The organism is Coprococcus sp. OM06-34AC (assembly GCF_003462545.1).
GTDB lineage: Bacteria > Bacillota > Clostridia > Lachnospirales > Lachnospiraceae > Coprococcus > Coprococcus aceti.
The window spans coordinates 57,672-115,342 of sequence record NZ_QTZF01000005.1 but is presented as its reverse complement, the minus strand read 5'-3'; the positions used below and the strand labels follow the sequence as shown (position 1 = coordinate 115,342).

The 57,671-nt window shown below is 38.4% G+C and carries 57 protein-coding genes and 2 pseudogenes (1 of these 59 only partly in view); 52 read left to right on the top strand and 7 right to left on the bottom strand.

What is annotated here, in order from left to right:
- Nucleotides 1-144: 144 nt before the first annotated feature.
- The 5 genes from ftsE to guaA all read left to right on the top strand — a co-directional run bounded on the left by ftsE (nt 145) and on the right by guaA (nt 6,247).
- Nucleotides 145-831, top strand: coding sequence for a cell division ATP-binding protein FtsE (ftsE, locus tag DXB91_RS09680; RefSeq protein ID WP_022216898.1), 687 nt, complete (start codon nt 145-147; stop codon nt 829-831).
- Nucleotides 821-1,729, top strand: a complete 909-nt coding sequence (gene ftsX / locus DXB91_RS09675) for a permease-like cell division protein FtsX (protein WP_015533994.1) — start codon at nt 821-823, stop codon at nt 1,727-1,729. Before ftsE ends, ftsX begins: the two co-directional genes overlap by 11 nt.
- A gap of 183 nt (nt 1,730-1,912) precedes the next feature.
- Nucleotides 1,913-3,148, top strand: a complete 1,236-nt coding sequence (locus DXB91_RS09670) for a murein hydrolase activator EnvC family protein (RefSeq protein WP_022216897.1) — start codon at nt 1,913-1,915, stop codon at nt 3,146-3,148.
- A gap of 64 nt (nt 3,149-3,212) precedes the next feature.
- Nucleotides 3,213-4,445 carry a S41 family peptidase gene (locus DXB91_RS09665; protein WP_055147201.1) on the top strand — a complete coding sequence of 411 codons (1,233 nt, stop codon included), beginning with the start codon at nt 3,213-3,215 and terminating at the stop codon, nt 4,443-4,445.
- Between the two features lie 260 nt (nt 4,446-4,705).
- Entirely contained in the window at nt 4,706-6,247 is a 1,542-nt protein-coding gene (gene guaA / locus DXB91_RS09660) for a glutamine-hydrolyzing GMP synthase (RefSeq protein ID WP_118017759.1), read from the top strand.
- Between the two features lie 292 nt (nt 6,248-6,539).
- Here guaA and DXB91_RS09655 read toward each other — a convergent pair whose 3' ends face one another.
- Nucleotides 6,540-7,070: a helix-turn-helix domain-containing protein gene (locus DXB91_RS09655; protein WP_009247529.1), complete on the bottom strand. Its 531-nt coding sequence runs from the start codon at nt 7,068-7,070 to the stop codon at nt 6,540-6,542.
- Between the two features lie 448 nt (nt 7,071-7,518).
- On the opposite strand from DXB91_RS09655, the gene DXB91_RS09650 reads away from it, so the two are divergent.
- The 14 genes from DXB91_RS09650 to DXB91_RS09585 all read left to right on the top strand — a co-directional run bounded on the left by DXB91_RS09650 (nt 7,519) and on the right by DXB91_RS09585 (nt 24,231).
- Nucleotides 7,519-7,707, top strand: coding sequence for a transcriptional regulator (locus DXB91_RS09650; RefSeq protein ID WP_009247528.1), 189 nt, complete (start codon nt 7,519-7,521; stop codon nt 7,705-7,707).
- Complete coding sequence (locus tag DXB91_RS09645; RefSeq protein ID WP_009247527.1) at nt 7,708-8,799, top strand: site-specific integrase; 1,092 nt, start codon at nt 7,708-7,710, stop codon at nt 8,797-8,799.
- Nucleotides 8,789-9,124 carry a plasmid mobilization protein gene (locus tag DXB91_RS09640; RefSeq protein WP_009247526.1) on the top strand — a complete coding sequence of 112 codons (336 nt, stop codon included), beginning with the start codon at nt 8,789-8,791 and terminating at the stop codon, nt 9,122-9,124. The genes DXB91_RS09645 and DXB91_RS09640 overlap by 11 nt, the downstream gene beginning before the upstream one ends.
- Nucleotides 9,114-10,268 (top strand): AAA family ATPase, encoded by a 1,155-nt coding sequence (locus tag DXB91_RS09635; RefSeq protein WP_009247525.1) that lies wholly within the window; start codon nt 9,114-9,116, stop codon nt 10,266-10,268. The genes DXB91_RS09640 and DXB91_RS09635 overlap by 11 nt, the downstream gene beginning before the upstream one ends.
- A gap of 355 nt (nt 10,269-10,623) precedes the next feature.
- Nucleotides 10,624-11,763 (top strand): plasmid recombination protein, encoded by a 1,140-nt coding sequence (locus DXB91_RS09630; RefSeq protein ID WP_019190307.1) that lies wholly within the window; start codon nt 10,624-10,626, stop codon nt 11,761-11,763.
- 26 nt (nt 11,764-11,789) lie between these two features.
- Complete coding sequence (locus DXB91_RS09625) at nt 11,790-12,167, top strand: TnpV protein (protein ID WP_009247523.1); 378 nt, start codon at nt 11,790-11,792, stop codon at nt 12,165-12,167.
- A 453-nt stretch (nt 12,168-12,620) separates the two neighbouring features.
- Nucleotides 12,621-14,165: an ATP-binding cassette domain-containing protein gene (locus DXB91_RS09620; RefSeq protein ID WP_009247522.1), complete on the top strand. Its 1,545-nt coding sequence runs from the start codon at nt 12,621-12,623 to the stop codon at nt 14,163-14,165.
- Between the two features lie 84 nt (nt 14,166-14,249).
- Nucleotides 14,250-14,747, top strand: coding sequence for a nucleotidyltransferase domain-containing protein (locus DXB91_RS09615; RefSeq protein WP_009247521.1), 498 nt, complete (start codon nt 14,250-14,252; stop codon nt 14,745-14,747).
- Between the two features lie 616 nt (nt 14,748-15,363).
- On the top strand, nt 15,364-15,963 hold the full coding sequence (locus DXB91_RS09610; RefSeq protein WP_118017757.1) for a restriction endonuclease subunit S: 600 nt from the start codon (nt 15,364-15,366) through the stop codon (nt 15,961-15,963).
- Nucleotides 15,953-17,305, top strand: coding sequence for an HsdM family class I SAM-dependent methyltransferase (locus DXB91_RS09605; RefSeq protein WP_118017754.1), 1,353 nt, complete (start codon nt 15,953-15,955; stop codon nt 17,303-17,305). The genes DXB91_RS09610 and DXB91_RS09605 overlap by 11 nt, the downstream gene beginning before the upstream one ends.
- A 2-nt stretch (nt 17,306-17,307) precedes the next feature.
- On the top strand, nt 17,308-20,547 hold the full coding sequence (gene hsdR, locus DXB91_RS09600; RefSeq protein ID WP_201859054.1) for a type I restriction-modification system endonuclease: 3,240 nt from the start codon (nt 17,308-17,310) through the stop codon (nt 20,545-20,547).
- Nucleotides 20,548-20,568: 21 nt separating this feature from the next.
- The gene (locus DXB91_RS09595) at nt 20,569-21,993 is read left to right on the top strand and encodes a type I restriction-modification system subunit M (RefSeq protein WP_118017752.1); all 1,425 of its coding nucleotides are present in this window, start codon (nt 20,569-20,571) and stop codon (nt 21,991-21,993) included.
- Nucleotide 21,994: 1 nt separating this feature from the next.
- Nucleotides 21,995-23,368, top strand: a complete 1,374-nt coding sequence (locus DXB91_RS09590) for a restriction endonuclease subunit S (RefSeq protein ID WP_118017750.1) — start codon at nt 21,995-21,997, stop codon at nt 23,366-23,368.
- Nucleotides 23,365-24,231 (top strand): DUF6414 family protein, encoded by an 867-nt coding sequence (locus tag DXB91_RS09585; RefSeq protein ID WP_110103721.1) that lies wholly within the window; start codon nt 23,365-23,367, stop codon nt 24,229-24,231. Before DXB91_RS09590 ends, DXB91_RS09585 begins: the two co-directional genes overlap by 4 nt.
- A 191-nt stretch (nt 24,232-24,422) precedes the next feature.
- On the opposite strand, the gene DXB91_RS09580 is transcribed toward DXB91_RS09585, so the two are convergent.
- Nucleotides 24,423-25,010 carry a hypothetical protein gene (locus tag DXB91_RS09580; RefSeq protein ID WP_118017748.1) on the bottom strand — a complete coding sequence of 196 codons (588 nt, stop codon included), beginning with the start codon at nt 25,008-25,010 and terminating at the stop codon, nt 24,423-24,425.
- Nucleotides 25,011-25,024: 14 nt separating this feature from the next.
- The gene (locus tag DXB91_RS09575) at nt 25,025-25,975 is read right to left on the bottom strand and encodes a helix-turn-helix domain-containing protein (RefSeq protein ID WP_118017746.1); all 951 of its coding nucleotides are present in this window, start codon (nt 25,973-25,975) and stop codon (nt 25,025-25,027) included.
- A gap of 231 nt (nt 25,976-26,206) precedes the next feature.
- On the opposite strand from DXB91_RS09575, the gene DXB91_RS09570 reads away from it, so the two are divergent.
- The 24 genes from DXB91_RS09570 (at nt 26,207) to DXB91_RS09450 (ending at nt 46,417) form a co-directional block, all read left to right on the top strand.
- Nucleotides 26,207-26,401: a hypothetical protein gene (locus tag DXB91_RS09570; RefSeq protein WP_118017744.1), complete on the top strand. Its 195-nt coding sequence runs from the start codon at nt 26,207-26,209 to the stop codon at nt 26,399-26,401.
- A gap of 122 nt (nt 26,402-26,523) precedes the next feature.
- On the top strand, nt 26,524-27,381 hold the full coding sequence (locus tag DXB91_RS09565) for a DUF6017 domain-containing protein (RefSeq protein WP_118017742.1): 858 nt from the start codon (nt 26,524-26,526) through the stop codon (nt 27,379-27,381).
- 13 nt (nt 27,382-27,394) lie between these two features.
- On the top strand, nt 27,395-28,495 hold the full coding sequence (locus DXB91_RS09560; protein WP_118017739.1) for a site-specific integrase: 1,101 nt from the start codon (nt 27,395-27,397) through the stop codon (nt 28,493-28,495).
- Nucleotides 28,496-28,503: 8 nt separating this feature from the next.
- A complete protein-coding gene (locus DXB91_RS09555) occupies nt 28,504-28,878 on the top strand; it encodes a plasmid mobilization protein (RefSeq protein WP_118017737.1) in 375 nt (124 codons plus the stop codon).
- Nucleotides 28,871-29,185 carry a relaxasome subunit MobC gene (locus tag DXB91_RS09550; RefSeq protein ID WP_118017735.1) on the top strand — a complete coding sequence of 105 codons (315 nt, stop codon included), beginning with the start codon at nt 28,871-28,873 and terminating at the stop codon, nt 29,183-29,185. The genes DXB91_RS09555 and DXB91_RS09550 overlap by 8 nt, the downstream gene beginning before the upstream one ends.
- Before the next feature lie 412 nt (nt 29,186-29,597).
- Nucleotides 29,598-31,226 (top strand): MobA/MobL family protein, encoded by a 1,629-nt coding sequence (locus DXB91_RS09540; protein ID WP_278321127.1) that lies wholly within the window; start codon nt 29,598-29,600, stop codon nt 31,224-31,226.
- On the top strand, nt 31,126-32,049 hold the full coding sequence (locus DXB91_RS09535; protein ID WP_278321126.1) for a DUF6040 family protein: 924 nt from the start codon (nt 31,126-31,128) through the stop codon (nt 32,047-32,049). The genes DXB91_RS09540 and DXB91_RS09535 overlap by 101 nt, the downstream gene beginning before the upstream one ends.
- A 42-nt stretch (nt 32,050-32,091) precedes the next feature.
- Nucleotides 32,092-32,475: a TnpV protein gene (locus DXB91_RS09530; protein ID WP_330416370.1), complete on the top strand. Its 384-nt coding sequence runs from the start codon at nt 32,092-32,094 to the stop codon at nt 32,473-32,475.
- A 605-nt stretch (nt 32,476-33,080) separates the two neighbouring features.
- Nucleotides 33,081-33,374 (top strand): helix-turn-helix domain-containing protein, encoded by a 294-nt coding sequence (locus DXB91_RS09525; protein WP_118017733.1) that lies wholly within the window; start codon nt 33,081-33,083, stop codon nt 33,372-33,374.
- Nucleotides 33,374-34,309, top strand: coding sequence for a reverse transcriptase family protein (locus DXB91_RS09520; RefSeq protein ID WP_118017731.1), 936 nt, complete (start codon nt 33,374-33,376; stop codon nt 34,307-34,309). The genes DXB91_RS09525 and DXB91_RS09520 overlap by 1 nt, the downstream gene beginning before the upstream one ends.
- A gap of 99 nt (nt 34,310-34,408) precedes the next feature.
- A complete protein-coding gene (locus DXB91_RS09515) occupies nt 34,409-34,603 on the top strand; it encodes a hypothetical protein (RefSeq protein ID WP_117824684.1) in 195 nt (64 codons plus the stop codon).
- Nucleotides 34,596-35,210 (top strand): GNAT family acetyltransferase, encoded by a 615-nt coding sequence (locus DXB91_RS09510; protein ID WP_118017729.1) that lies wholly within the window; start codon nt 34,596-34,598, stop codon nt 35,208-35,210. The genes DXB91_RS09515 and DXB91_RS09510 overlap by 8 nt, the downstream gene beginning before the upstream one ends.
- A 41-nt stretch (nt 35,211-35,251) precedes the next feature.
- The gene (locus tag DXB91_RS09505) at nt 35,252-36,058 is read left to right on the top strand and encodes a DUF2971 domain-containing protein (RefSeq protein ID WP_118017727.1); all 807 of its coding nucleotides are present in this window, start codon (nt 35,252-35,254) and stop codon (nt 36,056-36,058) included.
- A 465-nt stretch (nt 36,059-36,523) separates the two neighbouring features.
- The gene (locus tag DXB91_RS09500; RefSeq protein ID WP_172674890.1) at nt 36,524-37,207 is read left to right on the top strand and encodes a response regulator transcription factor; all 684 of its coding nucleotides are present in this window, start codon (nt 36,524-36,526) and stop codon (nt 37,205-37,207) included.
- 51 nt (nt 37,208-37,258) lie between these two features.
- Nucleotides 37,259-38,212: an ABC transporter ATP-binding protein gene (locus DXB91_RS09495; protein ID WP_055147239.1), complete on the top strand. Its 954-nt coding sequence runs from the start codon at nt 37,259-37,261 to the stop codon at nt 38,210-38,212.
- Nucleotides 38,205-39,050: an ABC transporter permease gene (locus DXB91_RS09490; protein ID WP_118017725.1), complete on the top strand. Its 846-nt coding sequence runs from the start codon at nt 38,205-38,207 to the stop codon at nt 39,048-39,050. Before DXB91_RS09495 ends, DXB91_RS09490 begins: the two co-directional genes overlap by 8 nt.
- Nucleotides 39,051-39,053: 3 nt before the next feature.
- Nucleotides 39,054-39,962 carry a sensor histidine kinase gene (locus DXB91_RS09485; RefSeq protein WP_118017723.1) on the top strand — a complete coding sequence of 303 codons (909 nt, stop codon included), beginning with the start codon at nt 39,054-39,056 and terminating at the stop codon, nt 39,960-39,962.
- Nucleotides 39,963-40,310: 348 nt separating this feature from the next.
- The gene (locus DXB91_RS09480) at nt 40,311-40,643 is read left to right on the top strand and encodes a hypothetical protein (protein WP_118017721.1); all 333 of its coding nucleotides are present in this window, start codon (nt 40,311-40,313) and stop codon (nt 40,641-40,643) included.
- 21 nt (nt 40,644-40,664) lie between these two features.
- Entirely contained in the window at nt 40,665-41,618 is a 954-nt protein-coding gene (locus DXB91_RS09475; protein WP_158564596.1) for a DUF2971 domain-containing protein, read from the top strand.
- Between the two features lie 91 nt (nt 41,619-41,709).
- Nucleotides 41,710-42,501 (top strand): endonuclease/exonuclease/phosphatase, encoded by a 792-nt coding sequence (locus tag DXB91_RS09470; protein WP_118017717.1) that lies wholly within the window; start codon nt 41,710-41,712, stop codon nt 42,499-42,501.
- A 16-nt stretch (nt 42,502-42,517) separates the two neighbouring features.
- Complete coding sequence (locus DXB91_RS09465) at nt 42,518-43,051, top strand: hypothetical protein (protein WP_118017715.1); 534 nt, start codon at nt 42,518-42,520, stop codon at nt 43,049-43,051.
- 120 nt (nt 43,052-43,171) lie between these two features.
- Entirely contained in the window at nt 43,172-44,689 is a 1,518-nt protein-coding gene (locus DXB91_RS09460) for an RNA-binding domain-containing protein (protein WP_158564595.1), read from the top strand.
- 610 nt (nt 44,690-45,299) lie between these two features.
- The gene (locus DXB91_RS14025) at nt 45,300-45,587 is read left to right on the top strand and encodes a hypothetical protein (protein ID WP_147343981.1); all 288 of its coding nucleotides are present in this window, start codon (nt 45,300-45,302) and stop codon (nt 45,585-45,587) included.
- Nucleotides 45,588-45,589: 2 nt separating this feature from the next.
- Nucleotides 45,590-46,417: a hypothetical protein gene (locus DXB91_RS09450; protein WP_118017709.1), complete on the top strand. Its 828-nt coding sequence runs from the start codon at nt 45,590-45,592 to the stop codon at nt 46,415-46,417.
- A 349-nt stretch (nt 46,418-46,766) separates the two neighbouring features.
- Here the strand turns inward: DXB91_RS09450 and DXB91_RS09445 are convergent.
- From DXB91_RS09445 to DXB91_RS09430, 4 genes and pseudogenes are all read right to left on the bottom strand, one after another.
- A pseudogene (locus DXB91_RS09445) lies at nt 46,767-47,983 on the bottom strand (IS256 family transposase).
- Between the two features lie 189 nt (nt 47,984-48,172).
- Nucleotides 48,173-48,853: a hypothetical protein gene (locus DXB91_RS09440; RefSeq protein ID WP_118017707.1), complete on the bottom strand. Its 681-nt coding sequence runs from the start codon at nt 48,851-48,853 to the stop codon at nt 48,173-48,175.
- 40 nt (nt 48,854-48,893) lie between these two features.
- A complete protein-coding gene (locus DXB91_RS09435; RefSeq protein ID WP_118017705.1) occupies nt 48,894-49,625 on the bottom strand; it encodes a hypothetical protein in 732 nt (243 codons plus the stop codon).
- A 56-nt stretch (nt 49,626-49,681) separates the two neighbouring features.
- On the bottom strand, nt 49,682-50,323 hold the full coding sequence (locus DXB91_RS09430) for a helix-turn-helix domain-containing protein (protein ID WP_118017703.1): 642 nt from the start codon (nt 50,321-50,323) through the stop codon (nt 49,682-49,684).
- Between the two features lie 420 nt (nt 50,324-50,743).
- On the opposite strand from DXB91_RS09430, the pseudogene DXB91_RS09420 reads away from it, so the two are divergent.
- The 9 genes and pseudogenes from DXB91_RS09420 to DXB91_RS09385 form a co-directional block, all read left to right on the top strand.
- Nucleotides 50,744-51,892: pseudogene (locus DXB91_RS09420) on the top strand (site-specific integrase).
- Nucleotides 51,893-52,090: 198 nt separating this feature from the next.
- Nucleotides 52,091-52,924, top strand: a complete 834-nt coding sequence (locus DXB91_RS09415; protein WP_118017701.1) for a phospholipase D-like domain-containing protein — start codon at nt 52,091-52,093, stop codon at nt 52,922-52,924.
- A gap of 274 nt (nt 52,925-53,198) precedes the next feature.
- The gene (locus DXB91_RS14140) at nt 53,199-53,366 is read left to right on the top strand and encodes a hypothetical protein (protein ID WP_158564594.1); all 168 of its coding nucleotides are present in this window, start codon (nt 53,199-53,201) and stop codon (nt 53,364-53,366) included.
- A 112-nt stretch (nt 53,367-53,478) separates the two neighbouring features.
- Nucleotides 53,479-53,901 (top strand): TnpV protein, encoded by a 423-nt coding sequence (locus DXB91_RS09405; protein ID WP_118017697.1) that lies wholly within the window; start codon nt 53,479-53,481, stop codon nt 53,899-53,901.
- A 30-nt stretch (nt 53,902-53,931) separates the two neighbouring features.
- A complete protein-coding gene (locus DXB91_RS14560; RefSeq protein WP_278321124.1) occupies nt 53,932-54,060 on the top strand; it encodes a hypothetical protein in 129 nt (42 codons plus the stop codon).
- 4 nt (nt 54,061-54,064) lie between these two features.
- Nucleotides 54,065-54,970: a ParM/StbA family protein gene (locus tag DXB91_RS09400; RefSeq protein WP_158564593.1), complete on the top strand. Its 906-nt coding sequence runs from the start codon at nt 54,065-54,067 to the stop codon at nt 54,968-54,970.
- Nucleotides 54,971-54,985: 15 nt separating this feature from the next.
- Nucleotides 54,986-55,426: a hypothetical protein gene (locus tag DXB91_RS09395; protein WP_118017693.1), complete on the top strand. Its 441-nt coding sequence runs from the start codon at nt 54,986-54,988 to the stop codon at nt 55,424-55,426.
- A 356-nt stretch (nt 55,427-55,782) separates the two neighbouring features.
- Complete coding sequence (locus DXB91_RS09390) at nt 55,783-56,145, top strand: plasmid mobilization protein (RefSeq protein WP_118017691.1); 363 nt, start codon at nt 55,783-55,785, stop codon at nt 56,143-56,145.
- Nucleotides 56,124-57,671, top strand: partial view of a relaxase/mobilization nuclease domain-containing protein gene (locus DXB91_RS09385; RefSeq protein WP_118017689.1) — the 5' portion only. 285 nt of this gene lie beyond the right edge of the window; 1,548 of the gene's 1,833 nt are visible here — the first part of the coding sequence; it begins with the start codon at nt 56,124-56,126; the stop codon falls past the right edge of the window. The genes DXB91_RS09390 and DXB91_RS09385 overlap by 22 nt, the downstream gene beginning before the upstream one ends.

Below are 57,671 nucleotides of genomic sequence, written 5' to 3'. Positions count from 1 at the left end.
TTTAATTCACAAACTATACACAACAAAACAATCAATATGTAGTATAATGAAGCGAGGATGAAATGAATCAGAATCATCCGACTATGGACAAATGTAAGATAATGTACAGTTTATGCCGTAAAGAGGCAATATAGGAGACATGAGATGATAGAGTTAGAGAACGTGAGTATGACATACCCTGGGGGCAATCAGGCGCTCAAGAATGTGAACATCAATATAGAAAAAGGCGAGTTCGTATTTATAGTTGGAAGCAGTGGATCAGGCAAGACCACTCTGTTTAGGCTTCTGCTCAAGGAGCTCGATCCTACGGAGGGAAATATCACTGTTGCCGGATACGACTATGGCAAGATAAAGAGAAAAGATATACCGAAGGTCAGAAGAAGGATTGGAGTCGTATTCCAGAACTTCAGGCTTCTGAAGGACAGGACTATATACGAGAATGTTGCATTTGCACAGAGAGTTATCCAGACTCCGGCGAGATACATCAGAAGACGTGTTCCGGCCATGCTGACGCTGGTTGGACTTGCAGACAAGTACAAATCATATCCAAAAGAGCTCTCAGGTGGTGAGCAGCAGAGAGTTGCCATGGCGAGAGCACTGGTCAACAATCCTGACATCATACTGGCGGATGAGCCTACAGGAAATCTCGATCCTAAGAACTCATTGGATATCATGAACCTCCTTGAGGATATCAACAAGAGAGGAACCACAGTTGTCGTGGTAACCCACAACAAGGATATCGTTAATGAGATGAAGAAGAGAGTTATCACCCTGAAGAAGGGTGTAATTATCAGCGACGAGAAGGAAGGAGGATATATAGATGAAGATTAGTACATTTTTCTATATCCTCAGACAGGGCTTTGCGAATATAAGAAGAAACATACTGTTCTCACTTGCATCACTTGGAACCATCATATCATGTCTGTTCCTCTTTGGAATCATATATGCGGTGGTTGTAAACTTCCAGTCCGGTATGCAGGAGCTTGAGAATACAGTTACAATATCAGTGTTCTTTGACGAGGATGTGTCGGACGACACGATACAGCTTATCGGATCACAGATAAGAACTCTGGATTATGTAAACACGATGGATTACGTGTCGGCGGATGACGCATGGAATAAATTTGTTGAGCAGAACTACGATGATCCACAGGCGGCAAAGAATGCATTTGGCGAGGACAATCCACTTAAGAATTCGGCCTCATATGAGGTTACGCTCAAGGATGTGGCCAGACAGCCGGAGTTCGTGGCATTTGCCCAGGGGCTTTCAGGAGTCAGAAAGGTCAAGAGCTCTGACGTGACTGCGGACAGCATCACGACACTGTCATCCCTTGTCGGATATGCATCCATAGGAATAGTTGTGATACTGATGCTGGTATCTATCTTCCTTATAAGCAATACTATAACCATAGGTATCACGGTGCGAAAGGAAGAGATAGGGATCATGAAGCTGATCGGTGCGACAAATGTATTTGTACGGGCGCCGTTCATCATAGAGGGTGTGATCATAGGTGCGGTCGGTTCGGCTATACCTCTGGTCCTTCTGTACTACATGTATGATAAGATACTGACATATGTTGCCGGAAGATTTAAGGTTGTCACAACGCTGTTTGCATTTGTGAGCCAGCATGACCTGTTCAAGACCATGATACCGGTTGGACTTGTGCTTGGTATCGGTGTTGGACTGGTAGGAAGTATCCTTACCACGAGGAAGCATTTGAGAGTATGATATAATGAGCATTGTGACGGATGCGCTTGCGCAAGACGTCATAATGCGAATGCCCTCATTGAGCCGGCAGGCGATATAATATAATGAAGCACGCTGATGCGTGCGCAGGTCATCGCGCTCACGCACGACGACATAAGATATACTAGTTAATTGTTAGATGGGGATAACAAGGAGTAGTAGATTATGAAAAAGAAAGTCAATGTAAAAGGGAATATCAGAAGGATGGCATTGCTTGTTGCGGGATGTGTAGTCATGGGGGGCATGGCTGCGTCTCAGACCGGGGGAAATATGGCATATGCCATGACGAAGGAAGAGGCAGAGCGTCAGAAGGATGATGCCAGTGAAAACGAGAAGAATGCCAAGGACGTTCTGGATTCTCTGGAGGAACAGCAGAACAAGATCGTTCAGGATGTTGCGGATCTGGATGCCAAGATGACATCCGTCCAGACTCAGATAACGAGCCTGCAGGAGCAGACAGACGAGCTCCAGACGGAGATAGACACAACTCAGAAAAGTCTGGATGAAGCTCAGAAGGCAGAGGATGAGCAGTATGAGGCGATGAAGCAGAGAATACAGTATCTGTATGAGGAGGGGGAGACGGAATATGTCGATGCCCTGCTCAAATCCATATCATTCAGCGATCTCCTGAACAAATCAGAGTATATAGACCAGATATCGGAATACGATCAGAGGCAGCTTGCAAAGCTGATCAAGACCAAGACAGATATAGCCAATTATGAGGCGCAGCTTGAATCTGACCTCAGACAGGTGGAGTCGGTCAAGACGGATCTGGAGGGTAACGAGGCTGAACTGCAGACCCTTATAGATCAGAAGCAGGAAGAGATCACTAGATATGATGGTGATATAGAAGCCCAGAAGTCGTTGATGAACAAGTTCACTGTGGCCCGTGAGGAAGCCGAGAGACGTATCGCGGAGATATCCAGACAGGAGATGGGCAAGGCAAATGCAAATGGTACGGGTGCGTATACGAAAGATGGAAAGGTATACGACACCTCCAAATATAAGGGCAAATTCATGTGGCCGGTATCGACCGGAGGTGTTATCACGGATGAATTTGGTTACCGAGATGCTCCTACAGCGGGAGCAAGTACATATCATCAGGGACTTGATATAGGCTGTGATTATGGAACAGATATTGTTGCGGCGGAGGCCGGCACAGTCGTGATGTCCTGCTACAATGGCGGCGGTGGCAACATGGTCATGATCAGCCACGGCGGCGGAATATGTACGGTATATATGCACAACTCACAGCTATGTGTAAATGTTGGCGACAAGGTTGTGAAAGGTCAGGTCATAGCAAAGGCAGGAAGTACGGGTGTGTCGACAGGTCCGCATTGCCATTTTGGCGTGTCGATAGACGGAACGTATGTCAATCCGCATGACTTCCTTGGACAGTAGACCGGGCAGGGGATATGGAGAGATTCAGGTATTTGATGGCAATACAAGGTTAGGAGATAATGATATGAGGAAAATGTTGAAGAAGACAGTAGTGACAGCGGTGCTGGCAAGTACGGTGATCGGTCTGACGGGCTGCGGTACATCAGGTGTGTTCAGTGGCACACTCAGCGGCAAAACCGGCAGTTCCACCAAGATAACCTATGATGGCAATTTGTTGGATGCGGACGTACTTGACAAGACAGCGAAGATCGAGAGTATCATAGACAATTATTATTACAATGATATTGACGATGATACGATCAGGGAGGGCATATACAAGGGTATAATGGAATCCCTTGACGATCCGTATGCACAGTATTACACCAAGGAAGAGTATGCCAAGCTGCAGGAGGATGATTCGGGTGAGTATGCCGGAATCGGAGTTACGGTCAGCAAGGATGAGGATACGGGATATGTCCGTGCGGTAAATATCCTTGAGGGTGCACCGGCTGAGAAGGTGGATATACAGCCTGATGACATTATTGTACAGATAGATGATCACGAGATCACTACAGACGATGATCTTGACTACCTCGTATCACTCATAAGAGGCGATGCTGGAACTGATGTTACGCTGAAGATATACAGGGAGCGTGATAAGGCTTACCACGATGTCACCATCACCAGGGAGATCGTTGAGTACAGCACGGTATCATCATTTATGATAGACGACAAGATTGGATATGTGAGGATCACGCAGTTCATAGACAACACAGACGAGCTTTTCCAGAAGGCAGTTGAGGAGCTCAAGAATGAGGGCATGCAGGCACTGATGATCGATGTCAGAAGTGATCCGGGTGGAATGCTCACCACGGTCGTAAACATTTGCGACTATCTGCTCCCAGAGGGAACCATAGTGTCCATCAAGGACAAGACCGGCAAGGTTGTGGACGAGTATAAATCGACAGATGATGAATACCTCGATATGCCTATGGTAGTCCTGACAAATGAGTACAGTGCCAGTGCGTCAGAGATACTTACATCGGCACTCAAGGAATTCGGGGCTGCAACTGTTGTAGGAAAGAATACCTACGGTAAGGGAATCGTGCAGAGCGTTATACCACTTGGTGATGGCACAGCGATCAAGCTCACGACACAGAAGTATTTCACACACGACGACAACGATATCCACAAGAAGGGTGTTGCGCCTGATATTGAAGTGGATCTTCCAGATGATTATACCTATGAGGATTTCCAGGGCAAGAATGACAGCCAGTACCAGAAGGGTATTGAGGTTCTGAAGGAGAAGCTGAAGTAGGGATTAAGATAGAGATTGGTATAAATATAGTTATATAATAGATTTCAATACTGAGTGGGCAGGGCAGATGACGTTACTGCGTTATATAAATTTGTCAGTGAAGTATCTGTTCGAATGCTATCGTATATGTAAAATGCATAAATAATTAAAACAACATAATTTTTAGATAATATGCAGCACAAAAGTGCTGCATATTGTGTTATACTAGGAAATGTTCAGAAATCTGTTATAAGTAATAAAAGGCAACAAAGGAGATATACATGGATAAGGAACTGATTATCGTATTGGACTTTGGCGGACAGTACAACCAACTGATCGCCAGACGTGTAAGAGAGTGTAATGTATATGCCGAAGTACATCCGTACACATTGCCGCTGGAGAAGATCAAGGAGATGAATCCAAAGGGAATCATCTTTACAGGCGGACCAAACAGCGTATACAAAGACGATTCACCTAGCTGCAGCAAGGAGATATTCGAACTGGGTATTCCTATTCTCGGAATATGTTACGGTTCACAGCTCATGGCTCATCTGCTGGGCGGCAAGGTCAGCACGGCCCCTGTCAGCGAGTATGGAAGAACAGAGGTTGAGGTTGACAAGACATCCAAGCTGTTTGCAGATGTGAATGACAAGACCATCTGCTGGATGAGTCACACAGATTATATTGCAGAGGTACCAGAGGGCTTCAAGAAGACAGCTTACACTCCTGTATGCCCAGTGGCAGCCATGGAGAATGCTGAGAAGAAGCTGTATGCGACTCAGTTCCACCCAGAGGTTATGCACACCGAGGAAGGTATGAAGATGCTCAGAGCATTTGTCATGGATGTATGCCAGTGTGCAGGCGACTGGAAGATGGATTCATTTGTAAAAGATACAATAGAGAGTCTCCGTGCCAAGATAGGCGATGGCAAGGTGCTGTGCGCCCTGTCAGGTGGTGTGGACTCATCAGTAGCTGCAGTTCTCCTGTCCAAGGCGATAGGCAAGCAGCTCACATGTGTGTTCGTAGACCACGGCCTTCTCCGTAAGAGCGAGGGCGACGAGGTTGAGGCGGTATTTGGACCGGACGGCCCATATGACCTAAACTTCATCAGAGTAAATGCTCAGGACAGATTCTACAGCAAGCTTGCCGGAGTAACCGAACCTGAGGTAAAGAGAAAGATAATAGGCGAGGAATTCATCCGTGTATTCGAGGAGGAGGCCAAGAAGATCGGTGCCGTGGACTTCCTCGTACAGGGAACCATATATCCTGACGTCATCGAGTCAGGTCTTGACAAGTCAGCGGTAATCAAGTCCCACCACAACGTAGGCGGACTTCCTGACTATGTAGATTTCAAGGAGATCGTGGAGCCACTCCGTCTCCTCTTCAAGGACGAGGTCCGCAAGGCCGGCCTTGAGCTTGGAATCCCAGAGTACCTGGTATTCCGCCAGCCATTCCCAGGCCCAGGCCTTGGAATAAGAATCATCGGAGAGGTCACAGCCGAGAAGGTCAAGATCGTTCAGGACGCCGACGCCATCTACCGCGAGGAGATCGCAAAGGCAGGCCTCGACAGAAGCCTCGGTCAGTACTTCGCAGCCCTGACCAACATGCGTTCAGTTGGCTGTATGGGAGATTTCAGAACCTACGATTACGCTGTAGCACTCCGTGCTGTAAACACAACAGACTTCATGACAGCTGATTGTTCAGAGATACCATTTGAGGTCCTTCAGAAGGTTATGAACAGGATTATTAATGAGGTCAAGGGTGTTAATAGAGTAATGTATGATCTGACTAGTAAGCCGCCTGGAACGATTGAGTTTGAATAAATCGAGTTGCTTAAAAAAGCCAGTGTTTATGCGGGTTTCAGCGATTTCGATTAGTCTTTTGATAACAAATTGATAACAGTCATAGCAAGTGCCATTATTCTTGTTATCCAGTGGTTTATGGGTAACGGAACAATTAACAGGTGGCTTGCAGACTAAAGTTCGGAGCTTGGCTCTGAACAAATTCCATATTATAAACTAAGCCCTTAGCTGTGGTTAATAACCATAGTTAAGGGCTTTTTTGTCGTTGCCAAAGCATCTGTAGGGAGCTGCCAGTGGCAGGTCCTGTAGGTGCTTATTTATCTTTCAAGTGGTCTTTGAATGCTTCCACGAGAGCGTCACTTAATTCCTGTGATGGAACTTTTGCCCAACGCTGTGTGGTGTCGAACTCTGGATAATGGTAACGCCAGTTATCGTATTCTTCTCTGTTGATTTCTTCGGAAGATAGCTTGTCTGCCTGTTCTTTCCAAGCATACAGCATTTTGAGGAGTTCATATGCTTCTCTGCCTTTGTCCTTGTTGACCTTTAAGCATACCTCTCCGTCTGCTTCACTGACAGTAAGACCGTAAATATCTTCAAGGGTAAACAGAGTGTGCATAAGACCGATATAGCTGTCTATGTCAGGAACATCAAGAGCCTGTGGAGAAACATCAAGCACCTGTGCCAATGCATTTGTAAGGTCTGCTTTCGGTTTGCGTGTACCAGTTTCGTACTGTGCCAAACGCACATCAGCACTCTTTTCTGGAAAACCGATTGCTGTACCGAGATACTTTTGTGTCATACCACGCATTAGTCTGAAAAAATGTATTCTTTCGCTGATAGCCATAATGATACGCTCCTTTTATATTTAGTGAAATAAGTATAGCAGAAATGTTTAGTGGAAGTCAAGAAAAACCGAAACAAAAATGTTTAATATTTTCTTTGCAACCACTTGACAATAGCAAATATGTTTAGTAAAATAAATTACGAATTAAACAAATATGCTTAATGCGACAACTGAATGACCGTCCGAAAAGCCAAACCGCCAAGACCTCGTCGGAGCAAGTTCCGTATCGTTCGCTTGTGTGCAAGCACAAAAGCTCATTCGCTGCACTGCTCCTCCTCTTCCCCAAAAGTCTCCGACTTTTCGGGAACCCCTATACGAGCGAGCGCCTGATGTACTGCGGTGCATTGGGACAGCACAGCGCCTGCCGACAAGCAGGAGTGCCTGTTGGAACTTTAACACGGAGAAAGCGGCAAGCAAAAAATTATTTTAAGAAAGGAAGAAAAAGGATATGGAAAACAGATTTATCCGAGCCGAAGATGTGGCTCAGGAACTAAACGTATCAAAACCTTATGCATATAAACTCATCAGACAATTAAATGAGGAATTGAAAGCAAAGGGCTTTATTACGATTGCAGGGCGTGTAAATCGCCAGTATTTTTACGAAAGGCTCTACGGAGCAGGAAAGGGGGAAATGTAAATGCCGGTATTTAAGAATGAAGATAACGGTACTTGGTATGTGATGGCAAGGTATGTGAACTGGAAAGGGGAACGCAAGCAGAAATGCAAGCGTGGCTTTGCTACCAAACGAGAAGCACAGGAATGGGAAAGAATGTTCAAATTGCAGACTTCTTCAGACCTTGATATGAGTTTTGAAGCCTTTACGGAGCTTTATATCAATGATGTGAAGAACCGTTTGAAGGAAAACACGTGGCTTACCAAAGAGCATATCATACGCACAAAGATACTTCCGTATTTCGGGAAACTGAAAATCAGCGAGATTTCCACAAAGGAGATTATTACTTGGCAGAATGAAATGCTTGCCTATCGTGATGAGAAGAAAAAGCCTTATTCACAGACGTATCTGAAAACGCTGCACAATCAGTTGTCCGCCATTTTCAATCACGCTGTCCGCTACTATGAACTGCGTTCCAATCCTGCGGCAAAGGTGGGAAATATGGGACGTGAGGAACACAAGGAAATGCTGTTCTGGACAAAGGAAGAATACAAGAAATTCTCTTTTGAGATGATGGACAAGCCTGTTTCCTTTTATGCGTTTGAAATGCTTTACTGGTGCGGTATCCGAGAGGGCGAGCTGTTAGCTTTGACTCCGGCAGATTTCAACTTTGATAAGGAAACAGTCACAATCAATAAATCCTATCAGCGTTTGAAAGGGCAGGATGTGATTACTTCTCCGAAAACGAAAAAGAGCAACCGCACGATTAAAATGCCGAAGTTTCTGTGTGAGGAAATGAAAGAATATCTCGGTATGCTTTACGGATTGAAGAAGAAAGACCGTATCTTTACGGTGACGAAAAGCTATCTTCATCACGAGATGGACAGAGGGGCAAAGGCGGCAGGCGTGAAGCGTATCCGCATTCACGATCTCCGTCACAGCCACATTTCACTCTTGATTGATATGGGCTTTTCTGCGGTGGCGATTGCTGACCGAGTTGGTCACGAAAGTATTGATATTACTTATCAGTACGCACACCTCTTTCCGTCAAAGCAGATTGAGATGGCAGAAAAATTAGATGATTTAGGGAAAGGAGATTTTGAAAATGTCAGCTAAGAACAGAGATAACAAAAATCGTTGGAGGAATATCACAGTAGGGTTTCGAGTATCGCCCGAAGAAAACGAACTCATTAACAGAGCTGTAGCTCTATCAGGATTGCCAAAACAGGAGTATTGTTACCGCCGTTGCTTAAATCAGGATGTGGTGGTACAGGGCAATCCGAGAGTGTATAAGGCGTTGAAAACGGAATTTGCCACAGTCCTTGCGGAACTGAAAAGGATTGAAGCAGGAAAAGGTGTGGATGATGAACTGCTGAGTGTAATAGAACTGATTTCCATTATTCTCGGCGGTTTGAAAGGAGAGGATGCGAATGGAGAATAAAAAAGAAATGACTATTCCAAATGTATCTGCGGCAACAGATGCGGAACAGTCACTTTCCAAATGTACTGACAATAGTATAGTCAATCAGGATACGGATTTCAAGGGGTACGAGCAATCTTTTGAAGAAATGCAAAGGGAAATACTCAGACAGTTAGACCCTTCCTATCTGAAAACAGTATCAATGACAACGCTGTATGATACGGTGTTTGAGGTTCAGACACCACTTATCGACGGTCTGCTCCAAAGGGGAACTTACCTTTTCGTAGGTTCCCCGAAAGTGGGAAAGAGCTTTATGATGGCACAGCTTGCCTATCATATCAGCACAGGCACACCGCTTTGGGAGTATAAGGTGCGTAAGGCAACGGTGCTTTATTTTGCCCTTGAAGATGATTACCCACGTTTGCAGAAGCGATTGTTTCAGATGTTCGGTGCAAAGGAGACAGGCAATCTGTATTTCGCAACGGAATGTAAAACGGTCAATGGCGGACTGGAAGAACAGATAAGAGGGTTTATGAGGGAACACCCAGACACAGGCTTGATTATCATAGACACCTTAAAGCGTGTGCGTGAAGCAGGCGGAGCAGATTACAGCTACGCAAGTGATTATGATGTTGTGGCAAGGCTGAAAGCGTTGGCAGACAGTTACAAGGTTTCAATGCTTATTGTTCATCATACACGCAAACAAAAATCGGAAGATATATTCGATATGATTTCAGGCACGAATGGTCTGATGGGTGCGGCAGACGGTGCATTTGTTCTCAGTAAGGACAAGCGTACTTCCAACAATGCCACACTTGATGTTGCTGGCAGAGACCAGCAGGATATGAAAATCCATCTTGTAAGGGACAGCGAGCGATTGGTGTGGAACTTTGCAAAATCGGAAACGGAGATGTGGAAAGAACCGCCCGAACCTCTGCTTGAGAAGATAGCGGATACGCTCTTTTCGGAAAGTGACAGATGGGAAGGAACTGCTTCGGAACTTTGCGAAAGGCTTGCGGTGGATATAAAGCCGAATGTACTTTCTTTAAGGCTCAGTATCAACGCAAGCAGGCTGTTTCGTGATTACGGTATCCGTTATCAGAACAGCCGCACACACGACGGAAGAAAGGTTTCACTTTGGAAAGAAACCGAGCAGACGGCGTGACAAACGGTGTCAAAGGTGTCAATGTTTTTGAGAGCAGCACGCTGTGAAAAACATTGTCACCATCGTCACACTTTGACACCGGATAAAGTTTAGGGGAGTGTGCAGAGAGTGCCTTTTCAAAGGCGGCTCTTTGGTCTCGCCTGCTGGCTCGGTCGGTTCGCAGGCGTGTGTGCCACCGGCACACGCTCACCCCTCGGAGAGCCTTCGGAGAACGCAAAACCTGTTTACAGGTCGCATTTTTGATGGGTGTACCCGTCAAAAGTGCTTTTGCGTTACTTTTGACAAAAGTAACAAAACCTGAGAATGTTGAAATTTACAGATGGGAGATGAAAAAATGCAGAGAACGATAAGTGCAATGGTCGGTAAAGGCTCGGTCAATCACAATAGCCGAAAGTTCCGAGCAGAAAATGTAGACGGAACTCGTACTCATCTCAATATCGACTACTGCAATGAAAATATAAAGACAGTTTATCACGAATTGTTTGATGAAGCATTGGAAAGATACAATGCCAAGCAGATAAGGTCAGACCGAAAGATAAAAGATTATTATGAAAAAATCCGAAGTTCCAAGCAGGAAAAACCGTTCCACGAAATCATTTTACAGGTGGGCGGTAAGGGAAATATGAACGCCGATACGGAAAACGGAGAACTGGCAAAGCAGATTTTAGATGAATACTATCAGGGTTTTCAGGAGCGAAATCCACAGCTTCGGGTGTTCTCGGCTCATCTGCATATGGATGAAGCTACACCACATCTGCACATAGATTTTGTACCTTTTACCACAGGCAGCAAGCGTGGACTTGATACAAGAGTGTCACTAAAGCAGGCTCTTGCAACGCAAGGTTTTAAGGGCGGCAGTCGTGGCGATACGGAGTGGTCGCAATGGATACAGTCCGAAAAAGAACAGCTTGCGGCGGTGATGGAACGTTATGGGATTGAGTGGGAACATTTAGGCACACACGAAAAACATCTTTCTGTTTTGGATTATAAAAAGCAGGAAAGAGAAAAAGAAGTGGCGGCATTAGGTGCGAAAATCGAGCAGAAACAGATTGAATTTGATGTGTTGTCGGAACGAGTATTGAACTATGATAAGGCAAAAGACGAGCTGTCAAATCTTGAAATAGAGCTTGATACTGCACCGAAATATCAGTTGCCAGAACCAGAGAAATTTATGACTGCAAAGGCATATAAAACCAAAATGGCAGAGCCGGTTGTAAGGAAATTGAAGCAACTTGTCAAAACGGTGCTTGCCCGCTGCTTTGAGGGGTGGGACAACTATCATAGGCTGAATACAGCGAATGCACAGTTATACCGCACCAATCAGCGTTTGGAGAAAGTCAATGAAAGATTGACCGAAGAAAACAAAATCCTAAAAGCAGAAAATAAAGATTACAGCCTGCTCCGTAAGGTTTTTGGTCGCAAACAGATAGATGATTTGTTGGAGCAGGCAAGAACAGTTAAAGGTCGCAAGCGTGATAATACACGATCACGATAGACAAAAATCACAGGAGGAAAAGGAAAATGACAAAGACAATTTTTGAAGAAATGGGCGGAACTTATAGACAGGTGGGTGATTATTTATTGCCGAACATCACAGTACCAGCCGAAGAAGAAATAGAGCCGATTGGTTTATGGGGGAAACGACATGCAAGGCATTTAAAGGAACACTATAAAGTGTTATATATGAACCTGCTGACAAGCGGAAAGCTGCATAGTTATCTTGCAGAAGTCGATAAGCAAGCAGAGGATATGTTTCTTCGACTGGTAAAGGAATATGCCGACAGACAAGATGTGACGGAACAATTAAAGAAAGATAATCCCTACGAATGGATTGGAAGAATGAATAATATTCAGGCTTGTGTGAGGGAAGTTGTAGGAACGGAGTTGATTTACACATAAGCGTTTTACGGTATGGTGCTCCTGCGTTTGCTGGAGTGCTGTGGTTGTGGTTGTAAAGAGGTTGTGAAAGATTGAATTTCGTAATGGTTGGATGTATAATTAGGAAGTGAAAATTTTAATTTGCACTTCCATAAGGTGAAATGTATTGACACAAAAAATACAGTATGATAGTATTGCCATTAGAAGAAAGAAAGGCACATTTTGTGTAAGGTGAGGAAATGATTAATAGATAATTTGATTTAAGTAAGACACATATAGTTATTGAGCCTGTAGAGAATAGGTTTGTTTTGTGTACGCTTAAGTTGGATTATCGCAAGAGGCATTTCCTTTGTTTTCCTTTTGGAAAAGAAATAAGGGGCTATTTAGCGAGTCTATTTTTGCGTATGCAAAAAAGACTCGTTTTTGTGTGTTCAAAATAATAATTGGCTCAGACTTCGAAAAGGAGAAACTTTAATGTTGCAGATAAAAAAATTAAATTTAACACATAAAAAAGACCTGAGAATAATTCTTAATGATTTCAACCTTGTGCTAAATGATGGAGATAAGGCAGTTATTATTGGAGAAGAGGGAAATGGGAAATCGACATTAATGAAGTGGATATACAATCCGTCGCTTGTAGAAAACTATATAGAAGCAGATGGGGAAAGGATAATGGGACACGAACGTCTTGGTTATCTTCCGCAGGAGATGCTCGATGAAGATAAGGAAAAAACAATATACGAATATTTTTCTGAAGAGGAAATATTCTGGGAGAAAACGCCTAAAGAATTGTCTGTTATTGCGGGAAAATTTGGAATGAAAAATGATTTTTTCTACAGTAACCAGACAATGGGTAGTCTTTCAGGAGGCGAAAAAGTCAAGACACAACTTATGAGGCTTTTCATTCGCGATGTTTCTGTGCTGTTGTTGGACGAACCTTCCAATGACATCGACATTGCGACGCTTACATTACTGGAAAAAATCATAAATGACTGGAAGCACATTGTGCTTTTTATTTCACACGATGAAACGCTGATAGAGCGTACTGCCAACATGGTGATACATATCGAGCAGATTATACGAAAAACAAAGGCGAGATATACCGTGGCAAAGCTTCCCTATAGACGCTATGTGGAAGAACGGCTTCATAAATTTGAAATCCAAAAACAGCGGGCACTGAGTGACCGTAGGGAGAAAAAGATTCGCGATGAAAAATATCAAAGAGTTATGCAGAGTGTACAAGGTGCATTAAGAAGTTGTACCAGACAAGCACCGTCTGTTGCCAAAAACTTAAAGGACAAAATGCATACGGTTAAGGCAATGGAACGAAGATTTGAAAAAGAAGATGAAAATATGACTCAGATGCCGGAACAGGAAGAAGCAATCTTTGTCAAATTAGGGGATGAAAACTCACACATTCCCGCAGGAAAAACGGTCATAGAATATGAACTTTCAAAGCTTGTGACTCCGGATGGCAAAAGAATTTTAGCAGAAGGAATTCATTTAAAAATAAAAGGTTCAGAAAAAATCTGTATGATAGGAGCCAACGGGGCAGGAAAAACGACTCTTCTAAAAAAGATAGCGGAAGAACTCCTAAATCGGAATGACATTAAAGCAGAATATATGCCTCAAACTTATGAAGACCTGCTGGATTTGGATGTTACACCGGTTGATTACCTTGATAAAACAGGAGATAAAGAAGAGCGTACAAGAATTAGAACATACCTTGGTTCACTTAAATACACACCAGATGAAATGGAGCATCCGATTCGGGAGTTATCAGGCGGACAAAAGGCGAAAGTGCTTCTCTTGAGGATGAGCTTAAGTGGTGCAAATGTTCTTATTCTGGATGAACCGACAAGAAATTTTTCACCATTGTCCGGTCCGGTAATAAGAAAAATGCTCCGAGAATTTCCGGGGGCTGTCATTAGCATTTCTCACGATAGAAAGTATATTGAAGAGGTGTGCGATAAAATATATCAGCTAAATCCTAATGGATTACAGCTAATTGGTGATTGATAACAAAAAGGATGAAAGACTGACAAATTTCAGGCTTTTAGTGAGTTGGAAAGCATACAAAGATTTGAATTTGGAGGATAGATTATGGTACGTACAGAAGATGCATGTGAAATTATAAAATATGCTTTGCAAAACGAAATTAAAGTATATTTAGATGGCGGATGGGGTGTTGATGCACTTCTTAAAAGAGAATCAAGAATACACAATGATATTGATTTGTTTGTTGAACTGAAACATTATCATGATTATATTTATGTGATTAAGCAGCATGGATTTGAGGAAGTAAATACTGATTATACAACGGATGGTCATACTGTCTGGAAAGATGATAAACAAAGAATCATTGATTTACATTGTTTTGAATTTACAGATGACGGAATTGTTTATGAGGGAGATATATTTCCATCAAAAACTTTTTCCGGTATTGGAAAAGTTGGAGATATAACTGTTTCTTGTATTGAACCATTGAGTCAGGTAATGCTTCATTTGGGATATGAACACGATAAAAATGATGTGCATGATGTGATGCTGTTGTGTGAAACATTTCAAATAGCAATACCAGATGAATATAAGGAAAAGTAAAATTTCAGTTTTGTGTTGAATCTCTAAGCAAAATAGCTTATAATTTGACATGCTACATATAGTTATTATCCACAGTTATCGAGTAGGTGTTATCAATGCCGATAACAAAATGATAACATTAGCTCGTATAGGCAGGATAATATGGATATATCAAATAATCAAAAGAACGAGAAACATTACAGAGAATAATTCCTAAACAAAAAGCGTTAGTCTTTGTAGAGTTTGAGTGATGTGAAAACAGCGGGAAGCCAGTATTTATGCGGCTTCCCGTTTTCTGTGCTTGCAAAATGCTTGCAGTTTCTTGATATAATTAAATAGTAGAATAAGGAATATATCTATAGAAATAAGGTCTTGAAGGTGAATGAAAAATCATTTTCGAGACTTTTTTATTATTAGAAATAAATGAACGTAAAAAATATTTCAAATTAATACTTGACATAATAGGTATGACGTGATATTTTATAACCACAAAGACAGAACGTCATATATATTTCAATACTAATGATGAAATGAACTGTACAAGATGATGTAAAGGAGGTATAATGATAAAAGATTAATTTGTGTGATTTGAAACTATTAAAGGATAGATATTTAGTATGACTTGGAGGAAACAGGTATGATATTAGAAAATATAGCAAGTGTAACAGTAGGACAGATTATGACAAGGGTGACAGCTGATAAAGATGCTGGCAATCAGGTTGTAGAAAATGTGAAAGTATTAGTTCCTAAAGCGATTGTATCGGGTGTAATTGTAAAAGCGGATTTAGGCAATGCAGAACTTGGTAAGCAGATTGATGAAGAAAAATATACGCATGAAGGGGATGTGGTAATAAAGCTTTCAACACCATACGATGCAGCATATGTTAATAAAGAAAATGCAGGGATTGTCATTCCATCATTTTGTGCAGCAATTAGGATTACGGATACAGATAAGATGGATGCTAGGTATTTAACAGCTTTTCTTAACTCATCTTATGTAAGAGATGAGCTTACAGCAAAGGTTGTAGGCTCAGCAAGACCAATGATTAAGATTACTGATATTAGGGCATTGGAAGTACCTGAACCTAATATGAAGGATATGCAGGATATAGGAAAAGCATTTGTACTTAGTGGATTAAAGAAAGCTACTCTTCAGGAAATGATAGATAATGAAACAAAATTGATGGAAAATGTTGTATTAGCAAGCATAAAGGAGGGTATTGGCAATGAAGATTAAAAAGATAGAAAATCTATGGGTTGCTGCAAATAAATTACGTGGAGCATTTGAGATAACAGAATTACATAAAGTGATGCTTTATGGATTATTATTTAAATATCTTGAGTTGAAGAAGGAAAAATTCAGTTCTTATGATGAAAAGTTTTCTCTTGGATATTTATCACTGACTTATGGAAAACTTATAGACTCTAAAGGCTTATTAGAATATGTAAGTGCGGTTGAAAAAGAGTTTAGAATAGAAGAAGGTGTGTTGAGAGAATCTTTTGATTCAGCTATTGAGAAGGCGGATGCTGAAAATGTGAGAATTATTTTTGAAGAAGTTAATAATTTGAATTTTGAAGATGAGACAGAAATCTATAATATTGCAAAAATAATATTGGATAGAATGATTGCAAGTGGTGGAGGACGAGGAAGCGGAGAGTATTGTAGAGCTGAATCATTACCCAAGATTGCAGAAACACTTATTGAAGTAGAAGATGATATGTCAGTATATGATGCATGCTGCGGAACGGGTATTTTAGTAAATTCTGTAGCAAATGGTAAAGGAAGGGTTTTTGCTCAAGATATTAATGTTTCAATTATAGGAATTGCTGCTATTATGACAATTCTAAGTGGTAATAAAATTGGAGCCGTTAAATGTGCGGATTCCTTATATAATCCGATAGAGCATAATGAAAAGTATGATAGAATTATACTTGAGCCCCCTTTTGGTGGAAGATATAGTAAAGAGTATATAATGAATATACCATCTGATAATTGCATGTATGAACATACTAGCGATTCACGATACCTTTTTATCAGACATGCATTAGCTTCATTAAAGGATGATGGAATTGCTGCTATACTTGTTCCAATGGGAGCATTATTTAGTTCAGGCAGCACAGGTAGTATCAGACAAAAACTGGTAGATGATAATTATATTGAAGCTATTATTGAATTTCCTAAAAATATGCTGTTCCCATACGCATCTGTTGCAACAGCTTTGGTTATATTGAAGAAAAATAAAGTGAATGACGATATTATAATGATAAATTCCAAAGATTTTTTTATGAAGATAATAAAGGGTTTTACCATAACAGACGAAAATGTTCAACGCATTACTGAAATATATCGAAATCGTGAAGTTATTGAGGGAGTATCAAATACTATCACGAAAGAAATCGCAGCAGAAAATGGATATAACTTATGTACAACGCAGTATGTTACACTTAAAGCAAGTGAAGGAATTGTTGTAGAAGATAACAGAAAGTTTATTGAAAACTATGAGGAACTACTACAGAAACTGAGAAATATTGATAAGGAGCTTGATGAAGTACGTAGTCGATTTGTAAAGGAGGCTTGATTATGAGTAATTTTCAATTCTTGGAATCACATTGGACAGACCTTGCCAAACTTGGCGATTTATCAGAAAAGTATGTACATTCTGATCCTAATACATCCATTATCAAGCAGGGAATGTTATCAGAAGTAATGGTAAAGTATATGCTTGCATATGACGGCATAGCAGAGCCGGCATATGATAATACACATGCCAACAGAATCAGAATACTTAAGAATAATGATTTGTTACCAAGAGAGATTGATAACACTTTGTATATTCTTAGAAAAGCCAGAAATGATGCCGCTCATAATGCTGCGGCTGAAGGTGAAAAAGCTCTTAATAATTTGCAGTTAATGTATGAATTATGCGTATGGTATATGCAGACATATGGTGATTATAATTATGAGCCGACAGGGTATGTACAGCCAGTTGATATGACTGTATGTTTAGCTGACCTTGAAAAAGAAAATGCAGAACTGGAAGAACGCAACCAACAATTATTGATTGAAATTGAGCAAATACAGAAAAATGGTGGGGCGGACAGTAAACGTAGAACTGTAGCGTACCAGAAGGCACTTAATGTGCATTTGTCAGAAGCACAGACAAGAGAACTTATTGATGAGCAGCTCCGAAAGGTCGGATGGGAAGCTAATACAACGGAACTTCGATATTCTAAGGGTACAAGACCAACTAAGGGAAAGAATCTTGCTATTGCAGAATGGCCTACCGATTCCAATACAGGAAATAATGGCTATGCAGACTATGCTTTATTTATAGGGGAAAAGCTTGTAGGTATAGTGGAAGCAAAGAAGAAGCATACAAATATTTCATCAGTGTTAGATGGTCAGTGCAAGGATTATGCAAAGATGATTAAGTCAGAACATCAGAAGTATGTAATCAATAGATTTGGTGCATATATGGTTCCGTTTCTTTATGCCACCAATGGCAGACCATATATTAAGCAGTATGAACAGATGTCAGGAATATGGTGCTTGGATGTCAGAGAACCATTTAACGCACCAAAAGCGTTATCTGGATGGTCAACACCAGAAGGTATTGAGCAGGCACTCGAAAAAGATATTGTAGAGGCTGATAAGAAGTTAGCTGCTACAGGATATGAGGTATTGCAGGACCCTGATGGTCTGAATCTTCGTTATTACCAGATTGAGGCGATTCAGGCTGCCGAAAAAGCAATAGCAGAACATAAGCAGACAGCACTTCTTGCAATGGCTACGGGAACAGGTAAGACAAGGACTGTGCTTGGAATGATTTATAGATTCCTTGATGCTGGGAGATTTAAGAGAATCCTGTATCTTGTCGATAGAACATCACTCGGTGATCAGACTATGGATACATTCAAAGAGGTTAAGCTTAAAGAATTACTTACTTTGAATCAGATGTATGATGTGAAGTCTTTAGAAGATAAAGAATTTGAGAAGGACACCAGAGTGCATATTGCTACTGTTCAGAGCCTTGTGAAACGTATTATGTACAATGAGTCAGATAAGAGTCTTGGAGTATCAGATTATGACCTGGTCATCGTAGATGAAGCGCACAGGGGCTATATTCTGGACAAAGAAATGGGAGATGATGAGGTACTGTATCGTGACCAGAATGACTTCCGAAGTAAGTACAGGGCGGTAATTGATTATTTTGATGCAGTAAAAATTGCACTTACAGCAACGCCAGCTCTTCATACAACAGAGATATTTGGAAAGCCTGTATATTCATATGATTATCGTACAGCAGTCATCGATGGATTTCTGGTTGACCATGATGCACCGCATATTATCAAAACAAAGTTATCAGAAGAGGGAATCAGCTTTGAGAAAGGTTCAACAGTACCGATATATGATCCTGTTACAAATGAAATTACAAACAGTTCAGAATTGGAAGATGACCTGAAATTTGAAGTTGAAGATTTCAATAGGCGAGTGGTTGACAAAAGCTTTAATGAGACAGTCTTACAGGAAATTGCAAAGGATATTGATCCTAACGAAAAAGGGAAAACTCTTATCTTTGCAGTAGATGATGCTCATGCAGATATGATTACTCAGATATTAAAAGATTACTACACGAATCTTGGAATCTCTGAGGAAGCGGTAATGAAGATTACCGGATCAATTGAAAATGGTAATCCTGTAAAGATAAAGGAAGCCATTCGGAGATTTAAGAATGAAACATATCCTAATATCGTTGTTACAGTAGATTTATTGACAACAGGTATTGATGTAGAGGAGATAGAGAATCTTGTATTCATGAGAAGTATCCGTTCAAGAATCTTGTTTGAACAGATGCTTGGTAGAGCTACCAGATTATGTCCTGAAATAGGAAAGACACATTTTGAGATATATGATGCAGTAGGTGTCTATAATGCGTTAGAACCTGTTTCCACAATGAAACCAGTAGTAGCCAATCCAGCAACTACATTTGATGATTTAATTGATGGTATTGATTCATTAGATACCGACAGGGCAAGGAAAAACCAGATTGACCTTATCGTTGCCAAAATGCGTAGGAATAAATCACAGATGAGTGATAAGTACAGAGCACGATTTGAGCAGATAACTGGAGGTTTGACGCCAGAGAAATTTATAGAGAAAATTCATAGTATGCCGGTCGATAAGGCAATTGAAACTGTAAAGAATAACAGGCAGGCGTTTGAATATGTCAAGAGGATGCCAAAGGAAAGAGAAAAGTTCATAAGTGATGAGCCGGACGAGCTTCGTAGTCATACCAGAGGATATGGTGATGCTACAAGGCCAGAGGACTATCTAAAAGAATTTAGAGATTTTATAGATAATAATATCAATGAGATAGCAGCTTTGAATATAGTTGCTACACGTCCAAAGGAATTAACAAGACAGTCACTAAAGGATTTGAAGATTATCCTTGATGGCAAGCATTTCAACGAGACTATGCTGCAGACAGCATGGAAAGAAATGACAAATGAAGATATTGCAGCGGATATCATAAGCTTTATTCGTCAGCGAAGCATTGGAGATGCTTTGATTAGTAAAGATGACCGTATACATAACGCCATTGTAAAGACAAAGGCTAATCATCCGGAGCTTAGCAAAATTCAGTTAGGATGGTTGGATAGGATTGAAGCCCAGCTTCTTAAGGAGGTAGTGCTCAACAGAGAGACTTTTGATTCGGATGCATTTAAGAACAAAGGTGGTTATAATGCGGTAAACAAGGCATTTGGGCAGAAATTAGATGAGTTTATTGATGAAATCAATGGATATATGTATTCAGCATAAATTACAAGGAGAGAATGATAGATGACAAATCAGGAAATAGTAGCAAAGTTGTGGAATCTCTGTAATGTTCTTAGAGATGATGGTATTACATATCACCAGTATGTTACAGAACTTACTTACATCTTGTTTTTGAAGATGGCAAAGGAAACAGGAACCGAGGATAAGATTCCAGAGAAATACCGCTGGGATAGATTAGCAGAAAAAGATGGACTTGCGTTGAAAAATTTCTACGAGGACTTGCTTCGTGAGCTGGGCGAAAAAGGTACAGGTCGTATTCAGGAAATTTATTCAGGGGCAAGAAGTAATATTGAAGAGCCAGCAAACTTAAAGAAAATCATTACAAACATCAATGACCTTGACTGGTATTCTGCAAAAGAAGAAGGACTTGGAAATCTTTACGAGGGATTATTAGAGAAAAATGCAAATGAGAAAAAGTCAGGAGCAGGTCAGTATTTTACTCCGAGAGTACTGATTGATATAATGACAGAATTAATAGCACCTCAGCCGGGAGAAAGATGTAACGATCCTGCATGTGGTACATTTGGGTTTATGATAGCGGCGGATGCATATGTAAAGGCACATACAGATGACCTATTTTCTTTAACTTCAGAACAGCAGGCATTTCAGAAGAATGAGGCATTTACAGGGGCAGAACTTGTACATGAGACTCATAGGCTGGCTCTGATGAATGCAATGCTTCACGATATTGATGGTAAGATATATCTGTGTGATACCTTATCAAATCAGGGGAAACAGATGAACGGATTTGATGTTGTTCTTACAAATCCCCCTTTTGGAACAAAAAAGGGCGGAGAGCGTGCAAACAGAGACGATTTTACATTTCAGACAAGCAATAAGCAGCTTAATTTCTTGCAGCATATCTATCGTTCACTTAAAGCAGATGGTAAGGCAAGAGCTGCTGTGGTACTGCCTGATAATGTATTGTTTGCTGATGGTGAAGGTGAAAGAATTCGTGAAGACCTTATGAATAAGTGTAGTCTCCATACAGTACTTAGACTTCCAACTGGCATATTTTATGCACAGGGTGTAAAGACAAATGTTCTTTTCTTTACTAGGGGAACAACCGATAAAGGTAATACGAAGAAAGTTTGGTTTTATGACTTAAGAACAAATATGCCTTCATTTGGCAGAACCAATCCATTAAAGGCAGAGCATTTCGATGGATTTAAGGATGCATATACAGCAGAGGACAGGAAAAGTATATCGGATGAGAGATGGAGTTGCTACACATATGATCAGATATCAGAGGAAGGGAAGAATCATAGCCTTGATCTCGGATTGATTAAGGATGATTCTGTACTGGATTATGATGATTTGCCAGACCCTATTGAATCGGGGGAAGAATGTATTGCTCAGCTTGAGGAAGCAGTTGATTTGCTTATGAGTGTAGTAAAAGAGCTTAAGGCTCTGGAAGGAGCTGAGTGATATGGCGAAGGCAAAGAAAGCTAAGATAGCAATAGAAGATGTACTGTTGCCAATAGATGAACATCCATATGAAATACCACAAAACTGGTGTTGGGTTAAGCATAATGGTGTATTAGACATTTCTGGAGGTTCACAACCAGCAAAATCTTATTTTATCTCTGAACCAACAGAAGGATATATTAAGCTGTATCAGACAAGAGATTATGGAGATAATCCTGTTCCTGTATATATACCAGAAAAATATGCGACAAAGACCACGCTTGAAGGCGATATCCTTTTGGCTCGCTATGGTGGGTCGTTAGGTAAAGTGTTTAGAGCTCATGAAGGTGCATATAATGTTGCGTTAGCAAAAGTCATAAAATTATATCCTGATTTAATTGATGACGAGTATTTATATAAGTATTATTTTACTCAGTTTTATCAAGATTTTTGCGTTAAAGCAAGTAAAGGAAGAAGTGCACAAGCTGGATTTAATCGTGATGATATGAACAATATACCATTTCCATTGCCTCCATTAGCCGAGCAGAGACGTATTGTTGAGCAAATTGAGGGCTTGTTTTCTAAGCTTGATGAAGTAAAAGAAAAGATTGAATGTTTATTGGATAGCAAAAAAGTAAGATGTAATTCAGTGCTAAACAAAGCCTTTACAGGAAAATTAACAGCAAAATGGAGAGAAAATAATAATATAAAATTTGAGACATGGGAATACATAAATTTTGAAAAAATAATTGTGGAAGGGCCTCAAAATGGAATGTATAAACCCAAAACTTCTTATGGAAGCGGAACGAAGATACTAAGAATAGACTGTTTTTATGATGGCAAATTGGAGCCTTGGGAGAAACTAAAACGATTAGAAATAACTGACGAAGAGAAACATACCTATTTGCTTTCTGTTAATGATATTGTTGTGAATAGAGTTAATAGTATGCCGTACTTAGGAAAGTCAGCACTTATTCGTAAATTACCAGAGCAATGTGTATTTGAAAGTAACATGATGCGTATTAAAATTAATATTCGAAAAGCAAATCCAGAGTACGTTATAAGATATTTGAATAGTTCTATTGGACTACAGGAACTTCGTAAAAATGCCAAGCAGGCAGTCAACCAAGCGAGTATTAATCAGCAGGATGTAAAGATGGTAAAAATTGCATTACCATCATTGGAAGAGCAAAACGAAATTGTTAAAATAATTACATCTATATCTAATAAAGATGAGGCTATTTTAAATAAAGCTGAAGCGGTTATTGAAGAAATTGATTTGATGAAAAAATCAATTCTTGCTAAAGCGTTTCGTGGTGAACTTGGTACTAATATTTCGAAAGAGAAAAATTCGATTGAAGTACTTAAAAAATTAATTGAGGAGGAATCAAAATGAATGAAAAGATTGACAAAAGCAAACTAACGATCCCTATATATCTTAATACTAAAATTGTTTTTGATATGCTGGCTACAATAGAGGATGGTTTTTCTGAAGTAAAAAACATACAGACCTCAAAGAGTAAAAATAGAGAAGAAGATACTGAAGCTAATATAGGAATGAGTAATTTGTTTGCATTATTTAGTGTTGGATTAAAAGGAAATTTGAAATCTGGGAATAGCAGCGACCAAACGATAATGGAAGAGAAAACACATACAACAGTATCATTATTTCAGAAATTGAAGGCAGATTTGGACACAGCCAAGTTAATAAATAGGAACATTGATACGTATGAAATAGGAGATTTTGTTGAAATACAAGGAAATTTAAAAACAAATCCGTTAATTGAAATGCTGTCTGCATTAAAGGAATTGATGGCCTTAGCGAATTTGTTTTCCGATAAGCCCAAAAATAATCAGAGCAAAAAGGATAAATTAATGTCGGATGCTAAGTTCAATGCTCAGATAGAGGGACTTATCAATGGATTACAAGCTGGAGGAAAGAAAGATATTATTTGTGAGGCGTCTGGATTAAAGGTGGTTCTTCCTACTGATGAAAATTATTTTTTGAATAATAATATGAGTGAGATAACTGATGGAAATTATAAGATTCTTGGAAAAGTAGTGCAGATATGCAAGGATTCAGGAGAGATAAGTTTACTAAGGAATACGGTTTTTTCTAAGCTACAGTTAGATAAGATGAAAGAATTTCGAGATGTATTTAATGATCCAGCTTTAGCTGATTTTGTTGGAAATGGTGGAATTACAACAACAATAGAAGCCCCTGTAATTATGATTATTCCAATAGCAATTTATGTTTAATATTTGAAATGTTTAAGCTTTAAATAGATTTCCCTTTTGATAACGCTATATATGCGTTTCTAAGAAGTCAGGACATTTGGTGTCTTAGAAACGCAACTGGCGTGAGTGTAAGTGATAAAAATTTTTAAAAAGATGTATTGATAGCAGGAATGCCTTGAATGAAACAAACATGTGAAAAGGGAAGGTATCTCCTATGCTGCGATTATTAACACTATTATCAATGCAACAAACAGCAGAAGAAAGATTTGAACTGCCTTGTTTGTTTCAACACGTAGAAGAATCTCCTTTTTATAATTTCGTTCACAATCTTCAAATAGGACAATACATGCTTCTAGCCTTTGGGATATTTCTGCGAAGTCTTTAGGAGAATTTCTGATCATGTATTTGCCGTCAGTAACAATATCGTTTATTTCTATTAGTATTTTGTTAAGTCTGAATTTATATTGCCAAGGTTCGTAGGTGATGAAAAAGGAAGAAAGCTCACTCCAATAATTGTTGAGAATATCGACCAAGTTGCTTTCACCAGCGATGTTACCGGCATTATCAATCGCTTTAACTTTGTTAGCACGTTTTTTGCCTTTTGTTTTTTGGAAGTGTTCATAGGCGGAGTATGTAGCAGTAATTCCATATATGGAAGTGAACATTGCTTTTACATGGTTAAACTGATTTCTGAATTCTGCTTCAATCAGGAATACATAAGAAACAAAAATACCAGAAACAATTCCGCCAATGATACCAATTAGTAGATTAAAATCAATAGAATATATTGTTTTCCACATAGTTGCCTCCGGTTTTAAACATATTCTTCTATTGGAACATTAAATATCCGCAGCGTATCCTCAATTTCAGCCTTGTACATTTCCTCGTCATACATAGGTGAATTCTTTTCTTCTAAGTGGCGCATATGTGCATGGAACAATGTTATAAGCTGCATGTTATCGGAATATAGTGCTATATTCATATTGCCATTTACAGGAACTGGTGATTCGTGTATTTCAATTCCAATTTCTTTCATATCATACCAGCATTGTCTAAATTCCATATATAGTTTCTTAATTTCATTTGAACTGTTCATAATGTAATCTAATTCAATATAAAAAGTGGCACTTCGTTTGCTCATGATTTCATCTACGGATATAGTGAATTTGACTTCGGCATCTTCCAACGCAAGCAAGCTGCGATAAAATTCTGAAAAACGAGTAATCGGGTGCCTGTCAGAAGATAGCAGAGAAGAGGCATCTTCATTAAACTTTTGCACCAGTGCAAAATTGTTGGTAATCTCTTCGGCAAAATTATATGGATATCTTGCCTTCCAACGGATATAATCGTTTTTCTTATCCGCAATGGTACTATTTGAGTCATTGATATCCGGTTGTAATTCGTCTCTTTTTTTAACCCATGCTGAAAGTCCCTCAATAATCCAGTTAGCACTCGAATATTCTCCCTTTGAAAAGGCTAATTGATAATTCTCACCAACTTTTTCAAAATGCAATCCATAGATATCTTCTAATTCAAAAAGTACATGCATTACACTTGTGGGATCATCGAAATCCGGTTCAGCAAGCGTAGAAGGATTTATGTCCAGTGCATCTGCAATCTCAAACAGTTTTCCATCCTTTGGTTTTCTTACATCATTTTCATATTGACGTATGCGGTCTCCGGTCAATTTGACCATGGAGCCAAGTTGTGCCTGTGTTAGACCTTTTAGTGTTCGATATTTTCTTATTTTATCTCCAAGAGTCATATAAAAATCTCCTTTACGATAAGTGATTTATTGCTTAATAGCATTATTGTACCACGAACAAATAAAAAAGTGAACAGAAAAGTTAATATTAAATAGAATAAAAGTACAAAAAAGTACTTGACGAAACAAAAAAGATATTGTACCATAATCACACAAGTACAAAAATGTACGCATTGAATAATCGCAAATGTTTTCATAAGACATTGAAGTGAAGAAAGGGGGAATCAGCCTATGAATAAAAAGATGTATGTAGACGTTACAGAAGTCTGTGATGATTGGGGCGTCAGCCGAGCACAAGGCTATAAGATTATTAAGCAGCTCAATGATCGCATGCTTGCTATCAATCCGAATCTTATTGTTTTGTCCGGCAAGGCAAATAGAAAGTTTTACGAGGAGAATTGTTATGGCATGGCAAAAGAAGCATAAAAAAGACCTTTCTCCGGCAAGAGAAAGGTCAACAACACATCAGAAGCTGTGATGTATCGCTTACACATTTACTATAGCACAGCTTCCTAACGTACACAACAAAAGAGAGGAGGCGATTGATTATGCCAGTATTTAAAAACAAGACGCAGGGTCAGTATGTGAATGTTTACAAGGATATATTGAAAAATCATTCATTGAGCCTGCGTGACAGGGGAATGGTTGTTACACTGCTTTCCCTGCCGGATAATTGGGAATTTACCATATCGGGATTGAGTAAGATTATTCCTGATGGAAAAAGTTCAATACGAGCCAGTCTGACACATTTAGAGGAACTTGGATATATTTCAAGAACTCAGGAGAGAGCAGAGTGTGGCAAATTTGGAAAGATAGCGATAGAGATTCACGAAACGCCAATTGCGCCGTTGTCTGATTTTCGGAAAACGGAGAAGCCGAAAGCCGATAACCCGGTGGCGGGAAAGCCGGCATCCGAAAAGCGCACACAATATATTAATAATCAATTAAATAATAACCAAGTGAAGAATCATCCATCTATCAATCATTCAGATGAGAGCGAAGGAGAGAAGGACACAGAACAACTTAGAAAGTTTGTAGCTGAGAATATCAAGTTGAAACAGTTTTATGAGGTGGCAGAAGGAAATGCCAGCGAACAGGAGATGATCCGGGAGATATACGATACCATCTGCGATGTTGTGTGCTTTCCAAGAAAGCAGATAACGATTAAGGGGACAAGTTATCCATGGCAGGTTGTAAAAAGCCAGTTACTGAAGTTGAAACCGGTTCATATTGCGAATCTGTTGGAGCGATTGGTGGATAACAGTTTGGAAATCAAAAATATGGAATCTTACCTGATATCGACGCTATATGCGGAGAGTCTGTCAGGCACATTAAAGGAGCAGGCAGATTTGTATGATGATTATCTGCGACACCTGCGTGGGAATCCATATCAGAATATACAATAAGGAGGTGCTGGTTATGTCAGCAAGTAAAGATACGAAAAGAGGTACTTGGAAAGTTTATATCAGATATAAAGACTGGCAGGGCGTCGGTCAGGTTCATACGAAACGAGGCTTTGCCACTAAGAGAGAGGCACTTGAGTATGAACGTGAATTCCTGCTAAAGAAATCAAAAGATGTCAACATGGGATTTCCACAGTTCGTGGAGGTCTATATGGAGGATATGAAGCCGAGGTTGAAATTGAACACATTTTTAACCAAGAAGCACATTATGGAAACGAAGATTATTCCCTATTTTGAGAAGAAGAGTCTTGCGGGGATTACGGCAACGGATGTTATTCAGTGGCAGAATCAGTTGCTTAGCATGAGAGATGAAAATGGAATGCCATATGCACAGACTTATCTTCGCACCATTCAGAACCAGCTTAGTGCGATTTTCAACCACGCCTGCCGTTTTTATGGATTGACCGCTAATCCATCGAAGCAGGCGGGAAAGATGGGAAAGGCAAAAGGAAAGGAAATGCTTTTCTGGACGAAAGAGGAATATTTGCAATTTTCAGAGGTGATGAAAGATAAGCCAGTTTCCTATTATGCGTTTGAAGTTCTTTACTGGACAGGAATTCGTGAAGGTGAACTTCTTGCATTGGAAAGGGGCGATTTCAACATCCCGGACAGGAAATTGACCATTAATAAATCTTACCAGCATTTGCAGGGTAAGGATTATATTACCAGTCCCAAAACGGAAAAGAGCAATCGTGTAATCGAGTTGCCGGAGTTTCTCTGCCGGGAGATGGAAGATTATTTCGGAATGCTCTATAAATGTGATGAGCATACAAGGTTATTCACATTTTCCAAAAGCTATCTGCACCACGAGATGGACAGAGGAGCAAAGGCGGCAGGTGTGAAGAGAATCAGAATTCATGATCTAAGACATTCGCATGTAGCACATTGTATTGAGCTTGGATTTTCTCCGGTAGCTATTGCAGAGAGGATGGGACATGAGGGAATCAATATCACATTTAATTATGCTCATCTTTATCCGTCCAAACAGAAAGCACTTGCAGATAAGCTGAATGAGGACAGGGGAGATGTAGATGCAACGGAGAAAAAGGAGGCGTAGTAAATATTATGGCGAAGATATACAGACGGGATAACCTTGTATCGGGTGTGACACCAAAGAAAAAGAATGAAAAGAACCGGAAAAGGAGCGTGATTGTGAATTTCCGGGTGACACCAGAGGAAAAGCAACTTATTGATGAAAGAATTGCCTTATCTGGACTTCCGAGGGCAGAATTTTTCATCCAGAGTTGTATGTGTCAGAAAGTAATAACATTTGGAAATGTGAAAACTTTTGACGGGATAAAAAAGAAACTGTTAGTGATTGATGAACATTTGCAGGCAGTAGAAAAATCGGAGGAGTTGGATTTGAAAATATTAGAATCCCTTCGGATGATATTGGAAATGTTTGCAGGATTAGAAAGAAAGGGTGAAGTTAATGAGTAGATCAACAAAAAGTTATGAAGAGCGTTTGCTTGAAATGGAACGACGAGAGCAGAAAAGTCTTGAAAAAGCAAAGAAGTATGCAGCACAAAAACGGGAATTACAGAAACGACAGAAAGCCGAAGAGAGTAGAAAGCGTACACACAGACTTTGCGTGATTGGTGGTGCGGTGGAATCGGTGCTGGGCTATCCGATTGAGGAAGAAGATATTCCGAAGCTGATAGGTTTTCTAAAACGACAGGAAGCAAATGGAAGATATTTTTCTAAGGCAATGCAGAAGGAGCAGATACCGGAAACGGAGGAAGTGTAATGGCAGAGGGGTTAGATTTTCTAATCCCTTCATTGCTCTTTATGAAAGGCGCACTTATAGACAACCAGAGGTCGTCTAATAAGTTTGCCGCAAGCGGCAACCGGTCTGCGCTTCGCTTGCCGGGCTCGTTCCGTCGGCGGGGCTTTCAGCCGGACCACTTCATGGAAACCAGCCTGTGCGGCTGGGCGCACTCTCCGAGGGGCACTTCGTGCAGACCTGCTCATGCCGCAGGAGGCACTCTTACGCAGAGGGCGTTCCTGCAAATGCTGTATTAGCACATCAATTGCAGTTCCGTGTGTTTATTGCATTATAGAGGTTCATGCAAGCAATCGCTGCAATGCATGTTTTATCATATTGATATTTGCATTTGCAGGAAATCAATGCCGGATATGGCAGAAAGGGGAAAGGTGATTTGGCGATATTTCATTTTACAGTAAAGATTGTTGGACGGAGCAAAGGAAAATCCATCATAGCTGCATCTGCATATTTGAATGGCGATGTGATGAAGAATGAGGAAACCGGCAAGGTAAGTTATTACACTTCGAAAAAGGAAGTTGTGTATACCTCACTTATGATGTGTGAAAATGCACCACCGGAATGGATGAATGTGCCAGATGAAAATATCAAGCGGTTTCAAAAATCCATCCGCTATCAGAGAGCCGAGGATAAAGAAACGGCTCTGGAAAAGTTCAAAATTACGTTCCGAAAACAGCGTTTATGGAATGAAGTTTTGAAAGTGGAAAAAGATGCAAATGCACAGCTTGGCAGGTTGTTTGAATTTTCACTCCCGAAGGAATGGAGTAGAACGGAACAGATTGAATATGCAACAGATTTTATACAGAGAAATTTTGTGGCAAAGGGAATGTGTGCTGATTGGTGTATCCACGATAAAGGAGATGGCAATCCCCACGTTCATTTATTGGTTACCATGCGTCCATTTAAGAAAGATCATACCTGGGGAAATAAAGAGGTTAAAGACTGGGCATTTGTTAGGGATAAGGATGGAAATATTGTGATTGATGAAACGCATCCGGATTGGTGGCAGGATAAAAAGAATCCGGAGAGACATGGTATCCGTATTCCGGTATTGGATGCAGATGGAAACCAGAAATTAGATTCTCGTAAACGAAAACAATGGAAACGTGAGGTTACCGATGCAACAGGTTGGAACAATCCGAAAAACTGCGAGTTGTGGCGAAGTGAGTGGGCGAAGGAATGTAATCTGCATTTGAAACAGGAACAGCAGATTGATCATCGCTCTTATGAGCGGCAGGGAAAGATTGAAATACCAACCATTCATGAGGGAGCAGAAGCAAGAAAGATTGAAGAAAAATATCAGTCCGGACAGACTGTATCTGCTTCTTGGAAAGTAGAGGAAAATCGGATTATAAAGAAGCAGAATGCAATATTGAAAAAGTTGCAGGAAGTGTTTGGACAGGTTGGAATTTTATTAAAGCAATGGAAGGAGCGATTGAATGACATTAGAAGAAAGCAGAGAAGTTATTCCCCTGATGGAGAATATGATAAACCAGATCGAGGATCAACAGGAACTTATGGCAGAGATGTACCAGGAGATGGAGCAGAGGGATGGACAACTCATTTTGTTTCAGGAGCAGAATCAAAGATTGCAGGAATTAAACAACGAGTTGCAAGAGCAGCTTCAAATCTTGCCAAGTATAGAGGAACTGTTGGAACTATTGGAGAAGAAGGATGGAGAAAATCAGATATTGAAAGAGGAAAATCGGATGCTGAAAGACGAAAATCAGCAATGGAAAGAATTAACGGAGAAGTTGAACGACGAGAACCGGTTATTGCAGAGACAGAACGAGGAATTGCTGAACTGCAGAACCAACTAGAGAAAGCGAGGGATGTAGATGAACGATTTAAGAAGCTCAAAGCGAGACGAGCGGATGGAGGAAATGCTGGAAATGTTGGAGAGCATGGAGAAGGAACTGGCACAGAAAGATTCCATCATCCAGCAGAGGGACAGCGAAATACGAACACTGCAGGGGCAACTGAACGAATCGCTGAACTTATGTGAGAAGCTGAACAGTGAGAACAAAGCCGAGAACGTACAAGTCTTAAAGAACGAATTGAAGCAAACAAAAGAATTGTTGCAGAACGAGAAAGGGAAAAAGAAAAGAGCCGACAGCATAATAGAGGAATGTCAAGATAAACTACGACAAGCTGAGCAGGAAAAGGAATATGCATTAACACATCAAAAGAAAGTGGAGATACCGGTTGAAAAGCCGGTACTCTACGAAAGGTGCCGAAACTGTGACCGCAAGGCATATCAGCAGGCGAAAGAGCGGTATGAGCATCAAAGAAATGGACTGGAAAAGAAGTATAGGTCAAAGACTGTTGGATTTGATGCAATGCTTATAGTTTTATTGTGGTATGCAATCGTGACGACAGTATTTGCTGCAATAAGATCTGGGATATTTTTAGGCGATTTTACAGCATTTTTCGAGGTACTATGGAATGGTATTCGTCAGTCTTGCAAATGGATTGTCGGTGTTGCAAAGGCGTTGGCACAGGTGGGAGATAGGATACCGAATGAGATGATAGCGATTATAGTGCATTGGTTATTGGTTATTATAGTAATTGCTGGAGTTGCTGGAGTTATAGGTGTACTTATAGTAAATGTAGAAAAGAAAGTTACGAAGGCATATAGAGAGAATTGCTGGGATGTGATTAGTGTTGGAATGGCAGTGATAAGTTTAGCTGTGGCTGTGTATTTTGGAGATTGGATAAAGGCTTTAGTAAAGTTGAATCTTGTTGCTTTATTGTTATTAGTTCAGGCAGTATATGTCGGAATCAGAGTGTATGTGAAAGGTTGTAAAAGAGCCAGAGGCTATTATTGATGTTGAGGTTTGAGAAAAATCGTAGAAAGGTGGATAAAAGTTATGGGAAAATTGGAAAAAGTTATTGTAGAGAATGGTATTACTTATGTATTAGGTGATGATGATATTTATTATCCGGATTTACAGTTACCGGAGGAAACAAATTATAATATCGGAAAGTTTGGACATATGAGATGTGAGTATCTGAAAGAGTTCAAACATGGATATTATATGGAGCTGTTACTTGATGGAAGACTAAATGAATATCTGCATGGGATTGACGAGGCATGTTATGAGATGCGGGACAGGCTCGTGGAAAAGATGAAGGAAAAACAAGGTGTGACAGAGCAGTTAAAAGCGGAGAATCAGATGATGTGGGTGGGGAAGATGAATAATATTATTGCTTGTGCGGAGGAGGTTGTGGTGATGGAGGTTGTGTATGTGTGAACGGTAAAATCAATTCGCTGTTAGCGAAAAAAGATATTGACAATTAAATTATCATTCGCTATTATATAAGTACAGCATAACGATACTATTTGTATCGAGGTCAAATCCCATAAATTGGAGCGCTTAGCGCTTGAGGAACATTCTTAAATGTGGATGTTCTACTGTTAGGGGCCGGCATGTTACGCAAAGACCCGTAGCACGCTGCAAGCACCGCACGCTCTGCCTCGCTCGGGGAGCTCGGCAGAGCTCAAAGGGTTAGATAGGTTGTTCTGTATGCACCACACTTCTTTCGGGGTGGAAGTTGTACACTATATTACCAACTTCTAAAGGAGTGAATTATATGAAAAAAATGCTGCTCGTGCAGAATGTCCGAATGACACCTCAGAAACCTAACAAAAAATCTGAGAAAAAGCGTAAGAAACTAAGAAGCAAAATTTTTAAATTTCTGTTTCAAGGAATCGAAGCAATATGGATGCTGGTACAGATAATACAGTATGTTCTTCAGATTTTTAAGTAAAGAGGTGGCTATGGAAAACCTATCTAATTTTGATTATTCGTCGTAAGACTTTATATTATATAAATTATTTTCGGAAGGAGGAACCGGCTTGATCGGAGATATTTTAAAGCGCACAAGAACAATATATGGTTATAAAGCATCTGAATTAAGTGAATTGCTTGGTATTTCAAAAAGCTATCTTTCCGAAATAGAAAATAATAAAAAACAACCTTCTTTGGAATTACTTGAGAAGTATTCAAAGATATATGATATGAAATTATCATCTTTAATATTGTTGTCGGAAAATTATGAAGAGGCAAGCAAAAGCAATAAAGGTGATAAATTTATTAGAAATATGATGATTAAGCTTATTGAAAAAATGACACCTGATATGGAGGAGTAATGAGGGAAAAAAGCCATAAGTATGATATTACACAGTGTGCATTATATAAGATAAAAGGTTCCAAACAATTGAAAAAAGTTCTTTGTATAACTGAAGAAGAATATAAAGATATATTATCTATTGTACATTATCATAGTTTTCAAATTGACAAAAAGGATAGTACAGAGAAGAGAAATATTACAGCTCCAGATAAAAGAATTAAGGAAATACAAACCAGAATATTAAAGCTATTACAGAATGTGGAGAGACCTATATGGCTAATTTCCGGAGAAAAAGGGAAATGCTATATAGATAATGGAAAAAGTCATTTAAATTCAAATTATTTTTTGACGATGGATATCAAGAAGTTTTATGATAATTGTTCTAGAGAATATGTTTTTCTTTTCTTTAAGAACCGATTGATGATGGCAGGTGATTTGGCAGGATTATGTACTGATATAGTTACTTATGATGGAGGAATTCCGACGGGATGTCCTACCAGTCAGATCATTGCATATTATGCATATGAAAGTATGTTTAACGAGATATATAGTGTAGCATGTAAGTATGGATGCGAATATACGGTATATGTTGATGATATGACTTTTTCAGCAAAAGAGCCATTTGATATAAATCGAATGAAAAATGAAGTGGATTGTATTTTGAGAAAGTATGGACATAAACCTAAATATAAAAAAGTAAAGTATTATTCAAAAGGCAAGAGTGTTCCGATAACAGGTACGATTGTTACAGGACAGCATGAATTGAAAGTTCCAAATAGATTACAAAAGAGAGTGTATGATGACTTTCAAGAATTGAAATATCTTGGCGGAAAAGAACTGTCAGATATTGAAATCAGAAAGCTGAATAGTTTGAAAGGGAGAATTTTAGCTTCGAGAAACATTGAAGAAGGAAAATTTCCAGAAATCAATCGATTAACTAATTTTATAAGCTGAATAAAAAATAATAGTTGAAAAAGTTTTTTTCGACCATATAATATAAGTGAGGGATACAATAATTGTGTATGAGCCATACTATAGAAGGAGGTGTTAGATATGGCAACTTCAAGTATTACTAAGAACTTTGTCGTTTCTGGTCAAAGACAAGTAGAAAAGTTTGCTAATGCTATCGAGGAATCCTATCAGGAGTCTCTTCATAGAGCACAAACACCAGACTTAAGGATTACACATTTGCATGGCGCAGAAGAAGTTAGAAAATTTATGGCAAAAAGGAAGAAAACAAATGCTTAATGATGTAACAGTCTTTAACATTCGTGAATACTTGTCTGCCAAAGGCGATAAAGATCTCGGAGAGGATGAGTTACGACAACTCCTTTCCGAGTTTTTTTGTGATAAGAATCCGGATGTAGAGAGATTTTTGAAAGAACAATCAATAGAATTTACAAAGAAAAATCAGTCCGTTACATATCTGGTATTTTCTAATGAAGATGCTTCATTAGTTGGATATTTTACAATCACAATCAAACCAATTACTGTAAATACAGAAAATTTCAGTAATACTATGAAGCGTAAAATAGCTAGGGTAAGTGAATTGGATGAAGAAAATGGTACATATACTCTTTCGGCATACCTTATTGCACAATTGGGAAAGAACTTTAAGGATGGAGCTAATGAGAAAATTACTGGGGAGCAGTTGCTACAGGCTGCTATAGATACCATAAAAGAACTGCAATATATGGCAGGTGGAATGGTAATTTTTCTTGAGGCAGAAGACAAAGAAAAACTAATGCATTTTTATGAAGATGAAAACGGATTTAAGCAGTTCGATGTTCGTGAAACAAAGTGTAGTGATAATGATGAGATTCATAAATTGGTTCAATTGTTGAAAGTAATGTAACTCCAATAGTATGAATTTAATTACAGAGGAGAGATTAAAAGATGGATAAGATTTTGTATAAGTATACTACTCTGGAATCTCTTGCGTTGATATTAAGGAGTAAAAAGATAAGGCTTAATCCCTTAACGGTGATGGATGATCTTCAAGAGGCACAATCATCTGATGAAATAGAATATGGCAAATACGTGTTTATTTCATCTTGGATGGATCAACCATTAGAAAGTATTGCAATGTGGAAATTGTACTCTAATATGTATAGTGGGGTAAGAATAGGATTAAAGGAGAACCCTTTTGTAAAATACACAGTTAATAAACAAGATGTTGAAAGAGTATATCCTTCTGCTAGCTTGAAAGGCGATAGCATGGATTTGATTGTTCCAATTGAAGAGTGTTTCAACGGAAACTATTTTGTAATGAATTTTTTGTATGATATGTGTTTAGAAAAAGTTGAATACACTGATAATGTTGAGTTATTATCACCTCAAATTTTTAATATAAGTCAACAAGGAATTGAAATGAAATCTGCTCAATTGGGCAAATATAAAAATACATATTGGGAGTTTCAAAATGAGGAGCGATATGTATTGCGATTTTTACCTTTAGATGTGAGAAAAATCACTTCAGAAAGTAATGCTGCACAGATGGTGTATGATGCATTTATGAATAAAAAATCATTTATAGATTATTATGATTTGGAGATAAGAGATGATGCATTTGTTTCAATGGAAATAACGTTGTCACCACAATTTACAATGGGAAATAGGATTTTACTTGAAGCCTTGATAGATAAATATAATCCAAATTTGAAAGTGCATGATAGTGTATTAAAAGATAGAGTTAAGTTATAGATATTTCGTGATTGCAAAATGCTTGCAAAAAGTCCCGAAACGATAAAGAATGCATAGAATATCAAGAATAATTATACAAAATATAGCAATGTAAAACATGATTAGACACAATATATAGTTGCAGAAATCGAGTTTGAATAACGGACTAAAATGCCGAAAGCCTGTATTTATGCGGGCTTCCGGCATTTGTTTTATCAAATGGCTCTAGTTTGGCTCTATTTGTGGGTGGGATAAGGGTTGCGAAAGCACTGATGGAGGAATAAAGGCATAATGGTAAGGAAAAAGTGATATATGCATCTTGAAAGTACAGGAATACTGAAAATTATAAGTTCAGCTGGAACAAAAAGTATGTTATGTACTGGAGAATTCTGGGAATCTGTGGGGAGTAATTGCGGGAAAAAAGGGAAAAGCGTATAATGCAAGAAAATAATGTTTTCACAGTGTAAAATAGAGGAGAGAACTATCATGCAGAAAATACTGATTGTAGAAGATGATACAAATATCAATAATCTGCTTCAGGAAGCATTATCCAAAGCAGGCTATTCCTGTGAGCAGGCGTTTTCCGGAACTGAGGCAAAGCTGCTTTTGAATATGCAGGAGCATAGCTATGCACTGGTGTTGCTGGATTTGATGTTGCCGGGAATTACAGGAGAAGCAGTTCTGGAGGAAATACGGAAAAAGGGAAATCTTCCGGTTATTGTTTTGACTGCGAAAGATAGCTTGGATGAAAAGGTAAAGGTTTTAACTAGTGGGGCTGACGATTATATAACGAAACCTTTTGAAATCAGAGAGGTACTGGCAAGAATTCAGGTACAGCTTCGTCATACAGAAGAAAAGGAAATAAAAGAATCTAACCTTTCGTTCAGAGAGATGGTATTGAACAAAGCTACTTTTCAGGTCAGCATTGGTGGAAAAATACTTCCTAAGATAACAAGACAGGAGTTTGCGATTTTAGAATTACTGCTCAGAAATCCGAAGCAGGTTTTCAGTAAAGAGGACATTTTTGAATATGCGTGGGACGAACCATATATGGGTGAAACAAAAACTCTGGATGTACATATAAGCAATATTCGTAAAAAGATAAAAACAGTTACATCTGAGGAATATATTGAAACAGTCTGGGGAATCGGTTATCGTCTTCATCTATAATCTTTACTCTTTTTTTACTATTTATTTGCGCTTGATTAGGATTATTCCTTTATGATAAATGCAGATAAGAAAAAGGAGATGAAAAACTTGAGCGAAATGTTATTGGAAACAAGAAATTTGACTAAGCAATATGGACACCATAAAGCTGTGGACAGTGTCAATATGCATATTAAAAAAGGTGCTATTTATGGTTTTATCGGTCGGAACGGAGCTGGGAAGACAACTTGTCTGAAGATTATCAGTGGACTTTCCAAGCCAACTTGTGGAGAAATCGAGATGTTCGGATACAAGGGAAAGGATTTGCAAAAAGTTCGATCACGGATAGGATGTCTGATTGAGGCACCGGGACTTTATGGAAATATGACTGCATATGAAAATCTGAATATCAAATGCAAGCTGTTTGGAATAAAGAAAAAAAGTTATATTGAAGAAATATTGAGAATTATCGGTCTGGAGGATGTGGGAAAGAAAAAAACAAAACATTTTTCACTTGGAATGAAACAGCGTTTGGGAATTGGTCTTGCTTTGGTTGGAGAACCAGATTTATTAGTTCTTGATGAGCCAATCAATGGATTGGATCCACAGGGTATTGCAGAGATCCGGGATACGATTCAGAGACTTCAGAAAGAGAAGAATATGACAATATGCATTTCCAGTCATATTCTTGAGGAATTATCGAAGATTGCTACTGATTATGGAATTATTCATAATGGAAGTTTATTACAGGAAATTACAAGAGAAGAATTAATAAGAAGATGCAGTGAACGGATAGAGTTGACATTGGATCATCCGAAACAGGCGATTCCGGTGCTGGATTCTATGGGATTTACCAACTATCAGGTAACAGATAAAGAGCATATTCATATTTTTGAACGATTGAATGAAAGTGCAGCGTTGAATATGGAACTTGCAAAGTCAGGAATTCCGGTAAAAGGGATTTCCATAACCAGTGAAGAACTGGAAACTTATTTTCTGAATCTGACGGGAGGTGCGGATCATGCTTAATATAATAAAAATGGATTTATACCGGATGCTTAAAACCAAAAGTATGTATGTAATCTGGATCGTACTGGTAGCAATATTATTGATTACAACATCTTTATGCAAGACAGATTATGAGCTTTTGACTGAAAAGGATGCCATGAAACAGGAGCAGGTTACTGAACCTACTGTGGATAATATTAATGTGGGAATGATGGTAACGCTGCCTACGGAGCCGGGAGAAAAGGTGACGGTATATGATATCTTTTTTGCCAATTCCCAAGGAAAATTGTATGCACTGCTTTTGGTGATTTTTACTGTTCTGTTTTCAACAGCGGATATCAGTAGCGGATATATTAAGAATATAGGAGGTCAGGTTAGAAATAGAGGAACTCTGATTTTTTCCAGAGCAATTGCCTTGGCTGTCTTTACGGTACTGACAATGGCAGGTGCATTCTTATTTCAGGCAGCGGCGAATGGTATTGTTTTCGGGGAATTGGAATGGGGAAATACAAAGGCAATTTTATCTTATTTTGTGACTGAACTGGCTCTTCATTATGCACTTGTGCTGATTTGTATGGCGATTGCAATTATTTTGAAAAATAATGTAATCAGCATGGTCATTGCTGTCTGTCTTAGCATGAATGTAATGACCATTGTGTATGGGGTGATCAATAGTGCCATTCAAAAAATAGGAATTCAGAATTTCCAGATTTATAAGTATACGATAACAGGAAAATTATCACTGCTTCCTATGAATCCGAGTGGAAATGAATGTTTGGCGGCATTTGGTGTGGCAATAGTGTTCATCGTTATGATGATATCAGTAAGCAGCGTTGTTTTTCAAAAGAGGGATATTTAACGGATGTATATCGTAATTGGGATATTAGCAGGAATTATTATCTTACAATTTATTATTATGTGGAAATACCAGCGGCAGGTGAAAGACATCTGCCGCCAATTGGCGTTTATGATGAAACATGACAGTAACATGTTGATTAACCATGAATTTGATGTGGGTGGAATAGGAAAGCTTTCTGACAAGTTGAATGAGCTTCTGGAACTGCGAAGAAAAGAGAAGCAGCATTATCAGGAGAAAGAAGCTCTGATTGCGGACACTTATACAAATCTTTCTCATGATATCCGCACACCACTGACATCTTTGGACGGATATTTCCAGCTAATGGAAGAATGTGAAAATATAGAGGATCAGAAACGTTATTTAAGCATTATCCACGAAAGAATTCATAGTCTTAATGAAATGTTGGAAGAACTTTTTATGTTTACAAAGTTAAAAAACGAATCTTATAGTTTGGAATTGACATTGTGCTGTATGAACCGGATTTTGAAAGAAACAGTTTTTTCATACTATGATGAATGGGTAAGAATGGAAATTCAGCCGGATATTCAGATTACGGAAGAACAGTTGTATATACATGGAAACAGGCAGGGACTCTGCCGTGTTATCCAGAATGTGATAAAAAATGGGCTGGATCATGGAGAAAAGAAGATTAGTATTGTGTTGGAACGTGATCAAAATCAGGCGGTGCTTAGAATCAGCAATCAGGTTACACATCCAGAACAGATTAATATAGATCAGGTATTTGAGCGATTTTATAAAGCAGATGTTGCCAGAAGTAAAACATCTACTGGATTGGGACTATCTATTGCAAAGGAGTTGGTTAGTCAGATGGATGGAGAGATTGAAGCAAAAATAGAAAAAAAAGAGTTTATTGTTGAAATGAACTTTCCGATTGTAACCGATGCTAAATAGTATTTTGCGACGTAGAGGGATAATCAATAATTTTTATTTATCCTTGCAGAAGCATTAGCTCTTATGTTAGGGTACTCTTTAAGGAAAGTACCCATGACAGGGCGTTAAGTGTCTGGGGGTGCTTGCTTAGCGCCGACCGGAGCGGAGCGTAGAGGTGGCGTCGATGACGGCTTATGAGATCATTTCGATTTTCATTGGGATATTAAGGATGATTTAGTACTTATTCATAGTGCAACATTTAATTCACAGGGGAGAAGTTACATAGAAAGGGATAAGATAAAAAAGAATGTAGATCTCATTGATAAATATAAGGTAAAAATATCAAGAATGATACCACAAGGTGGTGAGGTGGGAATAAAACCAGAAAATGGATATCGATCTATTTCTACCCCTGAGATTTTAAACAAAAATGAGGTTGATACATTTTCATATCTGAATGTTGGATTTTTTGATACAAGATCAGAAGCAGAGAATTTAAGAGATTACCTTACGTGCAAGTTTACAAGGTATATGTTAAGGACTACGTATTCAGGTGTAAATGTATCTCAGAGCAATTTTATATTTGTACCTGTTATGGATTTTACAAAACACTGGACGGATGAAGACTTGTATAAATATTTTGATTTGTCTGAGGATGAGATAAATATGATTGAAACAACGATGAGGCCGATGGAATTGTAAATGCATAGAAACGGGGGACAAATGGACAAATTTTTATATCATTATTGTAGTACGAAAAAAATGTACGGAATTTTATCAAGTAAACAACTTAGGATGAGCGATATAACAAAGAGCAATGACTATGATGAGGTTTTCATGTTCTTTCCCGGGATAATAGACGCTATGCGAGAAAGATATCGAAAAGATCCATTTCAATTCAAATTTGCGTGTGAGTATGGTGAGAATGCAATATCGGCATTTCTGCATCTTATTTATGGGTATTTTCGTACTCGATTTGACAAAGGTGGTGTAACTAATTTTGTTGTGTGTTTTTGCGAAGACGGTGACAAACTTAGCCAATGGAGAGGATACGCTGACAATGGGAAGGGGGTATCTATCGGGTTCTCTGCACAGGAATTAAGGTGTTATAGCGAAAGATATAAAGATATTATGACAATGGAGAAGGTAGAATATAAAACTGCAGAGGAAATTAATAGCATAATTATAAATAGAGCTGATTCCCTACTAGCAGAGTTGAAGAATCTACGTTCTTGGATTGAAGGTAATTTTAGATTTGATAAAATTAGCCCAGAAAAATATATGCTTTTAATATTTTCACAAATACTCAGTTGCGTGTTTATGAAATCTTTGAAATATAAAAATAAGTCATTTGAAGAGGAAAATGAATGGAGAATGTTTTTTAATTATCCTATATTGAAAAATTCGGAATTGATATATGGTGAAAAGAGAAAAGACGTTGTCTTGGTTGAGGAAATGCTGGAGATTATGAGAGGCAAAATTGATTTTAATATTTTAGACGATGATATAATTCCATATTACCCAGTGGATTTATTGGATATATCGCATGAACCGATAAAAGAACTTATAACTGGACCAAACAATCGTATTTTACAGAACGATTTTCAGCTGCTGTGTGGAAAATACAAATATAATAATATTGGATTTAGATACAGTAAAATTCCATATAGGGGATAAAAAGAATTATCGGAACTTTTTATTTGTGGATGCATTAGTGGAGATGGACATAGGTGAATTATATACATCTAGATAAATTGGGTGAATATGTATGAGAATGTTGTTTTGGAATACACATAGAAATGTTAATATAAATTCTTATATTTTGGATTTAGTTAATGAAAACGAAATTGATGTATTAGTATTAGCTGAGTATAAGGCCGATACTAATGAATTAAATTGTAATTTAGAACAAAGTAAAAAAAGGTTATTTAAGTGGAACACTACTGGATGTGAGAGAATACATATTTGGGGTAATTATATTGATGCTACACCAGGAGAGCAGAATAAATATTTTTCAGTTCAAATTATAAATAATAAATATATTGTATGCGGAGTGCATATGCATTCAAATCTTAACAGAGAACGTTATGATGAGAGACTGGTATTGGCGGGAGAACTTATGAATTCGATAAGACAGATAAAGCAAGACTTGCAATCTGAGTATGTTATTGTTATAGGAGATATGAACGAGTCACCTTATGAAAAGACATGTCTAACTGCAAATGGATTTCATGCTTTACCAGCATTAAAAATCGAGGATAAAAGTTCTAGATCAGTTTTTGGAAAAGAGTATGAAAAAATGTATAATCCTATGTGGAATTTATTTGGAGATTTTAAATACCCACCAGGGACATATTATAGAGCCGAATCTAAATTATACAATCCGTGTTGGTATATGCTCGATCAAGTGATTATGAGCCAGTCTATGATACCATTAATGGTTAGAGAACAATTAAAAATAATTACGAAATGTGGAAAAAATACGCTATATACAGGCAATAAATATCCAAATAGCCATATAAGTGATCATTTTCCAATTATGTGTGAGTTTAAAATATGATAGAAGGAGACCAGCTATGAACAAAGAAACGTTTAATTTTGATTTAAAAGACACAATGTCACCTGAAGAAGTGATTATTGAAGACGCAAAAAAAATAGCGGAATGCACAAGAGATATGGTGAGTTGTAATGTTAATTCATATGAAGGAGAAACAACATCGTATGTTAGAAAAAATAACATTTTAGCCATGGCTGAAGCGATGCAACAAACCGAAAAAACAATAAATATTCAAGATTCTTTGGGAGAACAAAGTGGAGTCGATAAGAAATATGAAGTATTTTTATCAGTTAAAGGGTTGGAATATTATAAATACCGTATTATGTTTTTAAGGTATGGTGCTATTTCATATCCTGTTGAAGTTGTGTTAAATGAGGATATAGCTGAGGCATATAATGGAAAAAAACAATATGTTTATAATGTTGGTTCTATGGAGGAATTAAAAATAATGTTTGAAACGATTATAAATACAGATTTCTGTACTGAGTTAATTCAAAGTTTGATATATGAATCAATGAGACAAACTAGAAAAGATAAAATAGAAATAAACTAAAAAATTAGTATATGGGACATAAGTATTTGGTACTGCACAAAGTGAAAAAGGCAAGTGCAATATGCTTGGAATTGAATATACATAAATTATGATTTTGCTGAAATGATTGGAGATGACACGATGGAACTTGAAATGGGTATTGAGGACTTATTAAACAAAAGAAAATTGGAATCAGACCGAATAGAGTTTAAGGCAGGATGGAATCCTGACGAAATCTACCATAGTGTCTGTGCATTTGCAAATGATTATAACAATGATGGCGGTGGCTATATTGTTGTAGGTGTTGAGGAAGAAAATGGCATTGCAAAGCGACCGGTAAAAGGAGTGCCGGAGTATATGCTGGATTCCATTCAGAAAGATATGCTGGGTTACAACAACATGATTTCACCACCGTACTTTCCGCAGGGAATACCTGTTGAAGTAGATGGGAAATGGATTTTTGTAATTGTTGCCAGAACAGGACAGCAGCGACCGTATAAATCGCCGGAGCATGTGACTAGTAAGAAAGATAAAAAGTATAATTATTATATTCGTTATCAGACAAGTTCTGTAAAGGCAAACAGCGAACAGGAGAGAGAGCTGATTAATATGTCAGATCTAACTCCATTTGATTGCCGGGCGAATCATAAGGCGACATTTGAAGATATTTCTCCTGTGTTGTTAGAAGATCATCTGAGAAAAACAGGAAGCAAACTTGCGAAACAGGTAAGGGAGCGTGGAGTTGAGGAGATACTGGGGGATATGCAGCTCCTTGTAGGACCACCAGAACTTAGGTATATTCAGAATGTAGCCATTATGATGTTCTGTGAGCATCCAGAGAAATTCTTTGGATATACTTATGTGCAGATGACATCTTTTCCAAAGGGAAGTGTTGAAAATCCAAGCATTAGTGAAGATTACCCAAACATCACGGGTTCAGTGCCACAGATGATACAGGCAACTATGGAAAGATTCCGTAATCTTATTATTCGTGAAAAGGTGATCAAGGTGCCAAATCAGATGGAGGCATTGCGAATATTCAATTATCCATATCAGGCTATAGAAGAGGCAGTGGTAAATGCTTTCTATCACAGAGATTATATGTCATTTGAGCCTGTGACAATAGAAATTGAGCCGGATTGCATAAATATCATGAATTTTCCGGGAATAGACAGGTCAATTTCAGAAAAGACGATAGCAGAAGGTAAGCGGTTTGTTTCCAGATATTATAGAAATAGACGTCTTGGAGAGTTCTTAAAAGAACTGGACTTGTCAGAGGGGCATTCTTCGGGTATCCCAACGATACAGGAAGAGCTTGAAAAGAACGGTTCGCCGAGAGCTGAGTTTTTTACTGATGATGATAGACGAGCTATGAGAATTAGGATTCCCATTCATCCGGCATTCTTGGAAAATAATGATGAGGATTCAGCGGTAGATAGTTATGAAAAAACGACGAAAAAATTGTCTAAGAAAAAGAAAGAGCAGTATGACATAATCCTAAAGCTGTTAGCTGATGGCGAGTGGCATAAAACCTCGGAAATCGCTGATGAACTGGGGCTCAAAGGTACAAGAGCAAGGGAAATAATGAGAGAGTTATGTGCAATTGATAAAACTATTGACAATGGAAAAACGAAAGGAAAAATGTACAAGATAAAATAATTCAACGCTTTTGACACCTAAAAAGCGTCGAAAAAAGCGTTGAAAAAAGCGACGAAAAAATGGATACCAGTTTAGCCTTATAGATGAGGTGGAAGTAAGTATTACTGCTGAATCCTCAAACCATTTCGCTACAATATAATATAAAAATAGCGAAAAAACAAATTTTCAGAGCTGCCCTTGGGTGATGGGAAGGAATCAAGAAGATTTCGTTGTGGTGATACAAGCGTGATACCCGTATGATACCTATTGCCCATGAAAATAAAAATATAACGTGAAAAGTAAATAAAAACGGTAGTCATAGATAATAAAAATTGGAATATACTTAACATTTATATTAAACATATAGGGAGTATGGAATAAAGAATGGGAGGTGGGTCGAATAAAATTTATATATAAAGTTTTACTTACAATAAATGCTACGATTATGTTTGTTTTTTTATATTTGGTTACAAATAAGATTTGGATTCCATCTATAGGGGAAATAAGCATTGTTATTTATATTGGGTGCATATTAGTTTTTACCGTTTTTTGTATATGGAGCAAATTTGTATTAAAAAAGGGAAGTATAGATGGAGATATTACGGAAATATCGCTAGCCAATGATAGCTATATGGCTAATTATTTGGGCTATTTTTTTGTAGCATTAGGAATCCCAAATGATTGGATGATATTTATAGTTGCATATATAGTTATTTTTGTTTTTACATATAAGTCGCAATCCTTATTTTATAACCCATTGTTTTTATTATTAGGATTTAATTTTTATTATGTTCATGATAAAGAGGGGATGAAAATATTTGTTATAAGTAGAAAAAATGATATTAGAGGTTGCAAAAATGTAACATTTAAGAAGATGAGAAAAATTAATGATTTTACATTTATAGATGAGGAGAGATGAAAATGAATCATTTGTTTGCAAAGGTAAATGATAGAAAAAATAAGTATAGAATTTTATTGTCAGATGTTGTTGTTTATGACAGCATTGAATTCAATGATATTATAGAATATCAGCCGTCACATTCATTAGATGAAGAGCAATGGTATTATATTAATGAGTTTTCAAAAAAATCATATTGTATTGACTTGTTAAAGAAAGAAGTAATAAATTCTATTGACTATTTAGAGATGAATAGAGCTGATCCGGAAAAAATTCTATATTTAATATCTTATCAAGACGAAAATATTTTTTACTTTCAGAGAGTCTTCCAAAGTCGTGTGTTAAAAAATAAAAAATTTATTCATATAGGTGATGACGTTAAAATAGAAAATACGAATAATTCAATTATTATAAATAATGTTCCTGATGCAATATATGTAAAAAATGATGATCGTTTGTATTTTAAAAAGTTTGAAGTGATAACACCTATTTTTAGAGGAATTGAAGAATTGTATTGCGAAGCTACAGATGATGAAGTAGAGGATTTTTTAGGGGCTAAATTTATTCAACTAAAAAATGATTATTCGACTGAAAAAGTAAAAAAAGCAAATCGGAAACGTATTGCATTGGCTATAAAATCTTTAAGTGAATATACAGATGAACAAAAGAATACGATATTTAGCTATACAAATGAATATTTTCCTAATTTAGATTTTAATGGAACATCATTTGAAGTTAGTAGTGAGGAAGATTTAAAAAATTTATTATATGGAATAGAACAGCGATTTTATACAACAGTTGCTACAAAGGAAAAAAGATGTGCAAGTTCAGTATATTCACTAGAAAAATAGCTTTGATTGATACGATTAGAGCAAAGGATAGTTGGCTCCATTTTGGCTCTAAAAATTTTAGATGAGGTACACAAAAATGCGAAATAAGATGAATATGAAGAATAAAACGCACAAATGTGTACCGAGAAACAGCCAGATAAATCTCTCCGCCCAAGAGTTTGAATAATGTACATGAGCCAAGAAATGCCGAATTTAGAGACCGTTTCAAGTTTTGTGTAAACGTTAAAAACCGATATAAGATTTGTGAATAGTTACAAATGGGCAGAGCCGACTTCGCGGGTTCTGCTCATATCTGCATTATACAGGAGTTTTTAGGTATGTCAATAAGACCTGCCTAAAACTATCTGTTTTACAGGTTCCGTCCTGCCAGGCGTTCTTCAAAATAGATTTCCAGCTGGGAGTGAATCTGACCCCAGTCGTGCCTATGATCTGTCCATTTTTTCGTGATATCCATAGTTGCCCAATATAGCATTTTTAAAAGGCTGTCATATGACGGAAAAACAGTCTTGCTTTTTGTTACCTTTCGGAGCTGGCGGTTAAAACCTTCGATGGCGTTTGTTGTGTAAATCAGGCGCCTTACTGCTTCTGGATACTTGAAATAAGTCGACAGAGTTGCCCAGTTATCATACCAAGATTTGTAAATCTTAGGATACTTGGAATCCCATTTATCTCTAAACAGCTCTAGCTCATTTAATGCTGTTTTTTCCGTTGGTGCAGCATATACGAGTTTCAAATCAGCCATCAGTTTTTTGATGTCTTTATATGAAACAAATTTTGTTGAATTACGGATCTGATGGATGATGCACTGCTGGATCTCTGTTTTAGGATAAACAGCCTCAATTGCCTGTGGAAATCCATTCAAACTATCAACACATGCAATAAGTATATCTTCAACTCCGCGGTTTTTTAATCCATTCATGATTGAAAGCCAAAACTTTGCACTTTCGTTTTCGCCTACGTACATTCCAAGGACATCCTTTTTCCCATTCATGTCGATACCAAGAGCGATATAAACCGCACGTTTTACAATACGACATTCGTTGCGAACATGATAGTGGATTGCATCCATAAATACAACTGCATACACTTCTTCCAGAGGACGCTCCTGCCATTCCTTTACAATTGGCAGAATTTTGTCTGTGATCCTGCTGATTGTACTATCAGAAATATCAATATCGTATAATTTGCACATGTGAGATTCAATATTGCCGGTTGTCATTCCTTTGGCATACATAGAAAGTATTTTTCTTCCATGTCCTGAGTTACTGTATTTTGATACTTCTTAATCAGCTGTGGTTCATAATCACCATTACGATCCCTTGGAATGACTACATCCATATCTCCATAACTGGTATGCATAGTTTTACGGGAATGTCCATTCCTACTATTGTCCGTTTCTTTGTTTCAGTAGTCATACTTGGAATATCCTAACTCCTCATCCAGTTCTTCATCCAAGGCACCTTCCAAAAGGACAGACATCATGTCGCGCATGATACTGTTTACATCGGTTCCATCTTTGATGCTGATATCATTATTTTTCGGATAGTCACGCATCATTTCTCTCATTGCTGCTTTTTGTGGGCTGTCTTTTCTTCTTGCCATAAAAATAACCTCCAAACTGAGTAATTTTATCTTACATCAGTTTGAAGGTTTACACAAACTTTGGGATGCTCCCAATTTACGGCGTTTCTTGGCTTGCTTTATGTTGTGTGACAATTAAATGACAATAATTTTGTAAAATTCTCCGTATGTTTTTCAATTTGTATATGTATCATTTTCTTTTGCATAAAAAAGTTTTATTTGTCGTAGATCATATATTAAATCATCATATTTATTATAATCCCTGTATAGAATATCTTTTATAATTGGTGTTAATGAAAAGATAAGTGAAAAAGTTAATAATACAAGAATTATAACTTGAACTGCCAGGGTAATCATCTCATCTGTGGTGGCAGCATTGCCAATTTTTTGCGCGACAAAGGCGATTATAGGAACAATTATTGCACCTAAAGTTTTAAGGGGCATTTTTAAGGGATCTATATAATCGCATTGGATTTGTGCAAGTTTTGCTTCTTCAATTAGCATATCAAGTGAGTCAGGATTTTGAATGTCTATTCTGTAGTCTTTTAATACATTAATGGTCATATTTATTCTTTTTTCGGAATAGGGGGCATAATGTTGTTGAAGCATTACTTCAAGATTTCTTTTTGTAGAATCAATTATAAAAAAGATTATAAATGATAGAACTCCTAATCCTATTGGAATATATGAAGCCCATGTTTGTCGAATGATTAAAAGTATACCACTAGTAATGGCACTGGCAAAAAGAATGATTACAAAAATCTTGCGGTAAAGCGGTAGTTTGGTGAATGGAATTGTACTTTTGATATTCTTCAATCCAATTTTATAGCTGATAAATAAATCACAAAATCTCATATGTTTGTATAGCCCTTCCTTACTTGGTATGTTTATCAAATTATAAAATAAAATTCAATAATTCATACAAAAATGATGATAATATATTTATTATAATTGTACTAATGAAAGTGATTATAATAGATAAGATAGGTCTTTCTTTTACAAAGTCAATAATTCTGTAAAAAAGTGCTTTTTTAAATGATTTAAATTCCTTGTTTAGAAGTGGGACGAATTCTTTATCTACTGCAGTTGATTCGATTTTAGCAATACAAGAAGGACATAAACTAGGTACACCATATTTTATAGCGATATCTTTTTTTAATCCACACATATCAAATAGACAGTTTCTTGTATCATCATGTAGAAAATAATCTTCATTAACTTTATGCAAAGTAGCAATTTGAACTATTTCATTTAAAATGATGCCATGTATATAGTTGAAGATATCAATATTTTGTTCATCAAATATTGTTTCTACTTGGTAGAAAGAACATAAAACCGTTTTTGAATCAAATTCTGATAAATCTCTGGTGAAATAATTGTATTCAATAGGATTATCGATAAAGCATAAGCAGAGGTCGACATTGCTATTATCAATATTGCTTGATGTAAGAAGTTGATTTATGCAATTATCGGAATAACCCCATTCAAGGTCGCAGGGGGGAAGTTGTTTAATTACTATACAGTTTGTAACTTCAAATAATTTGCTTGAATAATTTTGTAGTTTTTCTATTTTGTCGAGATAACGCTGATAACCAAGTAAACAAATTTGAATTTTAAACTTTTTCATTCGATAAGTACTCCTTTGTATATTTATAGTTCGGTGCTAATATTTGATGTAACTATTTACTCCTTCTTCGGTTTCCTCTTCCTCCTCACATACGAGAAATTCGGAAACAAGTCTTTTAACAACTCAGCAGTTTCTGCTGCCTTTTCATCCTCATTCAGATTCTGAACCAGTAGTTGGTCGTCATCATCAAGATTCAACGAAACAGTATATTCCTTATCCGAATCTATCGGATTCATCGGAAACTTTATCTCTTTGAAATAATATTCTGTTTCGGTTATTTCACCATCCTCCAGTTTATCTCGTAGGCGTGCCCAATATTCCACCATCTTCTTGAAGTTATCAAGGTCTTCCTGTGGGCGTGGTCCGGCACTTGGAAGCCGTTCTTCAAATTTGAAGCATACTTCGCCATCTTTGATTGTGGGGTGCAGTCCGTATGCCCATTCGATGTCAAACAGCACATGGAGCGCACTGAAGATATTGGCAACATCCGGGTCTGATAATGCATAGAAACTGACACCCAGATTGTTGGCGATATTGAGTAAAGTCGCTTCGTCTGGATATCGGTTTCCGAGCTCGTAATTTCGGATTGTGGATTCGTTTAGTCCGCATTTATCTGCCAATTCCTTTTGTGTCATTTTTGCTGCAATTCTGAAATTTCTAATTAAAAAGCCTACCCGGCTGGTGAATTTTTCGCCCATTTTAACTGTTCCTTATAAGTGTAATGAGTGTTGTAGCTTGTATGAAAACACGAGGCACAAATTATACATATACAGAGATTATAACATCAACAGTACAAAAATGAAATGTTTTTTTGGTGAAAAGTATTGACAGTACAAAAACGAACTGTTAATATAAAACGCATCAAAACCGTTCGGAAATGAACTGGATAATAATACGAAAGAGATGAGGCATTTGCTTATGGAGAACAAACGATTTTTAACAGCACAGGATGTCATGGAAATGCTGGACGTATCACTATCCTATGCTTATAAGCTGATACGGCGGCTGAATGCAGAACTTGAGGCTGAAGGATTTGTGACAATAAAAGGGCGTGTCAGCACGCAGTATTTTTTATGGAACGAATCTACGGACTGTCCACAGACAATGAGGTGGGATAGATGGCGGTTATCAAGAACAAAAAGACCGGAATGTGGGAGGTTAGGACCTATTATAAGGATTTGACCGGAGAAAGGAAGCAGAAGACAAAGAGGGGCTTTGCTAAGAAAAGCGAAGCCCTCGAATGGGAACGGAACTTCAAACTGAAAGAGAATTAGAGTATCAGTATGAGCTTTCAAAGTTTCGTGGATATTTATTTAACGGATTTAGAGCCGAGAATAAAACGCAATACGTTTCTGACAAAGAAGCACATTATTGAGACTAAGATTCTGCCATATTTCGGGAAAAGGAAGCTGGATGATATTCGTACTTCGGATGCCATCCAGTGGCAAAATGAGATTATGAAACTGAAAAAGGATAATGGGGAGTTGTTCTCCCAAACTTATCTGAAAACGATTCACAACCAGCTTAGTGCCATTTTAAATCATGCAGTAAATATGTATGGCCTAAAGGATAATGTGGCACGAAAAGCAGGAACTATGGGGAAGGAAGAAAATAAGGAAATGGAGTTCTGGACACAGGAGGAATTTCAGAAATTTTTGGAGTGTGTGGCAGATAAGCCGATTTCATATTATGCATTTGAAATGCTTTACTGGACGGGAATACGAGAGGGGAAATTACTTGCCCTGACACCTGCAGATTTCAATTTTGAAAAGAAAACGCTTCGGATAAATAAGTCATATCAGAGGCTGGAGGGCGAAGATGTGATAACGGATCCGAAGACACCAAAGAGTAACAGGACAATCGTTATGCCGGATTTCCTTACTATTGAGATGGAGGATTTTATAAAAAGCATATGCGGAATCAAGATAGATGACAGAATTTTTACCATTTCAAAAAGCTATCTGCATCACGAAATGGATAGGGGAGCAAAGCTTGCAGGAGTGAAAAGAATCCGAATCCATGGATTACGACACTCGCATATTTCCCTGTTAATCAATTTAGGATTTTCAGCATTGGCAATAGGGGAAAGAGTCGGACATGAGGCGGTAGATATCACTTATCATTATGCACATTTATTTCCAATGGTGCAGACGGATATGGCAGGGCAATTGGAAACAGAAAGGGAGGCGTTGGTCAATGTCAGAAATAGTATAAAGGAAAATGAACTGATTACATTAATAGAAAACAATCGTGGTACTAACGATTAGTACCATAAAACTTTTTCTTGTAGAAATATCGCTTGTTAAAAAAGAGTATAGCATGTGGGAAATGTTATAACAATAAAAAGCTAAACAATGTAAGTCAATAAAAATCCCTTTTATAACCCCTCCATAATTTTTTCAAATCTCCCCATTCCCCATCTTTTATGATAAAATAAATCATACTATTTGAAATGGAGGACAACTATGATTCAGGACAAAACGCAGTTAGTACGTGACGGATTGGAAACTGCATATATCGATGGCAATATTGCATCTGAGATATCATATAAGCCGGGCTTTGTTTCAAATAATCATAGGGAAGGCAAGAAAGTTATTTCAGTCATAGAGAGTGAACTTCTAAAATGTGATAAGTTTCAGATAAGTGTGGCATTTATTACTTTGGGCGGTGTAACACCGCTTCTTCAGACGTTGAAAGAGCTTGAGAGAAAAGGTGTTCCAGGGGAGATATTGACCTCAAACTATTTGGATTTTAGTGAGCCTTTGGCTTTGGAGAAATTGCATTCTCTGAAGAATATAAAGATTAGAATGTATGACACAAGATCTGCTAACAATGGCTTTCATACAAAGGGATATATATTCAGAGAGGAAGAAATATACAGGATCATAATTGGCAGCTCGAATATTACTAGTGCTGCACTCACGACCAATAGAGAATGGAATACGAAGATTGTCTCCACAGCACAGGGAGAGATGTCAGAGGATATATTAAGAGAATTTGACGAGTTATGGAACTCAGAATATGCTCTGGACTATGATGTGTTTTATGAGGAATATAAGCAGAGATACGATATAATCAAAGCTCAAAGGAAAATCGCTTCAGAGGGAAATATTACCTCATTGGAGAGATATAAATTAAAACCAAACAGCATGCAGGTAAGATTTATTGCTAACCTTAAAGCTATATTGGAGAATGATGAGAAGAGAGCACTTCTTATAAGTGCCACTGGGGAACGTGGTATATTTGTGACAGGTGGAAGAAACCCAGGATTTACAAGGGCTTCGGAAGCCTGGTCCTAGACGTTTCCGTGTGATAATTGTCCGGATTGGCTCCGGAAGGGAAAACTTAACAGGTATTTTTACTGATAGGACTAAATGATGAGTTGAAATTGAATCGGAAGATTTGATGGAAAGCTACAGTCAGGTAGTTCTATTTTTTGTGCACAAAAATGAGCCGGGCGGGCTTCATGCTTGCATGAAAGCACATTCGGCGAATGCGCATCAACAAGTGATTTGGTTACGAGGTATATCCAATGCGGGTGGCTCCCGATGGATGGAAAGGAGAGTTGAATTTATGATTTTAGAATTTATTGGCAGAGTTTTACTGAATGTTTTAAAGGCTATGGTATGGCTTGTGTTGTTCCTGCTTCGGTGTGTACTGGAACTGGCGAAACTGACATTATTGGTGTTTGGGCTGGTTGCAAGAGTATTTCTTGTGTTTGCCAGGGCAGCAGTTGATTAGGATGGAATGGTGATTTTTGTGTATTCTGGCGTTACAGATAATTTAACTGTCAGGTGTGAACAGCATTTATACATAGCTTCGCAAGAGGCAATGAGAAAGGAGGATTTTCTGCATGGCAGAACATTTGAGAGCAGTAACTCTCCGCGGGCTGGCGTTAAGGCAAATAACGATATTTTTAAGGCGCAATGCGCAGAAAGGATTTTTTATGGAAGAAAAAGCAAAGGTGACTGCAGCACCTACAATTACAGAACAGTGTGGTATTAAGTACAAAGAGGTGGATGGATTGTTTTATCCGATTTTGGGAGAGTCGGAGCCAGAGAGTTATGCAAGTCTTGGAAAGTATGGACACCGTTATCTCAGAGCTTTGATGGAGAATGACCGTTATCTGTATAACAAGTATTTTATGCAAGGGGTACTTTTTGATAAGGCAGCGGAATATGAGAATTATGCATGGCAACTGTATGACACTGTTTTACAGGGAATAAGCAAGGTAAGAGGAATTGGTTTGGATACTTTGGAAGAAAAAGGATTTTAGGTAACATTTCAGGAAAACATGCAGGCGGCAATGACAGCAGATGAGATTGTAACAGAGGATTTGTTTGCAACAATTGATTACAACAAGCGTGTACGTCTGGAACATGCAAAGGAAAATATCGCGTTTGAACATGCGGAGACACAGAGAATGGAGGCATGAGTTTATGGAAGAGAAAAGAATTTATTATGTGGGAATTGACCACGGAAATCATTTAATGAAAACATCAAACCATGTGTTTGAGAATGGTGTGGAAAGGCAGGCTGTAAAGCCTACCTTTCAGGCTAATACACTGGTTTATGATGGAGCATTTTATAAGATTGGAGAAAAGCGTAACAGTGTGAAGGACAGTAAGCTTGCAGATGATGATTATTATCTGTTGACACTTGCGGCACTGGCAAAGGAATGTCAGTCAGGGAATATTCCAAATGGTGCCGGAGTGGTGCTTGGAGTCGGACTTCCTTTAAAACAGTTTGCAACGGTAAGAAAGCAGTTCGTGAAATATCTGAAACGTGGAAATCAGCCGGTGCATTTTAAATTTGAGGATGTGGCATATGATTTTACCATTGAAAATGTACTGGCATTTCCGCAGTGTTATGCAGCAGTGGCAGACAGGCTTGGCAGTATGAAGGGGGAATATCTGATTGTGGATGTTGGTTCCTGGACAATTGATATCATGCATGTGAAGGATGGTGTTCCAGTGGAAAGTAAATGTGAGACTTTCACGGAGTCCATGATTTCTGTTATTCAGGAAATCAAGAGCAGAAGCAGTGAGGTTTTTGGCAAGGAGATTTCGGAGAATGTGATTACAGATTATATCAGCAATTTTGGCGGCAATTATCCGGAAAAGTATGCAAGGATTATGGACGAGGCGCTTGAAAAGTTTGTTGCAAGAGTGGAAGGAGTTCTGAAAGAGAACGGGCACGATACGGAATTTACCAACATTATTTATGTGGGTGGCGGAGCAAAGGCAATGGAGAGATTTGGAAAACATGGGGATAACATTTCTTATGTGACGGATGTCAGAGCCAATGCAAAGGGCTATGAGTTTCTTGCAAAACAAATGGCATAAAGGCAGGTGGTACACATGGCAATGGGATTTAGAGAGAGGCGGCTTGGCTGCCGTCTCTATATGGACCGCCAGTCGGATGCAAATATCCTTAAAAAGCTGGATAGGATGCTTGTGGATGGTAGCTTTCCTAACCAGACGGAGCTTATCAAGAGAGGTATTGAACTGGCCTATGAAGAAGTGTATGGAGAGGCGGAAGAGGTTAAGGCGTCCCATAGGCAAGAGATTGATGTAAAGAAGTTTGCGGAAGAAGTTGCCAGGGCATTGAAGCCGGAAATGGAGAAGTTGATGGCAGAGTGTGAGGCGAGAGTTGCCACGGCGGAAACACTAGCATTACCCGAGCTGGCTTTGGCATCAACGCATGATGTTCCACAGGATAATACAGTACCTGTAACTGATGATGAAGTCATTATTCCAAGTCAGACATTCAATTTTCTAAAAGGACTGAATGATGATTAGGAAGATGTGCAAACGACGTCGAATTGACGACAATGGAATCCTAAATGACGGCAGATTGACGTCATTCATGTATAAAATAAATATATCTGACTGCAAACTGACGCCAGTTGGCGGACGGTTTGCTGTCGGTATTTTGGCACATATTTTGTGCCATATATCGGGTGCAGGAGCTCCTGCCAAGACAAAAAATGGTAATTGCGGTTAGCAATTATATTTTTTTGGGGGAAAGGTCCGACCTTTTCCGCATCTTGCAAAACCTATAAGCAGAACTTTCAGAAAGGATGAAAAAGAAATGGTACAGATAAAAAGAGATTGGTTTGATACAGCATTGAAAAATTACGAAAGGGGAGAAACGCATGGCAGATGGAAAGAGAAGATACAAGTCTGACAGGAAAGATTATAAGATATCGGTAAAGCTGTCAGAGAAAGATATGGATATTCTGAAAGCGGCACTTAAGCGGACGGGAATGACAGCAAGTGCCTATATAAGAGAATTAATCCGGACAGGAGGCAATATAGATACAAGTTATCCTGAGGACAGGGCAAGAGCAATCCGTGTTATTGCCGGTATTGCAAATAATATTAATCAGGCGGTAAAGCTTGGCAATTCACAGGGGAAGTTGTATTACAGCGACATTGACAAGCTGCAGAACAGTCTGGATGATGTAAAGAAAACATTCGGGGAGGTGCTGGAAGTATGGCGATTACAAAGATCCTAAATATCATGGAATCGGAAGGCAGAAATCCGACAACACACCTGAAGAATGCTTTGGAATATATCCAGAATCCGGATAAGACAGAAGAATGTGTACTGGTGGGCGGTATTAACTGCCTGCCGGATACGGCATTTGAGCAGATGGAGGAGACAAAGAACATTTTTAATAAGACGGGTAAAAGGCAGGGGTATCATGTGATCATATCGTTTTCACCGGAAGAAAAAGTGACGGCAGAGCAGGCAATGTATGTGCTGGAGCACTTTGCGAAGGATGTGCTTGGTGATGATTATGAGGCTGTGTATGCGGTTCATACTGACAGGGAGCATATGCATGGACATCTTATCTGGAATAGCGTCAGCATGACGACGGGCAAGAAATACAATTCACCGAAAGGCAACTGGAAGAATCATCTCCAGCCTATCACAAATAAATATTGTGACGAGCTTGGACTTACTATTATGCCAGCAGAGTACAGTAGGAACCCTAAGAATATCAGCAGGGACAAATGGGAAAAGGAAATGTCCATGAAAGAGATAATTCTCAGGGATGCCAAGATGTGTGCATATGCAGCCGGGAATGTGGAGCATTTTAAATATCTGATGAAAAGACTTGGATATGTATTTAAGAAAGATGCGTGGATGGAAGTGCAGGCACCGGGATTTCGGTATTATCATAAACTGGCAAAGCTGGACGAGATGTTTTCAGAGGAGACGTTAAGGCATCATGTGGATATGCCTTGGATGGCAAAGCCTTACTTTTATTCGTCAGATATCAGGGGATTGCACAGGGTGAAACTGTCCCCATTTCAGAAAAAATTTTATGCAAAGCTATACAGATTAAGGATTGTAGAGCAGAAGCGTTTTGTAGTTGGTGGAGCAAAGTATACAGAGGATTTGAAAAGGTTTCATCAGTTACAGGACGAATATCTGCTGCTTGTAAATAATGACATCAAAAGTGTTGTGGAGCTTGTGGATTTCATAGGTGAGCAGAAAGAAAAGATTCAGCAGATTGAGGACAGACAGCATGAGATATACAGAGAAAGCTCAAGTCGGAAACGCAGTATTAAGAATGAAGAGCAGTACCGGGAATATCAGATATGGCATGTGGAAGTGCAGGAAGAACTGGATGAACTGAAGCAGGAGAAAAAGGAGATTAAGAAGCAGTTGCAGCTTGCTGATGGCATTATAAAAGAAGATTTGTATACGGCTTATTATGCGGTGTCTGGGAAAGAAGAAATCGTTGCAGACAGGGATGTTGAGATACCGGGGATGGAAAAGGAGGCTGAGGTTGAGAAAGCAACGGCAACAGTCGTTGAGCCTGATAGAAATGTTGAGGTAGTGAATCCAGACAATAATCAGAATGAAATAGGCAGACAGAAAGAACAGACTGATAGTGCGAGAAAACAACAGACTGATTTAGATAGCATAGGAATACCAGAGATTCATAATTCGTCTGATGTGAATGTTGCAAGAGTTGGCGAGAGTATTACTGACGTAACAGATAAAGGTGAATATGTGGAAACTAAAGAA

What these genes read in the sequence shown, in the direction of transcription:
- ftsE (WP_022216898.1), top strand. Translation starts at nt 145, where the DNA reads ATGATAGAGTTAGAGAACGTGAGTATGACATACCCTGGGGGCAATCAG.
- ftsX (WP_015533994.1), top strand. Translation starts at nt 821, where the DNA reads ATGAAGATTAGTACATTTTTCTATATCCTCAGACAGGGCTTTGCGAAT.
- DXB91_RS09670 (WP_022216897.1), top strand. Translation starts at nt 1,913, where the DNA reads ATGAAAAAGAAAGTCAATGTAAAAGGGAATATCAGAAGGATGGCATTG.
- DXB91_RS09665 (WP_055147201.1), top strand. Translation starts at nt 3,213, where the DNA reads ATGAGGAAAATGTTGAAGAAGACAGTAGTGACAGCGGTGCTGGCAAGT.
- guaA (WP_118017759.1), top strand. Translation starts at nt 4,706, where the DNA reads ATGGATAAGGAACTGATTATCGTATTGGACTTTGGCGGACAGTACAAC.
- DXB91_RS09655 (WP_009247529.1), bottom strand. Translation starts at nt 7,070, where the DNA reads ATGGCTATCAGCGAAAGAATACATTTTTTCAGACTAATGCGTGGTATG.
- DXB91_RS09650 (WP_009247528.1), top strand. Translation starts at nt 7,519, where the DNA reads ATGGAAAACAGATTTATCCGAGCCGAAGATGTGGCTCAGGAACTAAAC.
- DXB91_RS09645 (WP_009247527.1), top strand. Translation starts at nt 7,708, where the DNA reads ATGCCGGTATTTAAGAATGAAGATAACGGTACTTGGTATGTGATGGCA.
- DXB91_RS09640 (WP_009247526.1), top strand. Translation starts at nt 8,789, where the DNA reads ATGTCAGCTAAGAACAGAGATAACAAAAATCGTTGGAGGAATATCACA.
- DXB91_RS09635 (WP_009247525.1), top strand. Translation starts at nt 9,114, where the DNA reads ATGGAGAATAAAAAAGAAATGACTATTCCAAATGTATCTGCGGCAACA.
- DXB91_RS09630 (WP_019190307.1), top strand. Translation starts at nt 10,624, where the DNA reads ATGGTCGGTAAAGGCTCGGTCAATCACAATAGCCGAAAGTTCCGAGCA.
- DXB91_RS09625 (WP_009247523.1), top strand. Translation starts at nt 11,790, where the DNA reads ATGACAAAGACAATTTTTGAAGAAATGGGCGGAACTTATAGACAGGTG.
- DXB91_RS09620 (WP_009247522.1), top strand. Translation starts at nt 12,621, where the DNA reads ATGTTGCAGATAAAAAAATTAAATTTAACACATAAAAAAGACCTGAGA.
- DXB91_RS09615 (WP_009247521.1), top strand. Translation starts at nt 14,250, where the DNA reads ATGGTACGTACAGAAGATGCATGTGAAATTATAAAATATGCTTTGCAA.
- DXB91_RS09610 (WP_118017757.1), top strand. Translation starts at nt 15,364, where the DNA reads ATGATATTAGAAAATATAGCAAGTGTAACAGTAGGACAGATTATGACA.
- DXB91_RS09605 (WP_118017754.1), top strand. Translation starts at nt 15,953, where the DNA reads ATGAAGATTAAAAAGATAGAAAATCTATGGGTTGCTGCAAATAAATTA.
- hsdR (WP_201859054.1), top strand. Translation starts at nt 17,308, where the DNA reads ATGAGTAATTTTCAATTCTTGGAATCACATTGGACAGACCTTGCCAAA.
- DXB91_RS09595 (WP_118017752.1), top strand. Translation starts at nt 20,569, where the DNA reads ATGACAAATCAGGAAATAGTAGCAAAGTTGTGGAATCTCTGTAATGTT.
- DXB91_RS09590 (WP_118017750.1), top strand. Translation starts at nt 21,995, where the DNA reads ATGGCGAAGGCAAAGAAAGCTAAGATAGCAATAGAAGATGTACTGTTG.
- DXB91_RS09585 (WP_110103721.1), top strand. Translation starts at nt 23,365, where the DNA reads ATGAATGAAAAGATTGACAAAAGCAAACTAACGATCCCTATATATCTT.
- DXB91_RS09580 (WP_118017748.1), bottom strand. Translation starts at nt 25,010, where the DNA reads ATGTGGAAAACAATATATTCTATTGATTTTAATCTACTAATTGGTATC.
- DXB91_RS09575 (WP_118017746.1), bottom strand. Translation starts at nt 25,975, where the DNA reads ATGACTCTTGGAGATAAAATAAGAAAATATCGAACACTAAAAGGTCTA.
- DXB91_RS09570 (WP_118017744.1), top strand. Translation starts at nt 26,207, where the DNA reads ATGAATAAAAAGATGTATGTAGACGTTACAGAAGTCTGTGATGATTGG.
- DXB91_RS09565 (WP_118017742.1), top strand. Translation starts at nt 26,524, where the DNA reads ATGCCAGTATTTAAAAACAAGACGCAGGGTCAGTATGTGAATGTTTAC.
- DXB91_RS09560 (WP_118017739.1), top strand. Translation starts at nt 27,395, where the DNA reads ATGTCAGCAAGTAAAGATACGAAAAGAGGTACTTGGAAAGTTTATATC.
- DXB91_RS09555 (WP_118017737.1), top strand. Translation starts at nt 28,504, where the DNA reads ATGGCGAAGATATACAGACGGGATAACCTTGTATCGGGTGTGACACCA.
- DXB91_RS09550 (WP_118017735.1), top strand. Translation starts at nt 28,871, where the DNA reads ATGAGTAGATCAACAAAAAGTTATGAAGAGCGTTTGCTTGAAATGGAA.
- DXB91_RS09535 (WP_278321126.1), top strand. Translation starts at nt 31,126, where the DNA reads ATGGAGAAGGAACTGGCACAGAAAGATTCCATCATCCAGCAGAGGGAC.
- DXB91_RS09530 (WP_330416370.1), top strand. Translation starts at nt 32,092, where the DNA reads ATGGGAAAATTGGAAAAAGTTATTGTAGAGAATGGTATTACTTATGTA.
- DXB91_RS09520 (WP_118017731.1), top strand. Translation starts at nt 33,374, where the DNA reads ATGAGGGAAAAAAGCCATAAGTATGATATTACACAGTGTGCATTATAT.
- DXB91_RS09515 (WP_117824684.1), top strand. Translation starts at nt 34,409, where the DNA reads ATGGCAACTTCAAGTATTACTAAGAACTTTGTCGTTTCTGGTCAAAGA.
- DXB91_RS09510 (WP_118017729.1), top strand. Translation starts at nt 34,596, where the DNA reads ATGCTTAATGATGTAACAGTCTTTAACATTCGTGAATACTTGTCTGCC.
- DXB91_RS09505 (WP_118017727.1), top strand. Translation starts at nt 35,252, where the DNA reads ATGGATAAGATTTTGTATAAGTATACTACTCTGGAATCTCTTGCGTTG.
- DXB91_RS09500 (WP_172674890.1), top strand. Translation starts at nt 36,524, where the DNA reads ATGCAGAAAATACTGATTGTAGAAGATGATACAAATATCAATAATCTG.
- DXB91_RS09495 (WP_055147239.1), top strand. Translation starts at nt 37,259, where the DNA reads ATGATAAATGCAGATAAGAAAAAGGAGATGAAAAACTTGAGCGAAATG.
- DXB91_RS09490 (WP_118017725.1), top strand. Translation starts at nt 38,205, where the DNA reads ATGCTTAATATAATAAAAATGGATTTATACCGGATGCTTAAAACCAAA.
- DXB91_RS09485 (WP_118017723.1), top strand. Translation starts at nt 39,054, where the DNA reads ATGTATATCGTAATTGGGATATTAGCAGGAATTATTATCTTACAATTT.
- DXB91_RS09475 (WP_158564596.1), top strand. Translation starts at nt 40,665, where the DNA reads ATGGACAAATTTTTATATCATTATTGTAGTACGAAAAAAATGTACGGA.
- DXB91_RS09470 (WP_118017717.1), top strand. Translation starts at nt 41,710, where the DNA reads ATGAGAATGTTGTTTTGGAATACACATAGAAATGTTAATATAAATTCT.
- DXB91_RS09465 (WP_118017715.1), top strand. Translation starts at nt 42,518, where the DNA reads ATGAACAAAGAAACGTTTAATTTTGATTTAAAAGACACAATGTCACCT.
- DXB91_RS09460 (WP_158564595.1), top strand. Translation starts at nt 43,172, where the DNA reads ATGGAACTTGAAATGGGTATTGAGGACTTATTAAACAAAAGAAAATTG.
- DXB91_RS14025 (WP_147343981.1), top strand. Translation starts at nt 45,300, where the DNA reads ATGGCTAATTATTTGGGCTATTTTTTTGTAGCATTAGGAATCCCAAAT.
- DXB91_RS09450 (WP_118017709.1), top strand. Translation starts at nt 45,590, where the DNA reads ATGAATCATTTGTTTGCAAAGGTAAATGATAGAAAAAATAAGTATAGA.
- DXB91_RS09440 (WP_118017707.1), bottom strand. Translation starts at nt 48,853, where the DNA reads ATGAGATTTTGTGATTTATTTATCAGCTATAAAATTGGATTGAAGAAT.
- DXB91_RS09435 (WP_118017705.1), bottom strand. Translation starts at nt 49,625, where the DNA reads ATGAAAAAGTTTAAAATTCAAATTTGTTTACTTGGTTATCAGCGTTAT.
- DXB91_RS09430 (WP_118017703.1), bottom strand. Translation starts at nt 50,323, where the DNA reads ATGGGCGAAAAATTCACCAGCCGGGTAGGCTTTTTAATTAGAAATTTC.
- DXB91_RS09415 (WP_118017701.1), top strand. Translation starts at nt 52,091, where the DNA reads ATGATTCAGGACAAAACGCAGTTAGTACGTGACGGATTGGAAACTGCA.
- DXB91_RS14140 (WP_158564594.1), top strand. Translation starts at nt 53,199, where the DNA reads ATGATTTTAGAATTTATTGGCAGAGTTTTACTGAATGTTTTAAAGGCT.
- DXB91_RS09405 (WP_118017697.1), top strand. Translation starts at nt 53,479, where the DNA reads ATGGCAGAACATTTGAGAGCAGTAACTCTCCGCGGGCTGGCGTTAAGG.
- DXB91_RS14560 (WP_278321124.1), top strand. Translation starts at nt 53,932, where the DNA reads ATGACAGCAGATGAGATTGTAACAGAGGATTTGTTTGCAACAATTGAT.
- DXB91_RS09400 (WP_158564593.1), top strand. Translation starts at nt 54,065, where the DNA reads ATGGAAGAGAAAAGAATTTATTATGTGGGAATTGACCACGGAAATCAT.
- DXB91_RS09395 (WP_118017693.1), top strand. Translation starts at nt 54,986, where the DNA reads ATGGCAATGGGATTTAGAGAGAGGCGGCTTGGCTGCCGTCTCTATATG.
- DXB91_RS09390 (WP_118017691.1), top strand. Translation starts at nt 55,783, where the DNA reads ATGGCAGATGGAAAGAGAAGATACAAGTCTGACAGGAAAGATTATAAG.